This window comes from Alishewanella sp. SMS8 (assembly GCF_030737935.1).
Classification (GTDB): Bacteria; Pseudomonadota; Gammaproteobacteria; order Enterobacterales; family Alteromonadaceae; genus Alishewanella; species Alishewanella maricola.
The window spans coordinates 230,687-288,357 of record NZ_JAPJEA010000001.1 but is presented as its reverse complement, the minus strand read 5'-3'; the positions used below and the strand labels follow the sequence as shown (position 1 = coordinate 288,357).

The 57,671-nt window shown below is 42.6% G+C and carries 49 protein-coding genes and 1 tRNA gene (1 of these 50 cut by a window edge); 31 read left to right on the top strand and 19 right to left on the bottom strand.

Annotated features, from left to right (window positions below; genetic code table 11):
- Nucleotides 1-614: 614 nt before the first annotated feature.
- Nucleotides 615-1,472, top strand: coding sequence for a bile acid:sodium symporter family protein (locus ORJ01_RS01340; RefSeq protein ID WP_306176695.1), 858 nt, complete (start codon nt 615-617; stop codon nt 1,470-1,472).
- On the opposite strand, the gene ORJ01_RS01335 is transcribed toward ORJ01_RS01340, so the two are convergent.
- Nucleotides 1,469-2,296 carry a TlpA disulfide reductase family protein gene (locus ORJ01_RS01335; RefSeq protein WP_306176694.1) on the bottom strand — a complete coding sequence of 276 codons (828 nt, stop codon included), beginning with the start codon at nt 2,294-2,296 and terminating at the stop codon, nt 1,469-1,471. The two genes, ORJ01_RS01340 and ORJ01_RS01335, sit on opposite strands and share 4 nt — an antisense overlap.
- Nucleotides 2,297-2,775: 479 nt before the next feature.
- Between ORJ01_RS01335 and ORJ01_RS01330 the strand changes: the two genes are divergently transcribed.
- The 5 genes from ORJ01_RS01330 (at nt 2,776) to ORJ01_RS01310 (ending at nt 6,280) form a co-directional block, all read left to right on the top strand.
- Nucleotides 2,776-3,327 (top strand): demethoxyubiquinone hydroxylase family protein, encoded by a 552-nt coding sequence (locus tag ORJ01_RS01330; RefSeq protein ID WP_306176693.1) that lies wholly within the window; start codon nt 2,776-2,778, stop codon nt 3,325-3,327.
- Between the two features lie 181 nt (nt 3,328-3,508).
- Entirely contained in the window at nt 3,509-3,874 is a 366-nt protein-coding gene (locus ORJ01_RS01325) for a hypothetical protein (protein WP_306176692.1), read from the top strand.
- Nucleotides 3,875-3,893: 19 nt separating this feature from the next.
- The gene (locus ORJ01_RS01320) at nt 3,894-4,085 is read left to right on the top strand and encodes a hypothetical protein (RefSeq protein WP_306176691.1); all 192 of its coding nucleotides are present in this window, start codon (nt 3,894-3,896) and stop codon (nt 4,083-4,085) included.
- Nucleotides 4,086-4,440: 355 nt separating this feature from the next.
- Nucleotides 4,441-5,097: a GDSL-type esterase/lipase family protein gene (locus tag ORJ01_RS01315; protein WP_306176690.1), complete on the top strand. Its 657-nt coding sequence runs from the start codon at nt 4,441-4,443 to the stop codon at nt 5,095-5,097.
- A gap of 280 nt (nt 5,098-5,377) precedes the next feature.
- A complete protein-coding gene (locus tag ORJ01_RS01310; RefSeq protein WP_306176689.1) occupies nt 5,378-6,280 on the top strand; it encodes a PEP-CTERM sorting domain-containing protein in 903 nt (300 codons plus the stop codon).
- Nucleotides 6,281-6,356: 76 nt separating this feature from the next.
- On the opposite strand, the gene ORJ01_RS01305 is transcribed toward ORJ01_RS01310, so the two are convergent.
- Nucleotides 6,357-7,550, bottom strand: coding sequence for a hypothetical protein (locus tag ORJ01_RS01305; RefSeq protein ID WP_306176688.1), 1,194 nt, complete (start codon nt 7,548-7,550; stop codon nt 6,357-6,359).
- 430 nt (nt 7,551-7,980) lie between these two features.
- Between ORJ01_RS01305 and ORJ01_RS01300 the strand changes: the two genes are divergently transcribed.
- Nucleotides 7,981-8,238, top strand: a complete 258-nt coding sequence (locus ORJ01_RS01300) for a hypothetical protein (RefSeq protein WP_306176687.1) — start codon at nt 7,981-7,983, stop codon at nt 8,236-8,238.
- Nucleotides 8,239-8,275: 37 nt separating this feature from the next.
- On the opposite strand, the gene ORJ01_RS01295 is transcribed toward ORJ01_RS01300, so the two are convergent.
- Both ORJ01_RS01295 and ORJ01_RS01290 read right to left on the bottom strand, forming a co-directional pair.
- Nucleotides 8,276-11,458, bottom strand: coding sequence for a M1 family aminopeptidase (locus tag ORJ01_RS01295; protein WP_306176686.1), 3,183 nt, complete (start codon nt 11,456-11,458; stop codon nt 8,276-8,278).
- Complete coding sequence (locus tag ORJ01_RS01290; RefSeq protein ID WP_306176685.1) at nt 11,445-12,314, bottom strand: ABC transporter ATP-binding protein; 870 nt, start codon at nt 12,312-12,314, stop codon at nt 11,445-11,447. Before ORJ01_RS01290 ends, ORJ01_RS01295 begins: the two co-directional genes overlap by 14 nt.
- 219 nt (nt 12,315-12,533) lie before the next feature.
- Between ORJ01_RS01290 and ORJ01_RS01285 the strand changes: the two genes are divergently transcribed.
- The 3 genes from ORJ01_RS01285 (at nt 12,534) to ORJ01_RS01275 (ending at nt 15,434) form a co-directional block, all read left to right on the top strand.
- Entirely contained in the window at nt 12,534-14,036 is a 1,503-nt protein-coding gene (locus tag ORJ01_RS01285) for a sensor histidine kinase (protein ID WP_306176684.1), read from the top strand.
- Nucleotides 14,030-14,707 carry a LytTR family DNA-binding domain-containing protein gene (locus tag ORJ01_RS01280; protein WP_306176683.1) on the top strand — a complete coding sequence of 226 codons (678 nt, stop codon included), beginning with the start codon at nt 14,030-14,032 and terminating at the stop codon, nt 14,705-14,707. Before ORJ01_RS01285 ends, ORJ01_RS01280 begins: the two co-directional genes overlap by 7 nt.
- A gap of 535 nt (nt 14,708-15,242) precedes the next feature.
- Nucleotides 15,243-15,434 (top strand): hypothetical protein, encoded by a 192-nt coding sequence (locus ORJ01_RS01275; protein ID WP_306176682.1) that lies wholly within the window; start codon nt 15,243-15,245, stop codon nt 15,432-15,434.
- Between the two features lie 502 nt (nt 15,435-15,936).
- Here the strand turns inward: ORJ01_RS01275 and ORJ01_RS01270 are convergent.
- A tRNA-Val gene (locus ORJ01_RS01270) sits at nt 15,937-16,013 on the bottom strand.
- Nucleotides 16,014-16,286: 273 nt separating this feature from the next.
- Here ORJ01_RS01270 and ORJ01_RS01265 point away from each other — a divergent pair.
- Nucleotides 16,287-19,136, top strand: a complete 2,850-nt coding sequence (locus ORJ01_RS01265) for a prolyl oligopeptidase family serine peptidase (protein ID WP_306176681.1) — start codon at nt 16,287-16,289, stop codon at nt 19,134-19,136.
- A 27-nt stretch (nt 19,137-19,163) separates the two neighbouring features.
- Here the strand turns inward: ORJ01_RS01265 and ORJ01_RS01260 are convergent, their stop codons facing one another.
- Both ORJ01_RS01260 and ORJ01_RS01255 read right to left on the bottom strand, forming a co-directional pair.
- Complete coding sequence (locus ORJ01_RS01260; protein WP_306176680.1) at nt 19,164-20,177, bottom strand: DUF3080 family protein; 1,014 nt, start codon at nt 20,175-20,177, stop codon at nt 19,164-19,166.
- Nucleotides 20,149-21,522 carry an MATE family efflux transporter gene (locus tag ORJ01_RS01255; protein WP_229585204.1) on the bottom strand — a complete coding sequence of 458 codons (1,374 nt, stop codon included), beginning with the start codon at nt 21,520-21,522 and terminating at the stop codon, nt 20,149-20,151. Before ORJ01_RS01255 ends, ORJ01_RS01260 begins: the two co-directional genes overlap by 29 nt.
- A gap of 62 nt (nt 21,523-21,584) precedes the next feature.
- Between ORJ01_RS01255 and ORJ01_RS01250 the strand changes: the two genes are divergently transcribed.
- Entirely contained in the window at nt 21,585-22,220 is a 636-nt protein-coding gene (locus tag ORJ01_RS01250; RefSeq protein WP_306176679.1) for a riboflavin synthase subunit alpha, read from the top strand.
- On the opposite strand, the gene ORJ01_RS01245 is transcribed toward ORJ01_RS01250, so the two are convergent.
- The 3 genes from ORJ01_RS01245 to ORJ01_RS01235 are packed head-to-tail and all read right to left on the bottom strand — an operon-like array spanning nt 22,214 to nt 24,092.
- Nucleotides 22,214-22,414, bottom strand: a complete 201-nt coding sequence (locus ORJ01_RS01245; RefSeq protein WP_229585206.1) for a CPXCG motif-containing cysteine-rich protein — start codon at nt 22,412-22,414, stop codon at nt 22,214-22,216. The two genes, ORJ01_RS01250 and ORJ01_RS01245, sit on opposite strands and share 7 nt — an antisense overlap.
- A gap of 44 nt (nt 22,415-22,458) precedes the next feature.
- Nucleotides 22,459-23,211, bottom strand: coding sequence for a pteridine reductase (locus tag ORJ01_RS01240; RefSeq protein WP_306176678.1), 753 nt, complete (start codon nt 23,209-23,211; stop codon nt 22,459-22,461).
- Entirely contained in the window at nt 23,208-24,092 is an 885-nt protein-coding gene (locus tag ORJ01_RS01235; RefSeq protein ID WP_306176677.1) for a fructosamine kinase family protein, read from the bottom strand. Before ORJ01_RS01235 ends, ORJ01_RS01240 begins: the two co-directional genes overlap by 4 nt.
- A gap of 140 nt (nt 24,093-24,232) precedes the next feature.
- Between ORJ01_RS01235 and ORJ01_RS01230 the strand changes: the two genes are divergently transcribed.
- The 4 genes from ORJ01_RS01230 to ORJ01_RS01215 all read left to right on the top strand — a co-directional run bounded on the left by ORJ01_RS01230 (nt 24,233) and on the right by ORJ01_RS01215 (nt 28,351).
- Entirely contained in the window at nt 24,233-25,726 is a 1,494-nt protein-coding gene (locus tag ORJ01_RS01230; protein ID WP_306176676.1) for a methyl-accepting chemotaxis protein, read from the top strand.
- 92 nt (nt 25,727-25,818) lie between these two features.
- Nucleotides 25,819-26,274, top strand: coding sequence for a DUF6436 domain-containing protein (locus ORJ01_RS01225; RefSeq protein WP_306176675.1), 456 nt, complete (start codon nt 25,819-25,821; stop codon nt 26,272-26,274).
- Between the two features lie 427 nt (nt 26,275-26,701).
- Nucleotides 26,702-27,229, top strand: a complete 528-nt coding sequence (locus ORJ01_RS01220; protein WP_306176674.1) for a methanogen output domain 1-containing protein — start codon at nt 26,702-26,704, stop codon at nt 27,227-27,229.
- A 9-nt stretch (nt 27,230-27,238) separates the two neighbouring features.
- A complete protein-coding gene (locus ORJ01_RS01215; protein WP_306176673.1) occupies nt 27,239-28,351 on the top strand; it encodes an ATP-binding protein in 1,113 nt (370 codons plus the stop codon).
- A gap of 123 nt (nt 28,352-28,474) precedes the next feature.
- Here ORJ01_RS01215 and ORJ01_RS01210 read toward each other — a convergent pair whose 3' ends face one another.
- From ORJ01_RS01210 to ORJ01_RS01195, 4 genes are all read right to left on the bottom strand, one after another.
- On the bottom strand, nt 28,475-30,190 hold the full coding sequence (locus tag ORJ01_RS01210; protein WP_306176672.1) for a bifunctional diguanylate cyclase/phosphodiesterase: 1,716 nt from the start codon (nt 30,188-30,190) through the stop codon (nt 28,475-28,477).
- A 10-nt stretch (nt 30,191-30,200) separates the two neighbouring features.
- On the bottom strand, nt 30,201-30,638 hold the full coding sequence (locus ORJ01_RS01205) for a response regulator (RefSeq protein ID WP_306176671.1): 438 nt from the start codon (nt 30,636-30,638) through the stop codon (nt 30,201-30,203).
- Between the two features lie 193 nt (nt 30,639-30,831).
- Complete coding sequence (locus ORJ01_RS01200) at nt 30,832-31,737, bottom strand: sensor histidine kinase (RefSeq protein ID WP_306176670.1); 906 nt, start codon at nt 31,735-31,737, stop codon at nt 30,832-30,834.
- The gene (locus ORJ01_RS01195; protein ID WP_306176669.1) at nt 31,730-32,275 is read right to left on the bottom strand and encodes a heme NO-binding domain-containing protein; all 546 of its coding nucleotides are present in this window, start codon (nt 32,273-32,275) and stop codon (nt 31,730-31,732) included. Before ORJ01_RS01195 ends, ORJ01_RS01200 begins: the two co-directional genes overlap by 8 nt.
- A 229-nt stretch (nt 32,276-32,504) precedes the next feature.
- Here ORJ01_RS01195 and ORJ01_RS01190 point away from each other — a divergent pair, with 229 nt between their 5' ends.
- From ORJ01_RS01190 to ORJ01_RS01180, 3 genes are read left to right on the top strand one after another with little or no spacing between them, the layout of a single operon-like run.
- Nucleotides 32,505-32,870 (top strand): response regulator, encoded by a 366-nt coding sequence (locus tag ORJ01_RS01190; RefSeq protein WP_306177508.1) that lies wholly within the window; start codon nt 32,505-32,507, stop codon nt 32,868-32,870.
- Nucleotides 32,867-33,442 carry a chemotaxis protein CheC gene (locus ORJ01_RS01185; protein ID WP_306176668.1) on the top strand — a complete coding sequence of 192 codons (576 nt, stop codon included), beginning with the start codon at nt 32,867-32,869 and terminating at the stop codon, nt 33,440-33,442. The genes ORJ01_RS01190 and ORJ01_RS01185 overlap by 4 nt, the downstream gene beginning before the upstream one ends.
- A gap of 2 nt (nt 33,443-33,444) precedes the next feature.
- Nucleotides 33,445-34,743, top strand: a complete 1,299-nt coding sequence (locus ORJ01_RS01180; protein WP_306176667.1) for an ATP-binding protein — start codon at nt 33,445-33,447, stop codon at nt 34,741-34,743.
- Nucleotides 34,744-34,759: 16 nt separating this feature from the next.
- Here ORJ01_RS01180 and ORJ01_RS01175 read toward each other — a convergent pair whose 3' ends face one another.
- Nucleotides 34,760-37,900: an ATP-binding protein gene (locus ORJ01_RS01175; protein WP_306176666.1), complete on the bottom strand. Its 3,141-nt coding sequence runs from the start codon at nt 37,898-37,900 to the stop codon at nt 34,760-34,762.
- A 199-nt stretch (nt 37,901-38,099) separates the two neighbouring features.
- Between ORJ01_RS01175 and ORJ01_RS01170 the strand changes: the two genes are divergently transcribed.
- From ORJ01_RS01170 to ORJ01_RS01155, 4 genes are all read left to right on the top strand, one after another.
- Nucleotides 38,100-38,684 carry a response regulator gene (locus ORJ01_RS01170; RefSeq protein ID WP_306176665.1) on the top strand — a complete coding sequence of 195 codons (585 nt, stop codon included), beginning with the start codon at nt 38,100-38,102 and terminating at the stop codon, nt 38,682-38,684.
- A gap of 11 nt (nt 38,685-38,695) precedes the next feature.
- Nucleotides 38,696-40,690: an EAL domain-containing protein gene (locus ORJ01_RS01165; RefSeq protein ID WP_306176664.1), complete on the top strand. Its 1,995-nt coding sequence runs from the start codon at nt 38,696-38,698 to the stop codon at nt 40,688-40,690.
- Nucleotides 40,690-41,844, top strand: a complete 1,155-nt coding sequence (locus tag ORJ01_RS01160) for an HDOD domain-containing protein (protein WP_306176663.1) — start codon at nt 40,690-40,692, stop codon at nt 41,842-41,844. Before ORJ01_RS01165 ends, ORJ01_RS01160 begins: the two co-directional genes overlap by 1 nt.
- 109 nt (nt 41,845-41,953) lie before the next feature.
- Nucleotides 41,954-44,263 (top strand): diguanylate cyclase, encoded by a 2,310-nt coding sequence (locus ORJ01_RS01155; protein WP_306176662.1) that lies wholly within the window; start codon nt 41,954-41,956, stop codon nt 44,261-44,263.
- Between the two features lie 36 nt (nt 44,264-44,299).
- Here ORJ01_RS01155 and ORJ01_RS01150 read toward each other — a convergent pair whose 3' ends face one another.
- Nucleotides 44,300-45,637 (bottom strand): HD domain-containing phosphohydrolase, encoded by a 1,338-nt coding sequence (locus ORJ01_RS01150; RefSeq protein ID WP_306176661.1) that lies wholly within the window; start codon nt 45,635-45,637, stop codon nt 44,300-44,302.
- A gap of 262 nt (nt 45,638-45,899) precedes the next feature.
- Between ORJ01_RS01150 and ORJ01_RS01145 the strand changes: the two genes are divergently transcribed.
- From ORJ01_RS01145 to rplT, 7 genes are all read left to right on the top strand, one after another.
- On the top strand, nt 45,900-47,861 hold the full coding sequence (locus ORJ01_RS01145; protein WP_306176660.1) for an EAL domain-containing protein: 1,962 nt from the start codon (nt 45,900-45,902) through the stop codon (nt 47,859-47,861).
- A 28-nt stretch (nt 47,862-47,889) separates the two neighbouring features.
- Entirely contained in the window at nt 47,890-49,044 is a 1,155-nt protein-coding gene (locus tag ORJ01_RS01140) for an HDOD domain-containing protein (RefSeq protein WP_306176659.1), read from the top strand.
- An 85-nt stretch (nt 49,045-49,129) separates the two neighbouring features.
- Nucleotides 49,130-49,402: a hypothetical protein gene (locus ORJ01_RS01135; RefSeq protein WP_306176658.1), complete on the top strand. Its 273-nt coding sequence runs from the start codon at nt 49,130-49,132 to the stop codon at nt 49,400-49,402.
- 697 nt (nt 49,403-50,099) lie between these two features.
- Entirely contained in the window at nt 50,100-52,010 is a 1,911-nt protein-coding gene (thrS, locus tag ORJ01_RS01130) for a threonine--tRNA ligase (RefSeq protein WP_306176657.1), read from the top strand.
- Between the two features lie 37 nt (nt 52,011-52,047).
- A complete protein-coding gene (infC, locus tag ORJ01_RS01125; protein ID WP_226750998.1) occupies nt 52,048-52,590 on the top strand; it encodes a translation initiation factor IF-3 in 543 nt (180 codons plus the stop codon).
- A gap of 91 nt (nt 52,591-52,681) precedes the next feature.
- Nucleotides 52,682-52,879 (top strand): 50S ribosomal protein L35, encoded by a 198-nt coding sequence (gene rpmI, locus ORJ01_RS01120; RefSeq protein WP_082122441.1) that lies wholly within the window; start codon nt 52,682-52,684, stop codon nt 52,877-52,879.
- Nucleotides 52,880-52,896: 17 nt separating this feature from the next.
- On the top strand, nt 52,897-53,253 hold the full coding sequence (gene rplT, locus ORJ01_RS01115; RefSeq protein ID WP_226750916.1) for a 50S ribosomal protein L20: 357 nt from the start codon (nt 52,897-52,899) through the stop codon (nt 53,251-53,253).
- Between the two features lie 292 nt (nt 53,254-53,545).
- Here the strand turns inward: rplT and ORJ01_RS01110 are convergent, their stop codons facing one another.
- From ORJ01_RS01110 to upp, 3 genes are all read right to left on the bottom strand, one after another.
- On the bottom strand, nt 53,546-54,667 hold the full coding sequence (locus tag ORJ01_RS01110) for an META domain-containing protein (protein WP_306176656.1): 1,122 nt from the start codon (nt 54,665-54,667) through the stop codon (nt 53,546-53,548).
- A gap of 61 nt (nt 54,668-54,728) precedes the next feature.
- Nucleotides 54,729-55,616: an alpha/beta fold hydrolase gene (locus ORJ01_RS01105; RefSeq protein WP_306176655.1), complete on the bottom strand. Its 888-nt coding sequence runs from the start codon at nt 55,614-55,616 to the stop codon at nt 54,729-54,731.
- Nucleotides 55,617-55,677: 61 nt separating this feature from the next.
- Nucleotides 55,678-56,304 (bottom strand): uracil phosphoribosyltransferase, encoded by a 627-nt coding sequence (gene upp / locus ORJ01_RS01100; RefSeq protein WP_306176654.1) that lies wholly within the window; start codon nt 56,302-56,304, stop codon nt 55,678-55,680.
- Between the two features lie 116 nt (nt 56,305-56,420).
- Between upp and ORJ01_RS01095 the strand changes: the two genes are divergently transcribed.
- Nucleotides 56,421-57,671 carry the 5' portion of a S9 family peptidase gene (locus ORJ01_RS01095; protein ID WP_306176653.1) on the top strand. 969 nt of this gene lie beyond the right edge of the window, so the window shows 1,251 of its 2,220 coding nt (coding positions 1-1,251); it begins with the start codon at nt 56,421-56,423; its stop codon lies beyond the right edge, outside the window.

Sequence of the window (57,671 nt, the reverse complement as noted above, 5' to 3'; positions counted from 1 at the left end):
ACCTAAATTAGGTACTTTAAGTTGATTAAGTGAAGCGAGTAAAAAGGAAATTCGTTAAGAACAAAAGTGCAGCTTCGAGTATATTGCTATGCTTAAAGCGCACTTAACTTCTCATTTCTGGTGTTTCATTATGAGCTGCATTTACCTTTTTTGGCCATGCCGAGTTTAGCTATGTCCTTTTACCCTCTTGCTTCATCAACCATCTTAAGTCCGGCACCACCAACAAGCATACCCGGTCTGATAAATTGTAGAACATAATAGTTTTTGCCACTTTCTGTTTTCAAAGTAAGCGTATTAGGAGAAAACTCTGACTAAGCAGCGATTTGGTGCTCGCGATCTGCGTCAACTTCTTCATAGAAAAATATATCCGGAGCAGTTTCACCAATACATTAAACGTTTATCCAAACATCCTTTTTCAGTGCCCCACCAAGGCTGCCTTTTCTATAAACATACAATCCTGCTCCTGGCTATCTTAGCCCAGAGTGTTTTGAATTGAAGAACAGTGCTTAGTGAAGTGTTCACTGTTGCTGGTACGGATCAGTTTGCAACAGCCTTTCAACTTGCACCAAAACAGGTTAGCTTGTCAGCCACTGTATTAATTTGATGTGGCGGCTATGTTTGAAACACTCACTCAGATAGGTTTACCCATTGCGCTAATTATGATTATGACTGGTGTGGGCATGAGCCTGAGACTGGAAAATTTTAAACAAGTAGCGCGCCAGCCTAAAGCATTTTTTATCGGCGCAATGGCGCAACTGTTATTATTGCCATTGCTTGCTGTTGGCATTATTAGCCTGTTTCAATTACAAGGTGAGCTGGCCGTTGGCCTGTTTATTTTGGCTCTTTGCCCCGGCGGTACTACGTCTAATTTGTATAGCTATTTATCAAAAGCCGATGTTGGCTTATCCGTGTCGTTAACCGCGTTGGTGGGCTTTATTACGCCTTTTATCCTACCCTTTCTTGCTGCCTGGGCAATGCAACACTACCTGAGCGCCGACAGTGTATTGCAATTACCGCTATTAAAAACTTGGCTAACACTGCTAATTGTTGGCGTGATACCGGTAGTAATAGGTATGCTGATCAAAGCACGCTTTACGCATTTTGCTGAGTGGGCACAGCCGCAGATCAGCCGTTTTTCCGTGTTGGTACTGCTGTTATTAATTATCAGTATTGCCATAGATTTAGGTGACACCCTTTTGCACTACCTGTGGTTAAGTGGCCCGGCAGCATTGGCGCTAAATGTGTTGTCTATGGCAATGGGTTACGCGCTGGGTCGCTGGCTATTGCATAGCGAACAACAGGCACGCACCATTTGCCTAGAAGTAGGATTACAAAACGGCACTTTGGCACTACTGATTACCACTGGCATCCTGCAAAGTTCTGCCATGTCGATTGCCCCCAGCATATACAGCTTATTGATGTTTGCCAGTGCTAGTTTATTTACCTGGTGGGCATTAAAACGGGCGGCTTAATTAACCGTTCGCCCATGATCACTTGAATTGGCTTTATCAATACCCCGCTGTAATACCGCATGGGATAAGGCACCAAAATGGGCATCAACTAACTTACCCTCGGCACTAAAAAACAGGGTTGCAGGTACCCCCTGCGCACCATAACGGCTTGCAACATCGCCAAGAGGGTCTAATAAGACATGGGAAAAAGTAAGCTGATGCTGGCGTAAATACTGCTGAACTGTGTCGCGGTTTTCTTGCAGGTTTACCAACATAAAACGCACAGCCGGATTTTGATGCTCTGCTTTTAATAACAAGGGCATTTCACGGTGACATGGTGGGCACCAGCTGGCCCAAAGATTAATCACTACCGGTTTACCCTGAGCCAGCTCTGGTAATGCCACGGTATATCCGAATACAGTTTCGAGTCGAATATCGGCCAGCACCTGATGTTGTTGCTGAACATGTATCCAGGCAGAGCCAGCAGAAAAACTGCATGCGCTGACAATAACACCGGCCAGCATGGCCTTCTTTAGTGACGGTGAACGCTTTATCTGCAATAACGTTAGCACCGCCGTGGCTAACAAAACCGCACTAACATCTACACCACGGTCACGAAAATCCAGCATCTGCCAAATGCTGCTATAACTGTCAGCAAAACGAAGAATAAAGATTACACGACCAAATACTAAGGCGCCAAATAGCACCAGTAATAACGGGTCAGTTACACTACGGTTATTGGCTTTGCTAAGCCAACGGGCCACCAGTAAACCGGCAGAAACACTTAACAGCAACAACAGTACCGGCACTGGTAAAGATATTGGCCCAATTGAGATGCTTAACATTAACAGGTTTGTTTTCCGATTGAATTAAAACTAACGTTGAGTATATCGTTTATTGAACTGAAATAACGCTAAGCCGCGCAATGGTGCTGAACTTAAACAGCCAAGCTGTTAAACAGCGGTTGGGTGGTCTTGTGATACAGTCGCGTTAATCTTCCTTAATTTTTGTTGAGTGTTCAGTTTATAACCTTACAGAACTTACCATTACGTTTCAGAATTGCGTTTCACAATTCCAGTCATGATGTTGATCTTATCTCCTCCCTCGCGCATAAAAATCAATAACGATGAGTCGCTCAAATAAACAAGTGTGCAATTGCATCCGTGATATCGCGTTTATAAGGGGCAAAGAGGGGCTCATGATTGGAGCGCGGAAAGAAAGCATTGGCGTTTAGTAATGGTTACTCGAGATCATCCAAAATGCGGATAATCTAAACTTGGGAAGCTATTCATTGGGCAAAATTGTAAACATGGGTGAAGTGGGTATGGAAAAAGTCTCGATATTGCGTTTACCTAGGCATATTCGGTCTGAGCTGCGCGCCAGTCACGCTGGCGAGTTTGGGGCAGTCTGGATTTATCGCGGTATTCTGTGCGCGAATGTAATTCGTCAAGACGCGCAGATAAAATCATTTGCTTTGCAGCACTTGGCCACTGAAAAGTCCCATCTGGAAGGTTTTGAAGCTAATATCCAAATGTATCGCGGTAGTCTGTTGTTGTTTTTCTGGGGGATAGCGGGCTTTGTTACCGGTGCTCTGCCAACGCTCTTGGGAAGAAACTGGATGTTCTATACTATTTTTTGCGTTGAGTCTTTTGTAGATGAACATTATCGCGAGCAGCTTCAATTATTTGAGCATGAGTGCCATCCATTCGTCAGGGAATTTTCTCAGCAGATGGCGGCGTTTCATGCGGATGAAACAGAGCACAGAGATGAAGCTCTGCGCGCAATGACAAAACAAGCGGGTAAAGCAATGCGTTGTTGGGGCCGTTTGATTGCCTACGGTTCTCAATGCGCGGTGAAAGCCGCCAGACTTATTTAGGCTGAAACATGGGTAAAGTGTCGCGTGAAAGAGCATCAAAGGCTTGCGGTATCTGTGAGTCAATTGCTAATAGCGTGTTATACCGAGTGAAGGTCATGCAAAGTCAGATTTGGGTCTTGGTCTGCAAACAGTGTCAAGAGCGGCTGAAGCAAACCAGTGAAGGTTATCACTATGGCGGAACGTGGAAGCAAAAGAAGCGAAATTGATACCCATGCTAAAAAACAAAACCATCAATCACACTCGCGAGCAATGGGTAGACCAGTACCGCTATTTAACTCAGTTTATTATGCCCAAAGAAGCGCTTGATAAACGACACGATTGGCCGAGTAAGCACGACCATTGTTTTCAACGCGTTGTGCTTGATAATGTCTGCAACGGCGCTTGGTATGACTACATTAAGCAACCTGCATATCGGCATTTAAGTGCTGCGCAGGCGCAGGCTGCCGTCAAGCTATGTGAAGACATTCTTGCAGGTGAAGTGGATTTACATTGCTTAAATAAACGGTCTTTAAGATGGAGACAAAAGCAAAGCAGCTTTGCCTTTTAGTGATGAGAACGACGAGAATATGAGTAAAAGAACCTCCCCTAGAGATGCTAAGCACGTGATCACAGCCGACGATGTGGACGACATTGTGTCTGACAAACGCAGCAACTGGCGAGCAAGCGCTGCAAAAGCACGACGCCGGCAGAGACGTTACAAGCGTCTGCTTACACAAGAGTTATTACTAGATGCACAAGCCGACTTATCCAAAACCTAAGCAAGTTGTAATGTCATACAATGATGCATCTTTGCACAATCGTTTTGAGGCGTCGCGCTAGCATCGCAGACAAGGAGGAAGGGCGGCAGAATTGATACTTCTTGTGCTGAACAAAAATCGAATTGGCTATGTGTAATGCAAACTCAGCACACCACACATCACCTGCGCCAGCGGTGACAATCTCTTTATCCAAATTAACTATTTCACCATGAAAAACGGAATGACTTGGCACAGTACCAACACTTCTGCATACCTTGCTAAGCGATTACCATAGCTTATAAGAGGAATAATAAAAAATGATCTGTAAGGTCTGCTACTCTGTGCTCTGTTGCCAATTGCTGCTGCGGAGATTAGCTTGAACATTACCACTTATGTCAATTACGAAAAGTATCAGCAGGCTAACCAGCAATTTATAGCGAATTACCCGCAGGGCGCACTGGTGGTATTTATGGGCGACTCCATCACTGAGTTCTGGCCATACCAACGCCCGACGTTTTTTGCGCAAAATAACTTTATCGGTCGAGGCATAGGCGGCCAAGTTAGCCATCAGATGTTGCTGCGTTTTCGAGAAGATGTGCTTAATCTGAAACCGCAGGTAGTAGTGATCCTCGCTGGCACCAATGATATTGCGCAAAACAGCGGCGCCATTGATTTACCCCGCGTAGCCGACAACATTTTCAGTATGGCCGAACTGGCACGCGCTCACGGTGTCAGTGTCATTCTATGCTCGGTATTACCAGCCAGTGATTTTCCGTGGCGCAGCGGTTTGCAGCCGGTGCACCGTATTGTTGAGCTTAATCAGCTGATTAAACAGTACGCAGTGCAACACCAAATTCCTTATGTAGACTATTACGCAGCCATGAATGATGGCAAAGGTGGCTTGCGGGTGCCTGATTTCACCAATGCAAAAGATCTGGTGCATCCCAACGCCGCAGGTTATGCGTTGATGGAGTCGTTAATTGCGCCAGTGATTGCAAGTGTGCTTCAAGCCGGCAGTAACGAGTTAATCTAGGAGCCTTAACGATCAGTTATTATTGCAATATTTAAAAAGACTGTCAGTTTATTTTACAATAAAAAACTCTTTTCTTTTTAATATCCATATAAGCAATTGAAAAATATGAGTAAAAAAATATGGTGCAAATATTGCTGATAAATTCTGCGGAAAAAGTGTTTTAAATGCACTAACTGCTCTAATCAATTCACCAGTCTAGATAGCATGCCTAGTATTAATGGCGCTCATACCATTTGATGTTACAGGTTGAAACTAGCGTTTTTAGTATGAGGGTTTCTTTATGTTTAAACGAAATAAGATAGCTTGTGCAATAGGTTTTGCTCTCTGTGTAGTTGGTCCGAATGCCTACGCAGGCATCATCAGTGTTGCGTTAGACGCAGATGTAAAAGTAGAATTTCCATTAGGTACTACACCACAATCAGATTCCGATACGGGCGCAGTTGAAGTTGATACATTTATAAGTCGAGAAAGTGGCTCTTCTAAAGCGCAGTCAACCGCTCGTGCATTGAGTACGGGATGGTTTTATGCAACCTCTCTAGCTACACAAAATGCTTCGAGTAGCGCTACTATTCTTCAAAAGTACGTTTTTCAGAATGATGGGGATGATGGCTTTTTCGATTTTAACTTTACCGTCGAGAATGGTGGGCTAAGTATTAATTGCGTAGGCGATGGTTATGGGGAGGGCTACGGCGACGGATATGGCGATGGCTACGGTGACGGATATGGCGTTGGCACCAATAGTTGCGATACGACCCTTGCTAGCACCGCGGGCTACAATGCCGATATTACTGTTGGATTGACTAGTCTTTGGAGCAGCGCTGCAACCCTTATCTGGGATGTGAATGGGTACACTTTAAATACTTCCGGCACCTTATTAAATGATGCCTTCTTGCCCGGTGACTCTTCCTTTGGCTGGGGCGAGCGCAGCTTTAATGTTGACCTTGGTTTTATAGCTGCCAATCAAACTATTGAGATAATATACTCAATATCGACGATGTCGTTGGCAATGGATGGTTTGAATGCTTATGCGCAGTTCAATGACCCGTTTAGCTTTAATCGCTTGCCGAGTACTGTACAGCGCTCTAATGCCACAAGCGTAAGTGAACCAGGTTCCATTGCCTTACTGAGTCTGTCACTGCTCGGCTTAGCCGGCTACCGCCGAAAAGTACGCAATCAGAAATAGCGAATAAACGAATCACTCTCTCCAGCAAACACTGTTAACTCAGCACGAAGGCCGTTGCGTTGTCAGTGTTTGTTGTTCATTTTAGCAAGCGTGAACATTGATCAAGAATGCTCGCGATTGCCTCTTCATGACGGTAGTGACTGTATTTTTGTTTAACCCGATTAAGCCTATCGGCTAAGTCTTTATTGTTAAGCGCAAAATGAATCGCACTATCAATATCAATTTTTGAATCTGCGTTTAAAGCAATGCTAAGTTTTTGGCTACTGGTTTTTCGTGCCAATATATTTTGTTCCAACTGGTAAGGTAACAACAGATTGGGTTTGCCGTGCAGTATTGCTTCACCGACTAATCCGTGACTCGCGTTGTTAATCAACAATGCCGTTTGTTCAAAGATTTTCGATATGTTGACCGGGCGATCATATAACTCAATATTTGTTGATTCCTGAATACTGCTGGCCAGTTCCGCTGGGGCCTTAGGAATGAATAGAACACTTTTTATTGACAGTTTTGCCAGTGACTTTATTAAAGGTACTAGCAGTTGTGTTCTGGGCTGCAAATAAGCGAAGATCACTTTTTGAGAAGGCTTTAAAGGCACAGTGATCCCCGTATTTATTGTGTTTCTTGGCCCATAGTATTCGCTATCGCCAGATCGTTGGTAATGATCTATCTCACTGAATGTACATAGAAAATGCGTTGAATCTCGAAATAGGTCATACAAAACATTAATTGAGTTTCTTCCATATGCCTTTAACACAAGGTTAATGTTTTCAACAACGGTCAAATACCGCTGATTTACATCTTGCGTAGTAATAGCGTCGGTTTGTTGAAATAAAACGGGTCCTTTGGTGTCCGGGGGTAAGAAAAAACCATTGCCGAAAGTACAGCTTTGAATATCTAAGCATTTACACACCAACAAGGCTGTAGGACTATGATCACAAATGACCAGATCCGGTTTTATTAGTTCAAACAAGTTGCTCCAGCCTTTCGTCAAACCAAGTAAGCTCTGATCTGATTCATAACCTAAATCGTGAATGATATCGCTGTAACTAAAAGTGGCTTTTAATCGCTCGCGTCGCTCTGATAGTGATATCGGGCTTTGATAAAAAGTCACATCAAGATCGCTTAATACTTGTTGTACAGACGCGAGGTTTCTGCCAACGATAGATACCTTCATGTTTTGAGCCAATAAACCTATGGCTAAAGCTCTGAATCCCATAACGTGGCCTAGCGCAGCGCCAAGCTCCCATGCGATGACAACGTGCTTTTTCAATGATGAGTCTCCGATAAACGAAACTTAAACGTGTTGTCTTAGCATAATCGATTCTTGCAAAAAGAATCATTTTTATGTTCTATTGCTTTGCTATAAATAAGCTTAACGGTTTAATCCACACCTAGTCTGATGTGACAAGTAATCCGCATAGTGTTAAAGCGAGAATAAAGTTTGTAATTAAATTTAGTGCTTCCGTTGGTATTGTCATTTAATACCTTGGTTTACGGATTTTCCATGTTTAAGTGCTTATTTATAAAGAAATTTATTTCACTATCTGAGGCTGTGCTTACTGGCGTTTTTCGGGATGACTGTTTAGAAAGTTAAGCGAATTTCCAGCTAGCTTGCCTACTCATTCAGAACTATTATTACTATAGAATTAACCCAGTATTAGCTGTAATCATTACTATTTTTCCAAGGTTAAGGACTAACCATGCATAAACCCTTTATTCTTTGTTTTAGCGTTTGCAGCCTGTTTTCATACTCTAACAGCCTACAAGCTGATCCTTTGTCATCACATGCCATTGAGAATATTTCAATTAAAGGCCGCCAGATAGACTTACTGGGTCACAGCGGTAGCGCATCTGAAGGCATTATTGGTAATGCCGAGATTTTAGATCGCCCTTTATCGCGTACTAGGGAAATTTTAGAATTTATACTAGGTATGGTTTTTATTGAGGCGATAGTTTAAAAAAATTATCGGTTAATTATCAGTGAACTGTCTTCACTTACTCCAGCAAGAGCGGCTTAATATCTGTGCCCAGTAATAACTCATCAACGAGTAGCTGCTGTTGCGGGTCCACTAAGCTTTTCAGTGTCCGCACAAAGTCCATTGACGTGGCGGGCGTGTTAGGGTAGGCATGTTTTTGCCACAACAGCCGCAGTGCATGGCTTAACACATCATCACCTAATTGCTGACGTAATATGGCAAAAACTAAGGTCGCGCGTGAATACAGATCATGAGTTTCAGTTGCATCGACTAATGCTAACGTTTTAACACTAGAGCCTATTATGGCGAGCTGAAAGCGCTGCCGTTCATAAGCAACAAGTGCTTGCATGGCATGAGTTCCATAACGCTGCTCAATTAACACCAGTTCGATGTATTTAGCCAAAGATTCCACCATAAATGCGCTGTCTTCCAAGACACCATTGCCTAAATCATGGCCAAACCATTGATGCGCCGTTTCGTGTACCGCTCGGCGATAGCGTTGATCGAATCCGGCATTTTTTGCTGGTGTTGCGAGAAAACCAAGTTGATAGTCGATCATTATCATCTGAGGTAAGGCATAGCCAGTGGGGCCCATGCTTGGCGTTGCCAACAAATTTAGCCGCGATCCCCGATAAGGCGTAACGTGCAGTGCCATCCAGCTCAATGTATCTTTCATTGCCAGCATATTAAGCCTTGCAGCCGCGTTTATTTCAGGGCTGTAAACCGATAACGTGACGTTATCGTGCTGCTCAGTGAGCACCGTATTGCCAGTGGAATACCACGCTGCGGCGTGTCGGATGGGGGCTACAGTGTGATACTCGGCATAACTGCGGCCATTTTGTTGCCATTGCTTAACGCGCTGGCCTTGCGCTAAGGGCGTTTGCGAGGCATCGGTTGATACAACCGAATGTAGTGTTAGCCAATCGTAACTGGCGTGGCTTGCGTCAGGTTTAGCGAATAAGGTTGACGGCTTGGCCAGATTAAGTGGCGCTAAGCCATACCGTTGGCGCAGTGGCTCATCGCGAAGGGTGTACTGGCGTTGAAACCCAACCGTGGGTAACAACGGAAAGCCGCGTAGATAACTAAACGAAGGTTTAACAAATTGCGGTGTTACCGCTGGCCAATGCTGCGGTTGACTGAAAGTCAAGCGCGAGCGCATTTGCACCATACTACCCGGGGCGAGTGGATTTTCCAGTGTGAGTATGTATTGGCCAAGACGTTTATCATAGTGCGAGGTGTAAGCAGCAGATAGCACAAGTTCCTCAATCGGTGTTGCTGCATCATGACCAACAAGGAGTTTATTGATCGCGACAGTTGTGCGGTTTTCCAGGGTGTAATTCAGCACAAAAAAAGCGTTACCGGCTTGGGGAAAGATCTCTACGTTGGCGTCAATATGACTAATAGTAGGTTGAGCTGTTTCCGCCCAAGCAACATAGTGTAACTCGTACTCTGCTCGCCATTGCTGGCGCAAATCTGAGCTCATCAGTGGTCTTTCATCGATGATGTTGTTGTGTAAATGTATCCCCGTGAGTAAGGCAATGAGAAGTAACACAGCAGAACTAAACGAAAGTCTGCGATGTTTATGGTTGAAGTGCCCAGTACTACGGTGTGACCACTGCCCAGCCAACCAGAGTAAGGCAATAGTTAACACTATCCAGAATGTCATAAAGGGCCAGTACACAGATTGGCTTTGTTCTAAGCCCCAAAAAGCATCAGCCGGTTGCAGTGGCGACGCGGCAATGTTCCACAGCGTGTGGGTAAGGCCTAATTTGCCACTAAGCGGCGAGTATTTCATTAATAAAATACCCGCACACCAAGCGCCAGCGATGAGTGGTGAGCGGCAAATGCTATGAAAAACGCTAAACAGTGCCCCTAACAGCCATAATGACAAGGCCACCTTGCCTAATTGAAGCGGATATTGCTCAAGCCGGATGTCACTATGGCCGATGAGTTCAGCTGTCATACTACCAACAGCACTGAGCAAAATCAGCAGTAAAATGAGCCCACTCAACGTAATAATGTTGCTTGCCAGCAGTATGCCGGAGCGAACCGGTGTTGCCGAGATCAGTTCAGCCATGCCAGTTTGCCGGTTATGCCAATTCAGTTGCCACACCCACAACGCAATTAACACACTTCCAAGTAAAGGCAGAACGTCATCAGAAATGCGATTTAGCGCATCCAAGCTTGTTGGGTTAATAACGGATAGCGGCTCTGCATAGTGAATACCCGACAGTACCTCATTGAACATCATGAAAGTCCAACCGAGCAGGATCAGTTGGTTCACGCGCTGCTTAAGCATAAATAACAGCGCCATTCGTGCAAGTTGCCACAGTTGCCATGCGGCTTTTGGCGTTGCAGTAATTACTTGGTAATGCCTGTTCAGTTTGGTTTGTTGTTTGTTCTTGCTATTAAGGGGTTTAGTGCTGGTGCGTTGAGGTTTAAGCCTTAGGCTGAGCACAAAAAGCCCGATAGTCAGCAGGCAGTAGCTCAGTCGATTAAGATAAAAATACAAATCACCGTACAGATTGAGCGCCGTGTTGGATGCATTGTTGTTATACATGGCGATCAGTGGTGTATTGCCAAACGGATCAAGCATGCGCATAGCATCAAACAACCACACAGAGTTCATGCTACTGCCAGCTAACATGGGGGCGCCTGTTAAGCTTGCCAGCACCAGATACATAAGCCATAAGGTACAAAATGTTGCATAGATCACCACAGTAGACATAAACCGTTGTGCGGTGTAGCAGGTTAATGCAGTGAAAAACGCGCAAGCAGGCAGAGCCATTAACGCAAAGCCCCAGAGGTTTAAGGCCAACAGAGAAGTCTGAAAACCGTATTCCAGACTGAGCGTAAACCATATAATGATAAAGCCAAGCAACATTATGCTTGCACAGATCACACCCATGACAGTAAAACGATAAAACAAACGCCGCGCTGGACTTTGCGGTGTCACTAAAATTAACTCTGACATGCTGTGCGTGTGATCACGTAAAAAAACAATTGGCGCCAGCGCGCCGCAGATAAGCGGCAGTACCATCATTGATAGCGTCATCTGCAGAATTTGTAATCGTTTGTCGGCTAAGGTGTCAATTCCACTTATACCTTCAGCAAATACATAGGCGACAAGCGGCACCAGCACAAAAGCTAGCCACACCATGGGTTGTCGAACTACATAGCGGCATTCGTTATAAAACATCATCAGAATTTGCCTTGTGTAATAACTCAAAAAAGTAACGATCTTGCAGGCTGGCAACAACGGGGATGGCCTCATTACAAGGTTGTTGTTCACTAAGTAGGCGATATACGGGTAAACCAAAGCGATAACTTTCACTGATCATTTTACTGCTATCGGTTGGCCGTACCGAACTTTGCCAGATCTGTCCTTGCAGGGGAGCGATCAAGCTCTGCACTTGGCCACTTTCAACAATTTGGCCGTTGTTAATGAGCGCCACAAATGGGCATAAATTTTCGATATCTTCGACAATGTGGGTAGAGAGTAAAATGAGTTTGTCTTTGCTGATATTCACCAGTAACCCATGCAAACGTTCACGCTCTGCAGGATCGAGTCCCGCAGTGGGTTCATCCATGATTAACAGTTGGGGGTTACCTAATAAGGCTTGTGCAATCCCAAAACGCTGGCGCATGCCACCAGAAAACGTCGCCACATTTTTATTCGCAACACTGCTAAGATTGGTGAGTTCTAGCAAGGTGTCGATTTGCTGTTGTTGTTGTGCCTTGTTGTTAATGCCTTTTAATATGGCTATATGCAACAGCAACTCGTAGCAACTCATGTGTGGATAGACACCAAAATGTTGTGGCAAGTAACCCAACTGGCTGCGCAAAGCCATCGGTTGTTTTAGTGTATCAATGTTGCCAAAGTGTATTTGCCCTTTATCCGGCTTTTGCAAGCAGGCAAGTGTGCGCATTAAGGTCGATTTACCTGCACCATTTGGACCTAACAAACCCACCATACCTTTAGGTAGCTGCAGATTAATCTCACGTAGCGCTTGGGTTCCGTCAGCATAAGTAACACAAAGTTGGTTTATTGAGAGCATGGCTTCTTCCTTCAGAATCGTGCTTCAGCATAGGCAGCCCGATACCCACCAACAAGCCTTCTATGACGAAACCCTTAGCGTTGATGATGAATGAATCGCAAGGCGAACATATTTAGAACATGTTACTTTTGTCAGTAATATTGGTGGTTTGTCATCTAATCGATGACATCGGCTATATTTGCCATCAAGCTTGCGGTAAGCAGCACTAAGGAGAGTAAGATGCCATTTCAGTTGTCACTTAGGTTCAAACAACAGTTAACGGCCATCATGGAGAATCAACTGGGCCTCATTGCAGCATTGCTACTTGAAGCGTCCATTCGCCATTTCTCTTTTCATAGCCAAAGTGGGTTGATATTTACAATAACTTTTCTTCAGTTGGTGTTGCAAAGCGTACCGTTGTTGCTTGCTCATTTTGTTTCATTTCAACCATCGCAGCGCCATGCAGCAGTGATTTGGTGTAGTGGCTTTATTATCTATCCCATATTGTGTTTTTTGTTGGCTGAACTGAGCCTTGTGTATGCAGAATGGACACTGTTCGAGATGCAAGCTTGGTTGTTTTTGATCATAGCGAGTATGGGTTTTGGTTTAAGCCAGTTATTGGCGAGAAGGAATAGCAGCCGTTATACCCTTTTTGTATCACGGCTATTCTCGCTGAATTCAGTGCTGGCGTTGTTGATGGTTGTATGGGCAGTTATGATGGCGGGCATCTTTGCTTCAACCGATGATCCGCTGCGAAATCAGCCGCTAGAAACCGTCATTCGCAGTGACATTGTTATGGTGAATTTTGGATTTTTCATACATTACGTGTGGCAGTTTTTGTTGATGGGTTCGCTTTTTTTATTGGTGTTTTGGCTAAATCGGTATGTTCTGATCCGTCGTATATTGGCCCGCAGTGGTGTATTTGCTTATGCCGCAAGTTGCCTGATTACACTTATCGTGATGACGCCATTATTGTGTACTGTGGTGTTATGGTTGCCGTTAAATATTCCGGAGTTTACCCTTATACCGTCGCAAGACTACAATGTATTTGCGCCCATCAATTTTCAAATTAGCTTTTTTGTTTTGGCGATCAGTGCACCGATCATTTTAGCGTTTGAACGACAACAGCAAGACAAAGCCATAGCTGAGATTGCTCAGCGCCAAAGTCAGACCGAGCTGCAACTTCTGCAGCAACAAGTTAATCCACATTTTTTATTTAATACGTTGAATAACTTATATTCGCTGACATTGACCGGTTCTCAGCAAGCGCCTAATCTGGTGTTGCAATTAGCAAACTTACTACGCTATACCGTATACGAAGGTCAACAGCAGCGGGTAACGCTATCGCAGGAGATCCAGTATTTGCAGGATTTCTTGGCGTTGCAGGCGATCCGCAGTTCAGATAAATGTCAAATCAACACCGCTTTTCCAGAACAAGCAGATAAGTGGCAGATCGCGCCGTTATTGCTAATCATCTTACTTGAAAATGCCTTTAAACATGGCGTTGAGCCTAGCCAATCGCCATGTACAATTTCTCTTAATATAACAGTCGAAAACGGCCTGCTGCTGATGCGCTGTGTTAATAGTTTGCCTGATAAACCCATTTCGCCTTCTCCCGGTATCGGGCTTGATAACCTAAAGCGACGTCTTGCATTGCTCTATGCCGGAAAACACCAATTTGTGGCGCAGCGGCAAGACACATTTTGGAGTGCTGAGCTAATAATGGAGCTAGAGCCATGTTAAGCACCGTCATTATCGATGATGAGCCATTGGCCCATAATGTGATTAAACATCATTTAAAAGCGCGTGATGATATAGCACTGGTGGCAAACTGCTACAACGCTACTGAGGCTCTGCGTTATCTTGCTCATCATAAGGTTGATTTGATCCTATTAGATATTAATATGCCGGCGTTAAGTGGTATCGACATGCTCAAAGTACTGAGCAATCGGCCACATGTTATTATTATTAGCGCTTATCAAGACTATGCCATTGATGGATTTGCGTTGGACGTGGTCGATTATCTGTTAAAACCGGTGAGTGCTGAACGTTTAATTGAAGCGCTAAATAAAGTGCATCGCCGAGTGATCACCGCTGTACCCCCATTAAATGCTTATCTTATGCTTAAAGTGGATCGCGAAAAGCGTAAGTTCCTGCTGGGTGATATTACTTTGCTAGAAGCTTACGGTAACTACGTTAAAGTATGGCAGGGTGAGCACATGACACTGGTAAGTAGTACGTTAAAACGACTGGTTCAGCAGCTACCTCAGCAGCAATTTGTGCAGGTCCATAAGTCATTTATTGTTAACAGAAACAAAGTGGTGGCCTTGGACAATGACCATGTTCGTATTGAGGGCGATCGGGTGATTAAAGTAGGTAGATTGTTCAAACAATCGCTGGTGGGATTGCTGTGAGTGTCTATACCGGGCCAGCAATAATGCAAATGCCTATCTTGGTCGGCGTGGTCGTGACTTTGGTCATGTTGATACACCGTTAATTGGGTTTCTATAGTTACTTTGACCGCATACCGCTGGGCCGATTACCAGCGTATGGTGCTTAACCATTTAAACCATCTTGAATTGAACCTGCAAACACATAAATACAGTTTGCATTCATTGATTAATTTAAACGTTTAGCGGTGTAACCTCTTTATTTAAGTAATTGAATAATAAGTTAAAGATTTATGATTTGGAACAGCCTGAACATGTTATGTTGTGCAAACAGGCAAGTTCACTCCTTTAAGCTTATTTCGTCAAAATATATTTCGCTTAACCATTTTAAAAGTGACACCAAAGTGTTTTCGATTGATTAGTTTATTAGGAGAATTGGTTAATTCGTCTAAAGGCATATCAAATATAGGTTTTGTTGACTAGACTCAAGGTACTTAAATGCCCTTCCTCCACATTTCTCTACTTTGCCGTAAAGGCCAGCGAAAGCGACTATATTATAATGAAGAGCAAACAGGGTAACGCTGCATTATTGAGAGCTGGCGCCTTACAGAGCGCCATTTTCAACAGCGAAAAGTTCTCTAGTATTGCCACCGATGCCAAAGGTGTCATTCAGATCTTTAATGTCGGTGCCGAACGTATGCTGGGTTACATCGTAAGCGTAACGCCAACCACACATTTCTATCCTAGCTGATCAACCTTACTCTGCCTGCCATTGTGAATTATCAGGTTAAAGATCATGAAGCGTACTAAAGAACAATGGCTGATCTTATTTGCTGAACAAGCCAAAAGTGGCTTCACTTAAACGGCATTGGCTAAACGAAAAGAGATCATTCTAACTTACCTCAATCTACGTAAATGACACTGAGATAATACTGGGATTTGCTTGTGGTATGTACGGCTTAAGAAAGACAAAAAATTTTCCAATCACTTAGATAAATTAGCCGTGACAATAGCGGCGATGAAAAAAACAGCTCAACTCTTACACGTCAAACAATTTTTGCGAGGGGCGTGGTCACCGTTTGGTCACCGAACGTGTTTTTGGGTGTAAAACGGGTCAAAACAAGGGTGGGTGATCACTGGTTAAAAATCACACGCTGTTTTAATTTTTTGTCTGTTAAAAATAAAAATGAATATATTCAGTGTCCTAAAAACAAAAAAGCCGCTCAATGAGCGGCTTTTTTGTTTGAATTCTTTGGTGCGTCCTAGTGGACTCGAACCACCGACCCCTACCATGTCAAGGTAGTGCTCTAACCAACTGAGCTAAGGACGCGCACTGAGTTGTTATTGATAACTGTCATCGACAACGGGCGCTATGTTATTGCGCTAGTGGCCTGTTGGCAAGTGTTTTTCTGCCTGGTTGATGTGTTTGGCTGAAATTTAGCCGTGTTGGCCTGCGGCGGGCGCTATTGTGGGGTAATTAACCGCACATGGCTTGGAGTTGGTCGTATCTAGGGTGGTGCTCAGGCTATGGCTTGTCACAACGTCGTTGGCTTGTGTTAAGTTTTGATACAATAAAAAGATAAACACCGTTATTGAGGGTTCTATGTCTAATACTGTTCGCGGCTTTAGCCGCCTGGCTGGCTGTTTTCTGCTGGCATTTGCCAGTGTCGCCTGTAGCCAGTATCAAAGCACTACACCTATGGTGCGCGGCGATGTTGCAACCTCGGCTGTGATCCAATCCAGTCAAATCAGTACCGCCAATCTTAAACCGTTAAGCCTGAACGATATCATGCAGTTTCGGGAGATTAGCCAGCGCCAAGTCAGTAAAAACCAGCAGGTGATGCTTTATACCGCCATGCCGGATTTTGGTGATAGCACCGGTTATGTGGTGCACATTGCTTCAGGTCAGCAGTTTAGTGTACCCAATGCCGATCGTGGCCAAGTAAGCGCCAATGGGGCTTATGCTTTGTTTCGCCAGCAAGCGCCGTTATTAGCCCGTGAACAAGCAGCAGATAAAAAAGCCCGCGATGCGCTTGAGCAAAACGCGGTGCTTATTAATACCGCCACCGGCGAAAGCCAGGTGATTGCCAATATTGACCGTTTTGCCTTTAGCGGTGACAGCCACTATGCGCTGTTACTGGTACGTAAAGCCGACAGCAAGGACGAGACGCAAAGCTTACAAGCGCTGCATTTAGCTAGTGGTAAACTCACAACCTTAGGGCTGGTAACAGATTTTGCGGCAGCTGAAACCGGGCCCTTAGTGGCATGGGTTGTTCAGCATACCGATAAGGCGAGCAAAAACAACAACGCAAGCGAAAGCGCCGCGCAACAAGCGCTGATAGTCTGGGACAGTGCTGCCAATCAGCAATATGCTGCCTTCGCTGGCGCTGTGCAAAAACTGCAACAGCTGCAATTTAATGAGCAGGGCACGCAGTTAGCGTTTTTCCAAGGCCCAACTAAAGCGCAGCTGGCTGCCAGTAAGCAAGCAGAGGCGGCGCAGCAATTATGGCTTTGGTCAGCAGGTACAGAGGCAGCAAAAGCAGTGAATACTGCGCGTAGCGGCTGGCTATTAAGCGAGCATTATGCCCCGCGCTTTAGCAAAGATGGCCAGCGTTTGTTTGTCGGGCATCGGCCGGATCTGGGCGAGCAAGCGGCAAAGCCGGGCTTACCGCAAACCGAAGCTGAGCTGTATGACATTAACCGTTTACTGGCCGATCGGCGCTTGCAGGTATGGCATGGCGAAGATGAGCGGATTAATAGCCAACAAAAGGCCGAGTATAAAGAAGCACAAAAACGTACCGCCCCTGCGGTGATTTGGCTTGATAACTTAAAGATGGTGGCGTTAAGTGATGATATCGAAGATCGACTGCGCTTAACCGAGCACAGCAACGCGCAGTTAATCAGTAATGACCGACCTTATTTAAAACAGCTGAGCTGGAATGGCCGTTTGCATGATATGTGGCATGTAGATTTAAAAACCGGCAAACGCCAACCGGTGTTTAGCGAGAATCGCAGCCAAGAATGGGCGCACTTATCGCCCGATGGTCGCTTCGTTGTGTATTTGCAAGATGCGCAATATTGGCTATTTGATAGCCAAACCGGTCAGCAGCAAGTGTTGGGGGCAGACGTTAACGTATCTTGGGTCGATGAAGAAAATGACGTACCCATGCCAGCGCGCAGTTACGGCGTAGCGGGTTGGCTTGCTGATAGCTCAGCCGTGTTGGTGTACGATCGCTTCGACATTTGGGCCTTGGCTTTAGATGGCACTAGCCAAAACCTGACTAAGCAGGGCCGCGCTAATCAGCTGCAATACCGGGTAGAAAAAACCGATGAGACGCTTGCCTTCGCGCCAAACGCCACCCTGTTATTGGCCATGTATCACGAAGAAAACAAGGGCTATGGTTTTGCCAAGTTTGAATTGGCCAATGGTACGCTAACCACCTTAATACAAGGTGCAAAGCGCTATGACTTTGTCGAAGCGTTAGAGCAACAACAACGCTACCTGTTTACTGAGCAAAGCTTCCGGCAATTCCCGGATCTGTGGCAAGCCAGTTATGACTTTAGCGAGCGCCTACAGTTAACTCATGTTAACCCGCAGCAAAGCGAGTTTATTTGGGGTGACAGCCATTTAATTGACTGGACTACCGCCGATGGCGAGCGTTTACAAGGTGTAGTGTTAACGCCTGATGGTTATGATGCCAAAAAACGCTATCCGGTTATGGTGTATTACTATGAGCAGTTTTCACAGCGCCTAAACCATTATAATCAAATGAAAATTAACCACCGGCCGAATTTTCCGTTTTATTTAGGCCAAGATTATGTGGTGTTTTTACCGGATGTACGCTTCCGTGAGGGCGCGCCAGGGCCAAGCGCCACCGAGTCATTAGTACCAGGGGTGCAAAAACTGATTGATTTGGGCATTGCTGATCCTAAAGCCATTGGCTTACATGGCCACAGCTGGTCAGGCTATCAAACCGCCTTTGTGGTGACCGAAACCGATATGTTTGCCGCAGCGGTATCGGGTGCACCGGTGTCGAACATGACCAGTGCTTACAGTGGCATTCGCTGGGAGTCAGGTTTAGCGCGGCAGTTTCAGTATGAAACAGGGCAAAGCCGGATTGGCCCCTCGATGTTTGAAAATTTAAAACCCTATATTGATAACTCGCCAGTGTTCTTTGCTGATCGCATTAACACACCGATGTTAATTCAATTTGGGGATGACGATGGCGCAGTGCCATGGGAACAGGGCATTGAGTACTATTTAGCACTGCGCCGCTTAAACAAGCCGGTAGTGATGTTGCAATACGAAGGAGAGCCGCATCATTTAAAGCAGTATGCTAATAAAATTGATTACACCATTAAAATGCTTGAGTTTTTTGACCATTATTTAAAAGGTAAGCCAGCACCCAAGTGGTGGCAACAAGGTATGCCTTATCAACCTACCAGTAAATAACCTACAACAACCTCAAGCTAAGTGTGCTTAGCTTGAGGTTAAGCCTACCGGGCATACCTTATTAAGCTCTTGATACCATCCCACGTGCGCTAACAATAAACGTTGTAATTGCTCAGCTTGCTCTAAGTAACGCTGCGCTAACACAGGATGCAGCGCCGTATCTTGGTATAGTTCATCTAACAGCGGCCAACTTTGTTGTTGAAAGCGGCTGAGCTGCGCTAAATAGGCTTGGATCTCGCCGATAAAAAACTTGCGAAAGACGGTGGTTAATATCGCTAACTGTTCGGTATTGCGGTTATTGGTGCACAGTGTGCTCGGGGAGAGCTGTTGTAATTTGGGGTTAATCGCCACAAACCAACTGCGAGTATAACGTAAACTGTATTGCAGTTTGGACAGAAAATCATAACGATATAAACTTTCTAGCGCGCGCTCAGGATCCATTTGGCTGGCGCGTTGCCAATCTTTCGCATTGATGGCATGTTTCAATTCCACTAGCAACTGTAAAGCGGCCAAGCTTTCGTTAAAGCCACTGCTATCATTGGGCGCGAGCATGCTGTCACTGTTGTGCCAACGTTTGCGTAAGGTGTCATCGGTTTGCAGCATGTTTAAAAACACGCTGTTGATTTGTGCGAGTTTCTGCTGATAAACCTCAGTTATTTGTTGTTTTAATGGTTCAGGCCAATCTTGCTGATCGCAATCATCTAACACCGCCAGTAAACGTAATTCGTAGTTAAGCCGTTTACTCACGCTAAATACGCGGCCCATGCTGCTGTTGCGCTCAGCAATGAGCTGATCTAAGCCACACTGGCGCGTTGCAAACGCGTCTAAAAGATCCATGCGTAAATCAGGTTGCGGCACCAGTAGGCTATTTTTGGCGGGTAAGGGAGTAGTGGGTAAGAGCGAGATGTCCGCTTTGTCTAAAGCCAACACCCGCGTTAAACGTTGTTGATAATCTGCGAGTTCCGCTTTACCTGCTGGCTTGCTGCAGCCAAGTAAAAGTGTGGTAGCAACACTAAGCAGTAGCCCCTGCGTTATGTTCATGTTCCATCCTGTTTAATTGTTTGCGTAACACGAAACCTAAGGCAATGGCAGAGACCGTTAAGCCAACAATAATGCCGATCCAAAAACCATGAGCGCCCATCGGTTCAACCAACCAGTTCGTTAAGCCTAGTACGCAGCCAAGGCCAAAACCGATTGGCCAATAGGAAATCAGCGTGATAAAAAATACCGGCATGGTAATTTTCATGCCGCGTAAGGCACATGACGACACTACTTGGATGGCATCTGAAAACTGATAAAAGCTGGCTAAAATTAATAATGAGCTGGCCAAAGCAATTACCGCAGGATCAGGCGAATACAAGGCTGCCACGTGCTGGCGCATCAATAGCGTAAACACAATGGTGAGCAGCGAGAGCAACATGGACAGGATCAGCGCCGAGCCAATGGCTTTTTTCAGGCTTTGTAAATTTTGCTCGCCCACTAAGTGCCCGACGCGGATGGTGGTGGCTAAACCTAGAGATAACGGGATCATAAAGATAATCGAGCTGTAGTTATGCGCCACCTGATGACCTGCGACGATCACCGGCCCCAAATGCACAATCATTAGCGGCACACAGGCGAATAAGGTGACTTCAAAGAAAATAGAAGCAGCAATGGGTGTGCCGATACGAAAGATTTGCCATTGTGCTGGCCAATTTAATTTTAAACTGGCTGGCCAGTGCCGATAAGGCCGAGTAGAGCGGCTAAACCAACCGTAGCAAAGCATCGCCAAAAACATCGCTAAAAACACTAAACTGGTGGCAATACCACAGCCGGCGCCCCCAAGCGCGGGCATACCTAACTTGCCATAAATGAACACGTAATTGGCGGGGATATTTACTAACAGGCCCACAAAGCTGATCCACATACTGGCTTTAGTGTTGCCAAGGCCTTCAAATAAGTTGCGCATCACAATGTAACCGACAGCAGGAAACAGCCCAAAACTAACGTAGTACAGGTATTGCAGGGTCTTAGTTTGCAGTTCGCTTTCCATGTGTAATTTACTGATGGGAATTTCAGCAAACAACATCAATACAAACAATAATGCCGCGAGCAGTAAACCCAAATAACTGGTTTGTAACGTATAGTGACTGACTAAGCTGGTTTGTTTGCTGCCAAAAAACTGGGCGATAATCGGCGTTAACGCCAGCAATAAACCTTGTAAGGTCATCACAATCGGCAGCCATAAGCCTGATGCAACCGCAATGGCGGCCATATCAACGGCACCGTAGCGACCGGCCATCACAGTATCGACAAACATCATTAAGGTTTGCGTGACTTGTGCCAGAATGATCGGGCCGGATAATTTTAAAATGGTTCTGGCTTCAAAGCGGGAAAAAGGTAACATGAGCGCCGTCTTAATTTTGCTACAGTGTTGTCAGCCGCGCAATTTAACACAACTGAGGTTTTATGTTTACTGGAATAGTGCAAACCACCGCCATCATCAAGCAAATTGCTGATTTACCCGGTCTGAGGACCTTAACCCTAAACGTTGCCCCCACACATCTGGCGCAATTGCAACGTGGCGCCAGTATTGCGATTAATGGTGTTTGCCTTACCGCCACCGACTTTGACAGTGCTGCTGGTTGGGTTTGCTTTGATGTTATTGCTGAAACGTTAGATAAAACCAATCTTGGTACGCTAAAAGTGGGTAGCCGAGTGAACTTAGAGCGTTCTCTGCGTTTTGGCGACGAGCTTGGCGGGCATATTGTCTCGGGCCACATTCAAGCAACGGCCGAATTGGTCGGAAAAACCCAAGATGCGCAAAACTGTCAGCTGCTGCTGAAAGTAGATCCGGCCATGCTGCCTTACATCCAACCAAAAGGGTTTATCGCGGTGGAAGGCTGCAGTTTAACCGTGGGCGAAGTCACTGCCGAAGGCTTTGGCTTGTATTTGATCCCGGAAACATTGGCGCTAACAACCTTAGGCGATAAATTGATTGGCGATCGCATTAATATCGAACTCGATCAACAAACCGTGACGATTATTCGCACCGTTGAGCGCGTGATGGCAACACGCTTTGCCAACACTGAGCAAGCTCAGTAATACTGTTCGTCATCGGCATCGACGAAGATCTGCACACGATGCTGCAGATCATCGGTATGCACTCGAATATGCATTGGATTGCAGCAATTGCTGCAATCCTCGATGTAGTCTTGATCCTCTGCTGAGGCTTCCACGCAAATGTCGCTGGGGTAACCACAAAAAGGGCAATTCACACTTTGAAATATGGGTTTCATACTACCTTCTCCCGTTGTGCCTGAGCGGTTTAGGGCTCGGCATATTACGCTTTATTGGCACCACCTAAACTTCTGCCACCGTCTACCGCAACAATTTGCCCCGTAATATAAGGTGCCTGTGCTAAAAATAGCAGAGTATTGGCAATGTCGCTGGCCTCACCTAAGCGTGCCAATGGTACTTGCTGTAATACCATGTCTTTATCGGCATCATCAAGCGCCTGGCTTGGCCATAAAATGGCGCCTGGCGCGATACCATTTACCCGAACAGCTGGCGCCAGCTCACGAGCTAAGGCCTTGGTCATCATTTGTAAGGCCGCTTTGGCCATGCAATAAATGCTGTGCTCAGCTAAGGGTTTATCGGCGTGAATATCCACTATATTAATAATGCAGCCTTGGCGCTTTGTCAGTTCGGTACTTAAAGCTTTACTTAAAAAGTAGGGCGCTTTCACGTTCGAGCCAAACAGCTCTTGCCAATCATCCAGTTGGGCATGAGCCAACGGTGTCGGATAAAAACTTGAGGCGTTGTTGACTAATAAATCTAAACGGCCAAAACAAGCAATAGCTTGCTTGGCGAGGGGGACAATTGCCGCGTCGTCGCTTAAGTTCGCACAAAGCGTGGCAGCACTGTTAGCGCGTAATTGGTTTAATTGCGCGGCGAGTTGCTCGGCCGCCGCTGAAGAACTGCGATAATGGATCAGTACTCGATAACCTTGTTGGTGCAAGCTGATAATCATTTGTTTGCCCAATCGCAGGGCGCTGCCGGTGACTAATGCTACGGGGTGATTCGAGTCGGTCATGCTTGGCCTTTTAAGTGAAAAAGTAGTTTGATCTGTTCTTGTGCCTGGATCAAATAGTTACCACGAAACAAATTGGCGTGGTTTAAAATATGATACAGATTATACAGCGCTTTTCGTTCCTCAAAATCAGCCGTTAAAGGGTAATATTGCTGATAATGATGATAAAACTCGGCAGGAAAGGTACCGTAAAGGCTACTACAAGCAATATCTGCTTCTCGATCACCAAAATAACTGGCCGGATCAAAAATCACTGGGCTTTCAGCCGTAAAACCAATATTGCCACGCCAGAGATCGCCGTGTAATAAACTGGGTTTGGGTTTATGATGCACTAAGCGTTGTCGAGCTTGCTCCACAATATGATCAATATTGCCAAATCCAAACCCTTGCTCTAACAGCAATTGTAATTGCCAACCCAAGCGTTGTTCAGAAAAAAAGCTACTCCAGTTACCTTGCCATTGATTAGGTTGGGTGGTTAGCCCTAATTGATTGTCCCAATCAAAACCAAACATGGCTTGTTCGTGTTGTTGATGCAGTTTAGCGATGTGCTCGGCTAAGTTTTGCCAAGAGGCAGGGTGCTCCGCTTTTGCTGGCTCCAGCGGTAAATACTCGAGCACTAAAAAAGCCTTGTCGAGCGTTTGACCCACGCAAATGACCTTAGGCACCCTTACGCAATGTGTTTGCGCTAGGCAAACTAAGGATAATTGTTCGTTTTCAAATTGTTCTAGTTGTTCGCGATGGTGCAATTTGACAAAAAAATCATGGCCACCACCGGAAATTTTATACGCAAGGTTAATAGAGCCGCCGGTAAGCGAAATCTTGCGCTCGACCTGAAAATCGATATCCAACTCTAAGCTAATTTGAGCTGCTATTTGTTGCCACATAAGTGTGTTACCTTTAGAGATATTTCACTTATTATGGTTGAGTTTTTTTCGCTTTTCCTTGTGGTAAAACAATTCACTTTAATTAATAGCTGCTAAAATACTGAAAAAGATTTTCTTTTAACTGCATTGCTGGAGACTAAATGCCAAACTTAAATCTTCAATTCCGTTCCCATGCTTTTAAAGTTATTGGAATGGTAAGTATTTTCCAGTTTATTTTCTCAGTCGTTTTAGCTTTTGTTTTTGGGGGCTGGGTTGGGGTGTTCGTGGTAGGTCTACCTTCACTGTTTGTACCTTATTTTCTTTATAAAACTTTAGGCGATCATTATTTATCTCGTATTAGCTACGGGGTGAGCTTTATGTTTTTTGCCGCTCTGCAAATTCATCAATCCTATGGTATGGAAGAGCTACATTTTGGCATCTTTGTTTATTTGGCCATTCTTTTTGCCTTCAGAGATCAATGGGTTATTATTGTTGCCGCGGCCGTTATTGCAGTTCATCACTTGTTGTTTATGTGGATGCAGCAGCAAGATCTGGGTGTGTACTTATTACCAGAGCAATACAACACTCTGCCAATCGTTATGATTCATGCTGCCTATGTTGTTTTGGAAACGATCGTCTTAGTGTTGCTTTGCCGTCAGTCATTGAGAGAGGCTCAAATCGGTCAGGCATTGTCTGATGCAACCGAAGCGATGGTTGATGAAAAAAGAAGGGTTGTATTGAATCAGCGAGCGGTGTCGTTAAATGCTAAAGTGATTACTGGATTCAACAATGCATTAAATGTGTTACAGCAAACGATTTCCATTCTTTATAAAGAAGCCGGTAATTTACAACAACAATCGGATCAGTTATCCGCTGACGGCAAATCTCTGGCCACTGGCATGCAGCAAAAACTTAGGGAAGTGGAGCGCATTGCTGCTGCTACGGAAGAAATGTCACAAAACATTGCTGAATTACAAAAATTAGCTCAGCAGGTGGCAAGTTATGCTTCTGAAGCTGAACAAGCTGCCCTAAGTGGCAAACATTCAGTCAATGAGACAATTACCTCTGTTGAGCATTTATCAAACCAGTTAGCGCAAACGGGTGACAAAGTGAATCAAATGGCGATAGCCAGTCAGGATATTCGCAAAGTCTTAGATGTGATTCAGTCGATAGCCGAGCAAACTAACTTACTTGCGTTAAATGCCGCTATTGAAGCTGCCCGAGCGGGGGAGCAAGGCCGAGGTTTTGCTGTGGTCGCTGATGAAGTTAGAACACTGGCTTCAAGAACTCAAGCTTCTACTGGTGAGATACAAGAAATTATCGCGCGTCTAGTGACTCACAGTACGGATTCGGTCGCGGTAGTGAAGCAAAGTGTTATTCAGCTTGATATTACTCGTCAAAAAGCAGTTGAGAGTGACCAGCTTTTGCAAGCAATTCTTACCCAAGCTCAATTTGTTGCAGAATCCGCCAGCACAATGAATCATGCAATTGATCAACAGAATTTGGCAAGTGCTGAAGTTGCTGGTAGTACGCAACAACTTAAGATGATGGCCGAGGATCAAGCCTCAATGAGTGATGCCGTCTCTGATTCGGCAATACAACTTTCTAATCTGTCTAATTTATTAAACAAGGAAACGCAAAAATTCGTCGTCTAATAAATGCTCGTTTTAGCGAACTGGGTATGACGAAAACACTATGGATTGGGGCAATCATTTTTGGTTGCTGGGTTTTAGTTAGTAGTGTTTTTTTGTTTAAGTTTGGATTAAACCAATACGGTGAGTTTGATCCAAACCAGCAATGGACAACTCAGCCGCCGGTTTTGTCGCTGACCGAGTTGGGGTTAGTAAATAATACAGGTTGGCATGTCGTACATGTTTTGGAGAGCCAGTGTGGTTGTAGTCGACTGGCACGTGAGCATGCTGACGTTTTTTCCGAACGTTATCAGATTACTGCTCAGCAGCAAAGTTATCGTTCGGCTGCTGAGCTTGCCGCGGCTAACTTTGTATTACCCGCTGTGCCAGCAGTGTTATTATTTGATGATGGCCAACTTGTTTACGCAGGTCCTTATGCCAGCGGCCCGATGTGCAGCACCAGTGATAGCTTTTTAACCAGTATACTTGCCCGGTCAGTGCAATTACCTGGTCTTTGGTTAAACGGTGAAGTAAAAGCCTGTCGTTGTTTGGTCACACCCAGCATCAAGTGATACTACTGCCACCGCTTTTTGCTTCACTGCCGCATTTCCGCGCAATTACCTTTTCGGCTTATATTTTGCTCCAACTGAGGCTTAATCATGTTATAACAATTATGGCAGTGTTAACTATTTATCGTTTATGAAAGAGCGTAACTTGAAAGCGTCAATGAGCTGCAGAGACGATTATTATGATAACGCCATACTCGTTCCTTTTTGCGACTTTTAAACGCGAGTGACGCGTAAAAAGCGATGTGTGTGACAAGATAAAGTAAAACTGAAATATTTAACTTTATAGAAACGTTTTAAAGCCCAAAAAATACCATTGTCACACAAGCGGCGTTCTTCTGCTAAATTTGAAGAGGCGTTTTTTGAGAAATAGACTTTCTTGTGAAAGCAGGAAAGTACAATCATTTACCTCTGTAAACTCAAAAGGTGAAATATGAATGAAATCGAAGCGGTAAACATTGATGCATCGATTGATTTGAATCGCGATAGTTTTTTTAGAGATGTGCTTCGTCATTTGACTGGGACTTTGCAGGATGTGGTTGGTCTCGACGACGCTTCTGGCTTCGTCAGTGTTGTAGGGCAACGTATTGGTGATGAATTAAATGAACAGTACAAATCCGCATTGCAACTTGAAAAATTAGACCGTGAGCAAGTCACTCAGGTTTTGATTAGCCTTAAGCATAAGATTTCAGGAAATTTTGTTGTAGTCTCGCAAACGGATGAAAAAATTATTTTACAAAGTACGAGCTGCCCTTTTGGTGACAAGGTTAAAGGCCGACCTTCATTGTGTATGATGACTTCTAATGTTTTTGGTGTGATTGCTGCTGAAAATTTGGGTTATGCAAAAGTCCAACTAAGCGAAACTATTGCCAAAGGAAGTGATGGATGTAAAGTGGTGATCTATTTACAACAAAATCAAGAATCAAATGATGCAAGCGGTATTGACTATTTTCAGGGATAATAAAACCTTATGGATCAATTTGAGCTTAACAAATTGTTTACTGCTTTTCCCGTTGCTTTATTACTGGTCAAAAAAAACGGGGATATCATTGCCGCTTCAAATGCTGCGACATCCATTTTAGGCGCTCAACATGGCCAGCTAGTTACTGCCAATCTTTCAAAGTTTAGTCAATTTACAGAGCAAGAAATTGTCGAGATTTTAAAGCAATGTAGCCGAAGTACTACACCTATTTTAGTTCCTTTAAAACTGATCAACACAGAAACGCAAAGTCTGTTATCGTCAAGAGGTTGCTTGTTTAAAGCCTCGTTACCCGAAGATGATGGAATCAATAAAATTATTCTCCATTTAGAATATCAAAGTACTTTTAGCCAGAGCCTTGTAGAATTGAATAGGCAAATTAACAAGCAAAAAATGTTAATTAACGAATTAAATCAGACGAACTCAGAGTTACAACGAATTAATTCAGACTTAGAAAGTTTCGCTTATATAGCATCGCATGATTTAAGATCTCCATTACGTGCTATTTATCAATTGGCTTCATGGTTAAAAGAGGATTTAGAAGGAAAAATTGATAAGAATGACTTATCGCATCTTTATTTAATGCAAAGCAGAATTAATCGAATGGAGCGTCTGTTAGACGATTTATTGGCTTTTTCGCGAGCGGGTGTCCGAGAAGAATTCTTGGAAATGACAGATGTTAACTTGTTAATCTCAAATGTTTTTGAAACGCTAAATGTAGATCAATCGTTCTCTCTAAAAATTGAAAATGCTCTTCCGCTCATCCAAACTAATAGAATTCCTTTAGAGCAGATATTTTTAAACCTGATTAATAATGCAATAAAACATCATGATCAAGGTACAGGAGAAATCACCGTTAAGTATTCTGAAATTGGTCAATTTCATCAGTTTGAAATTACCGATGATGGGCCAGGTATTCCCTCAGAGTTCACCGATATTGTATTTACGATGTTTAAAACGCTTCGTCCAAGAGATGAAGTGGAAGGCAGTGGTATCGGTTTAGCCATCGTTAAAAAAATTGTTGAGTCGTGTGGGGGGGCTATTAAGTTAATGAAAAACACACCAAGAGGTGCTCGATTTGTTTTCACCTGGCCAATCAAATAGTTATCTTTTGAGTTGAGTTTTATCGAAGTCCACGTCGTAACGTAAATTAAAGAACTTTTTAGGGCAGCAATTTATGTATTGACGTAAGGTTTTACTCAATGTGAAACCGTTTACTTAAAAAATTTACCTTAAAAACCGAGCTTCAAATTCTTCGGCGGTTATTGGCATAGAGAAATAATAGCCCTGTAGCAAATCACAGCCATGTTTACGACAGAAATGTGCTTGTTCTTCCGTTTCTACACCTTCTGCAACCACTCTCATTTCGAGGGCTTTAGCAAGCGCAATGATAGCGACGAGCAATTGCTCTGCTTTTTTATCTTTGCCGACGCCACCCACAAATCCTCTATCAACTTTTAGTACACTGATTGGAAAAATTTTTAGATGCTCCAAAGAGGAGTATCCAGTACCAAAATCATCGAGCGACAGGAAAACACCTTGTTCGACGAGTTGTGCCAGAACCGTGGATACAGCTTCTGGGTCTTTAATTAGTACGCTCTCAGTAATCTCCATTTCTAAGTTACTGACATTTACATCAAACCTTTCTAAGGCTTTACTAACTGTATCGAGCAGTGTTGTTGATGACACTTGAACCACTGACAAATTGACGCCAAGGGATACGTTCTGAAAGGCAGAGGGGTACTTTAACTGCCATTGTCCCAACTGTTCACATGCGGTTAAAAGAACCCAATTTCCAATATCAACAATGGTTCCAACTTCTTCCGCAATGGCAATAAAGCTTGCTGGAGAAAGCAGACCTAATACTGGATGTTGCCAACGAACTAATGCCTCCAAACCTCCTAGGCTGCCATCTGAAGTGCGAATTTGTGCTTGATAGAAGACTCGCATCTCGTTGTTTGCAACAGCATTTTGTAACTCGAATTTGATGCGGTTGCGGTTTAAAGCAGCATCTCCTAATGACGAAGAATAAACTCGACTCTGATTTCGCCCAGCCTGCTTCGCTTGGTACATGGCCATATCTGCAAAACGAAGTAAATCGGTAACAGCAGACATGGATGGATCATAGATTGCTACACCGATGCTTGCAGTTGCGATGTGGGTTTTATCGCCCCAGGCATAGGGTTCCCGCAATACCTCAATTAATCGTTCTGCTAATAATAAAACCTGTTCATTATCATCAAATTGATCAATCAACAAAACAAACTCGTCTCCCCCAAGACGACATAACAGGTCACTTTCTCGGATGGCTGAACTCAGTCTTTGGGTCACTTCAATGAGGAGAGCGTCACCTACATCATGTCCATCAGAGTCATTTACACTTTTGAAGTCATCTAAATCAAGTAAGAGCACAGCAAGACTTTTACTCCCTCTTTTTAAGCGAGATGCTGCTGCCGATAGCGCCCGTTCAAAACCCCGGCGATTGACTAGGCCTGTCAGAATATCATGTTCTACCAATTGCAGTAGCTCATTTCGGCTGGCAAGCAGTGCTTCTTCCATCATGTTTCGATGTTGTGCTTGGTGCAATGCCCTAGTCAGTCTTCGATGATCAATTTCGTCTTTTAAAAGAAAGTCTTGTGCTCCCGCATCTAAACATTGTTCTGCTAAGGCCTCGTCATCCTGGCGGCTTAACATCAGCACCGCCACTCGTTTATTGGCTTGAGTTCGCAACAGTTGGAGCATCTCAATACCGTCCATTCCGGGCATATGGTAATCAAGTAAGATTGCGTCGAAGTTTTGTTTTAAAGCAAGTTTTAATCCATCTGAAGCTGTTGTAGCCTCCGTAATGTTGTAGAGTGCACCACGTTTATTTAATATTCTAATAGTAGCCATCCGATCCACTTGGTCGTCATCGATAAGCAGAACATTTAAAGTATTATCCATGAATACCTCATCAATTTTGGCTTGGGAGTTCTACAAGTCGCCAGTAGCTATCCAGCAACTCTACTACTCGAACAAAACCTTCAGCAACCTGATTCTTGACGATATAGCCAGCTATATGCTGATTGTAAGCCTTTGCTTTGTCCTCGTCGGCTTTGGATGTTGTCAGTATAAAAACGATAGAGTTGGAAATGTGAGGATCGTTGCGCAACTCATATAACATTTCTAGACCATCCATCCTTGGCATGTTTATATCTAGTAGGACTATATACGATTTACGTTGTTTTTTGGTATCACGAATGATGGCTAATCCTTCAACGCCATCGCGTGCTCTTATTATTGGATTTAAAATTTTCAGTTGCTTGAGTGCTCTTTTAACACCCATCACATCAACGTCATCATCATCAATGAGCAAAATTGTAACTTCATTATAGTTTTGTTTACAAGTCATAATTGTAATTCCTTTGACGAACTTGTAGCCGATTAATGACCATAGTTCTATTTAATAAATTTCAATACACTTAGAGTGAATTAAAAATTATCAATCAGCTATTTCATTCTCTGGTTACATTATTTCCTCTTTAAGCTCTTCCACTCGCTTAGTAAGGTTGTTAAATCCATGTGTTCAAAGGTGTTATTAAGAATCACCCTTTCGAGATAGGGAATTTCAGGGTAACTACTGTGCCGATATTAAGCTCAGATTGCACATCGATCTCGCAATTATGCTGTTTAAGTATTTGTAAGACGATAGACATGCCCATACCGGTGCCTGTCCCGACGGGTTTGGTGGTGTAAAAAGCATCATACATTTTTGTCAACGTTTCTTCATCCATGCCGCAGCCATTGTCTTTAATACAAAGAATGATATGAGTTGTATTTTGCGTTAATAATACGTTTATTTCGGAGGCTTTTTCAGGCTTGGACTCACATGCTTGAATCGCATTGACGAGAATATTGATTAAAACCTGATTTAATTCACCTGAATTAAATGGAATAGTCGTTACGGTATCAAGCTGCTGTGTTAACAGTACATTTTTTAGTTTTGGCCCTAATAACTTAAGCGCGAGCTCGAGCGCGTCGCGCAACTGCATGTCGGACATTAATTCTGTATCTGTTCTAGCAAAAAACAACAAGTTTCTGACGATGTCTTTTATGCGTGTTAACCCCTGGACAGTATCAGTGATAAGTTCTGGAAAGTCTTCAGCTATCATCTCAAGCGTGCTAGGTGCAATGCTATTTTGCTCTGGATGAACGTTTGCATTGAGAAGCTCAGAAGTATAGCTGGATAAGGTATCCACATTACTGATAACAAAAGCCAGCGGATTATTGATTTCATGGGCTACACCTGCCGCTAAGGTGCCAAGTGTGGCAAGTTTTTCCTGTTGAACAATAGATTGCTGTTGTTGTTGAATTTTGAGTAGTTGTTGTTCCAGTAACTTATTTTTTTTGTACAGTTGTCTGGTACTGTCTTCAAGCAACTGTTCTACTTCACGTCTTGCCTTTTTTTCACGCATATAGGCTATGAAGTAAGGGTTTGATACATCATCCATGTGTCAGCTCTATATCCAATATGCAATGTTCTGCACCATTGTGCATGCAGACAGTATGTTCTATTTTAATTTTTTGTCCGTAGTGGCGAGCGGCACCGAAAAGAAGTCCTTCCGCACAAAAACATAATTTTCGTGGTGAAGAATAAGTGAGTTCAATCTGGTTAGCTGATGAAGTCCGACACGAAATCGTTGGTAACGCCGGTTCAACGTAAAGTTTGTTCACCTCAACGTGAATTACATCATGGATCCCCATCACTAATTCAGAAAAATCAGAAAATTGTTCAATAACGTCTTCATGTCTTGACGCTAAACCTTGAAACAAAAAATCACCGAATGCTTTTACTACATTTTGTAAAGGAATGTTTAATAAGACGGCTACATCGCTGGCAATGGCAATTAACTCGTTGTCTTCATAGCTTTTACCCGAAATATAAACGCGGTCTGGTGGAGCATGTTTTGCGAGCAAGTCATTCCAAACAGCCATGCCGAACTTTTCTACAATCATATCTTCAAGAACGTTAAAAATAATACCCTTCATAATGCCTCTATTCTTGGAATGTTTAAGTAAACGTGACTATGATTTCTTAAAAATCGATGCGTCTTGGGTGATGCCACTGCATTAAGTTGTCTTATTTGTCTTAATTTGATTATTGCAGTGAATTTACTCTAAAACTAGTGCTGTTGAATAAAAAAGCAATAATTTTTTGACTTTAGTTTCTGGATTTACCATACTACCAATAAGACAAATGAGACAAGTTGAGGGTTTTATGCCAATACCAATTACCATAGCAGATGATTCTATGATGTCCAGAAAGGCGGTACGGCGAGCGTTGCCTGCTGATTGGGATGTTGAAATAACAGAGGCAACTAATGGCAAAGAAGCGCTTGCCGCTGTTGAAGCAGGATTAGCAGACGTGCTTTTTTTAGACCTCACCATGCCTGAACTCGATGGTTTTGGTGTACTACGCTATTTACACGACCATCATGCAAAAACTATCGTTATTGTGATAAGCGCAGACATTCAGCCAGAAGCAAAAAAAATTGTTGATGCGTTAGGCGCTTTTCGATTTTTGCACAAACCTTTAAACCCTCAATTGCTGCATCAGGTGTTAACTGATGTGGGGTTAATATGATAAGCGCTTTGACTGAAGAGCAGCGCGATGCATTACAGGAGCTGATGAATATTTCAATGGGTCAGGCTGCAAATGCATTAGCCAGACTTATCGAGGCTAAAATAGCACTTTCTATTCCAAAGATATCCTCTGTCACGCCTGCAGAATTCATCGAAATACTGAGTGCAAACAATATGTGGCACACTCGGCAATCCTTTTTAGGCACGGTGAAAGGTGAAGTCGTATCATTGCAATCGCGGTTAGGCTGTGAGGCTGTTGCTGAATTAATGGATTATGACTTGCCATTATCAGAGGTCACTCGTGAAGAGTTATTGCTTGAGTTGTCGAATATTTTGGCCGGGGCGTGTTTGAGTGGTTTTGCTGAACAGCTTGAACTTACCACAAAGCTTAGTATGCCAACAGTATTTGAGCCTGAAAAGTTGTCATCAGATCATTACCGTTGGGCGCATACGTTGCTGATGGAAGTAGAATTTAAAGTGGAATCGAGTCACTTTGATTCAAAAATCGTTATCTGTTTAGAACAAGACTCTATTGCCACTTTATTAAACAGATTAAATCTTTTGCTGGAGTGACAATGGCTACACTTAGTGTATTAGAGAATCTGACAGCAAAATTACCTCTTGGTGTTTGTGTGCTAAACGAACACTTAGGTATTGAGTATTGGAATGATTTTTTTGCTGATCGTCTTAACATTAGTTCTGACGATGTTAAAGGTAGAAGTTTGTTGGATTTGTTTCCAAATGAAGCTAAGTATCTGAAAAAGAAAATTAATAGCGTATTTATATTAAATAACGCCAGTTTTTCATATTGGGAGCATCGTCCCCATGTATTTTTGTTTAGCAGTAGCCGGCCGATAACCGGTGAAGAAACGTTGATGTATCAGAATATCGAGTTTCTGCCGTTAGATGTGAAGAACAATATCGTGAAAACTGTATGTATGATTGTGCAAGATGTTACCGAGTTAGCGAGTTACTACCAGGTGCAAAAGCAATTGTCTGAGCAATTGGCGCAAGAGCATGCCGCGTTGCAAGTATTAAATAATAAACTTGAGGCAGCGCAGAATCAGTTACTACAATCTGAAAAAATGGCAGCAATTGGTCAGTTAGCCGCGGGTGTAGCGCATGAAATTAATAACCCTATAGGCTTTATTAATTCAAATTTACAAAGCTTACAAGATTATGCTGCAAAATTATTAAAATTGACCAATTTTTATGAAAAAATGATACGCAAGACAGAAAACAAAACGTTTTTGGCATTGCAGCAAGATATGCATGATCGTATTCAGTATTCATTTTTGCGTGAGGATATGCCTGAGTTAGTGTCTGAATCTTTGGAAGGTATTGGTCGCGTTTCTGAAATTATAAAAAATCTGAAAGCGTTTTCTCACGTTGATAACAGCGAATGGCAATATGCAGATATTGTTGACGGTATTGAAAGTACATTGAAGATTGCCAACAATCAGCTTAAATATAATGTCGAAATTCACCGTGATTATCAAAAAGAGTTACCAAAGCTGTTTTGTCAGCCAATGCAGCTAAATCAGGTTTTCTTAAACTTACTGGTCAATGCAGCACATGCTATTCAAGAAGCAGGCCATATCTATATTGCAGCATCGGCAACTGAAACGACATTTGTTGTCAGTATAAGAGATAATGGTTGTGGCATTAGTCAGTCTGCTATGCGTAAGATATTTGAGCCTTTTTATACTACGAAGCCTGTAGGTCAGGGGACAGGTCTAGGCTTATCTTTGTCCTACAGTATTGTCCAAAAGCATAAGGGGAATATTACTGTTTCTTCTGAGCTTAACGTTGGTACAACATTCACTATTTCTATACCGATCTTACAACCTGAGGTGATGCTTCAAACTAGCTAATCAGCATCTTAAGCTCTTATCCGCCATCACCTTTCAATCTAGCAATAAATACCCTGCAAATTTCTTCAAGAGACTCCCCCGTTTTTAACGCAGATTGCGCTTGCGTAGCCGCATCGCTTATGTCGTTTAACCCCAGACAGGCACTGGTGCCTTTAACTTTATGGAATAGCTTTGCAATACCCTCTTGATCTAAAGTTTCAATAAGTAATGCTAATTCTTCTGGTAATGTATTAAGGCTATTAAGGTAGTCTTGGCGTAATTCTTCATCTTCATCTTCATCTTCTTCAGATATGCTTTTAGCAATTGTCTCTTTAAAGTTATCACTATCGTAAGTTAAAAGAGCGTCAGCAGACGTATCGATGAATTTTGTGATTAAGAGCGTTGCAATGGTGTTAATAAGTTGCGTTTTGTTTATAGGTTTATTCAAAGTGACATTAAAAGGCGAGGTATGTTCTTTTAACTTCTCATCTTCAAATACATCTGCGCTAAGTGAAATGATAGGTGAGGTAAATCCGCTACTTCTAAGCTGACATGCCGCGGTAAAACCATCCATCACAGGCATTTGTTGGTCCATGACAATAAGATCAGGTGCTTCGGCTAGCGCAACTTCAATGGCTTTTTCCCCATTCTCGGCAAACACGAGTTTCGCATTGGTATTTTTAAGATAGGAGGCTAATAATTTTCGTATATCCTGAACATCGTCAACGATAAGTATTTTACCGGTCAGCGCTGGCAGTTCGTCTTTAGTTTTAGGTGGCGGCGATATCAGCGATGAATTTGTAACTGTTTTTAGTTCTGCAGGCAGAAGTATAGATTTAAAGGTAAGAATGAAGGTTGAGCCTTTGCCCAATTCACTGCTTAATGACAATTTAATATTCATTGCGTCAGCAAGTTGTTTGCTAATGTACAGACCAAGGCCTGTGCCGCCATAATCCCTGCTAGTACTGGAGTCTGCTTGAGTAAATGCCTGAAACAACTTTTGCTGTTGTTGTTGACTCATGCCAATTCCTTGATCAATCACCTTAACCGTTAAAGTGTTGTCATTGTATTTTTCAGCCTTTAGGGTTATACAGCCCTTAGTCGTAAACTTAACCGCATTACTGAGTAAGTTTAGCAATATTTGTTGTAACCTGAACGGGTCCGCCATCACACCCATGTGATAAACATCATTAACATCACAATCAAACAATAAATCTTTTTGTTTTGCCATTTGTAATGTGTTTTCTGCGAAACTTTCTAAAAAGGGACCTAGTTCAAGTGGCTGGACTACCACCGCCATTTTTCCTTCATCAATTTTGGCAGTATCTAAAATGTCGTTAATGACATTTTGCAGATGCAGGGTATTTTGATTAATACGTTTCAATACGTTTCGAACATCGCCGCTCGTTTCGCCGAGCAATTCTTCAGTAAAGCCTTTTATGATCGTAATAGGTGTTCTTATCTCATGGCTCATATTAGCTAAAAATCGTGTTTTAATTGCCGCGAGTTGTTTCGCCTTATCGCGCTCTTCTTCAAGTTGCAGCGTTCTCTCTTTTACTCTGTTTTCCAAGTCATTATTAAGCAATGTCACATCTTTCATTGAATTTAACATGGCTTTACGTGAGGCGATAACGCGCTTTTGCATACCCGAAATACTGTCTAACAATATTTCAAAGTCCAGTGCGGTATGCCTTAACGTGAGTGGTTTAGTATCAGTTGAATCTGAATTCCATCGATGGGCATATTCGGCAATATCTTCTAAAGTATCGGTGTAGTTGTGTATAAAGCGGCCGGCTAGCACTGTCACATACTGCAATAATACCAGGGCACAGAGCATTGCAATTCCAAGATAGATGGAATAAATAACGACAAAAGGAGAGGTATCCACATAGAAGTGTGTTGTCCAATTTAAATCATTAATATATTTACTAATAACGATAAAGCGTGAGTCTGAGCTGAAAATTATGGGGTTAGTTGTCTTAAGAAAAAGCTGTTTAATTAACGATGTTTGGTAGGGGGCGAGTAACGGCCGTTCAGTCCAAACTTCACCCAATTCGCCAAGTGTATCCATTCCCCAAATCTTTTTAAATCCACTATCGAGCAAAATACGATTGGCATTCAAAGCATCATCTGCAATCAAGGTATTTGTCAAGGTGTTGAGATCAACAGATATTTCGACGACACCATCAAACATGCCATCTTTATAAATAGGTGAACTGACAGCAAATAATAGATCCTGACCGATTGTTCTGCCTTGAAATGTCTCACTAACATAACTTTGATTAAGCTCTCTCGGCTTCATGAAATAACTGCGGTCTGCTACAGAACTATTTTGCATAAAATTTTCAGGTAAATCTGCTTTGTAAAACATAGCAATAGCGCCATTTTTATTAGTAACGAGCGCAGAAATAAATTCAGATTGTTGTTCGGTTAGATTACGCAGTATATTTTTGTCGATATTATCTCGTCCTAGGCTAGCTACAAGTTCGGTGTTGCTGATATAACGTTCCACATGGCGTTGAATCTTACTGATAAATATATCTTGTTCACGGTCATAAAACTGAAGTTGTGATGACAAGTGCAGACTTGTTGCTCCTTGCAAAATAAACGCAATAAGAATGGTTGTTGGAACAGCACTATACAAACCAATGCGATGAGTTAGCTGTAGTTTTAAACTCAAGTGTTTTTGTTTTGTTGGCGATACTGAAATCGCATCAAGCATCAGTACTGTTTTGACACAGATTAAGAAAATTAAACAATTTAAAAGCACTATACTTAAAAATATGGCGGGTGAATCGGTCAGAACTTCATAACTAAACAGATAATAAATTATGCCAATTGCGATGCTGTAAAGCAGCATGTACCGAACCCATGGTTTCCTTTGATTAAAGTTAAACAGCATAAAGCATATTAACTGCAATATGCTGTTATACCAGACAATATCAGTGTTTAAAGGGGCACAGACAATGGCAAGGCTCAATAAAGACCAGAGTAAACCTAGGCGTAATAAGATAATTAAAAAAGCGATGTTGCCAATCACAAATGGCACTACAAAAGGGATGTTTATCGCTAAGGAATTGGCTATAAAGCCTAAAAATGTCGTGCTTGCAAAAAACCAAAAGCGGCGTGATGAAAATGTTTTTGATTTGCAGAGCGCGATAATAAAATTAGTTAACATGATAAAGCCCAGCCGATGTTAAAATTTGCGGCCATTGAGTTTTCTTTGTTAGAAGGATGGCTTGAGAGACAGCGAAAACTGGAGGGAGGATTAAGCATTTGGTCTTTTCCATTACTTTTTCTCATTTGTCTTGTTTGTCTCTTTCATTAATCTATGCTATAACATCCAAATAATCAAGTTGGAATATGGATTGCTTATTATGAGGACATTGAGGCCAGGCGAAATTGCGCAGTATTGTGATGTACACCAACGGACAGTAAGTCGTTGGATAGCACAAGGAAGGTTAAAAGGATACAAGCTACCAGGAAGGGGTAACTATAGGGTGTTATTAAACGACTTTATATTATTTCTTCAAAAGCAAAACATGCCCATTCCTGAAGACTTTGACTCGGGTGTTAGCAATTTAGCGCCAACAGCTATAAGCACTAAACGGATATTAATTATTGACGATGAACCTGAAGTCAGAAATGCGATAAGGCGAGCCTTAAGGCCTTGCGGCTTTGACATTATATCAGCCTCAGATGGCTTCCAAGCCGGTGTGAAGATTTTGTCTGCTAAACCAGACTTGGTCACTCTAGATTTATCCATGCCGGGATTAGATGGGTATGAAGTGTTGCAGTTTATTCGCCAACAACCAGAAATGTCTCACATCAAAATTGTTGTGATTTCAGGCCTCTCCGGATACGGCCTCAAAAAAGCATTAGATTTAGGTGCAGATTTAGCATTGCCAAAGCCGTTTGAGAATGAGCAGTTACGTGATGTTGTAAGTCAACTTTTAAATTAAATGGTATTTTCATGCCCAACAAGCTTCTACTAGTCGATGATGAGCAAGCCATATTAAGAGCATTAACCCGTTTATTTAAACGAGCGGGTTACTCTGTATTCAGCGCGGATAGTGCAGCTGGTGCGCTTGCAATAATGCATCAGGAGGCATGTCAGGTTGTCATTACTGATTTTAGAATGCCAGTAATGGATGGCGCAGCCTTGCTGGCAGAGCTCAAAATTCACTACCCCTCAAGCCTATGCATTGTATTAAGTGGTTTTGCTGATTTTAATTCGGTTTTGGCGCTGCTGAATGCGGGTTCTGCGTTTCGTTTTTTGCAAAAACCTTGGGAAGAAAAAACATTACTAGAAGAAGTTAATAACGCCTTTGTTATCTACAACGAAAGGCGCTATAACACACTTGTTAACCAACTCATGTCAAGCAGTGCTGATAGCCTTATTGAGATAACCAATACAGGCCGACTTGTCAGAGTAAATGGTGTGGCTAAGCAAGCGCTAAATTTAGATGAAGTTCAAGGACTCACCTTAAGCATGCTTTTGCCAACAGCGACAGAGCAAGAGATAGCGCAATTGCTTGAGAGTCATACCGGGCATGGCATGTTTAAAACGACCAGTGGTAAAGATGTCGAGATATTTGTAAAAGTGGTTGATAAGTTGTCTCGTGTATTGCAATTAATATTACATGCAGATCCGTTTTCAACCATTTTCCTAGGCGCTAACTCATCAGTAGTAATGGACCAAAAGGCTATTTTGCGTTCAGCAGATGCGCTGCTAGATTCAAATCATCCTTTTGCACTAGTGGCAATAAGGTTGAAGAACTATGAATACTGGTCCGAAATGATTGGCTTTTCTGAAGCTGAAAAATTAGCAAATGCTATTTCAGTCACTTTGCTTGAACAAACAAAATCACTGGCTGCACAACTCGGACAATTAGCAAATGAGCAGTATATACTTGTATTGGATAACATTTCATCAGAACTTGATGTCCATAAAAAACTGACCGTACTGATTCAATCTTTTCAATTACCCGATTTTTTCAAGAGTGCTGTTCGAGTTGAGTTTGCGGTATCCTACTGCATCGCACCTGATGATGGCAAAGAAAGCCGTCAATTATTAAATAATGTCTTAATTTCTAATCGGTTACTCATCAATAGTAATTCTAATTTTTTTATGCGTTATGACGCGTCAATGATTGAACGCAAACGAGAACAGCTACTAATTAGCGAAGCCTTGTTTTACGCAATTGAAAATAATCAACTTTATTTAAATTACCAGCCTAAGTTTGACTTACTGCAACACAAAGTAACCAGTTGTGAAGCATTGTTGCGCTGGCAGCATCCGACGCTGGGCTTTGTATCACCGGCTGTATTTATTCCTGTAGCCGAGCAAGAAGGCCAAATCGTTGAGGTGGGTTACTGGGTTTTACAACGAGTATGTCAGATGCTTGTTAATTTGCAGCAGCAAGGTGTGCAGTTAGATAAAATAGCAATAAATATATCGGGTAAGCAGTTGTCTCAGGACGACTTTATTACACGTGTTGAATCAATACTGTCCAATTTTGACATCGATGCCTCCTTACTTGAATTTGAATTGACCGAGTCTTGGTTAGTGGAAAACATGGAAAAGAGCGTAGAAAAGCTCAATCGATTAAAAGCTTCGGGCATCACAATTGCTATTGATGATTTTGGTACAGGTTATTCATCGTTATCGTATTTATCTAAATTGCCAATAGACGTAATTAAAATTGACCGTTCTTTGATTACTGACATTGCGCAAAACCTCAATACTCAGAGTATGGTTGCCAACATTACGCGTATGGCGCATGACATGAAAATGCAGGTAGTTGTTGAAGGGGTAGAAACCCTTGAACAGCTTTTAATGTTAAGGCAGCTTAAGTGTGATGTCATACAGGGATTCCTTATTGCAAAACCCCAGCCAGAGGATAATTTTGTTAATATTTTGGCCGTCGCAAGGACAGAGATCAGCTCTCTGTTAGGAGCGTTGTAATGGCATTTAATGTCCTGTTTATAGATGATGACATCTTTATGCTAAGAGCGTTGCAGCGAACAGCTGTTCGTTTAAGGCCCGATGATAACTTTATAATGTGTAATCAAGAAACCGCATGGCAGAATACATTATCAGCGGGCATGGTACCTGATGCGGTTTTTTGTGATTACTTAATGCCGTTAAAAAATGGCGATAAAGTGCTGAAAGAAATTGAACATATTCACCCATCTGCAGTGCGTATATTACTAACTGGAAATACCACTGAAGATGTGATTAGCAGTGTAAGCAATGTTGCCCATTTTGTTTTAAGTAAACCTTTTGTCGATGATGACTTGAATTACGTGTTTTCATGCCTTGAGCGCCTTAATGCCTTGATGCTTTCGCCGAAAATTCGTAATGAAGTAGGCAGGCATAGCTATTTCTTCTCGCTACCCGAAACAACAGTAAAAATACAGCGACTATTTTCTCAGCCTGAAATGAATATCACAGAAGCCGCTAACTTAATTGAACAAGATAGTGTTGTAACGGCTAAGATTATTCAACTGGCTAACTCAGCATTTTTGGGATACCGCCGACATACTACCTCTTTAACTGAAGCGCTAAAGCGGCTGGGGCTTAGGCTTGCAGAGGCTATTGTTGTTTCAATCTCGATTGAACAGCGCATGTTAGGTACAGTATCTGCACAAGTGCATAAACGTTGTAGCGATTGGGCTTATCGTTATGCCACTGCGTGTCGGCAAAATTCCAAACTGTTGGGTTTTAACACTGAAATGCAAGATCTGATTTCTGTTGCTGCGTTATTGACGGGATTAGGGCATTTTGTTGTGGCTGCAGATTACCCAGACTATACCCCTGATTCACACCAGGCCCCAATTAATTTTGATGTAGGGTTAAGCGCTGATCCTGTGACATTAAGAGCCGTTTTTCTACTGACATTGTGGGGGTTTTCGTTTGATTTATGCGAAATCATTTCGCAGCAAGACACACCAGACTTGGTTGCGGCGGACGGTGATGAACCTATGCTCAATTTGGTTATGTTTGTTAGCAAATTAGCATTAAATAAGAAGGTTAATTCAGAAAGCTTGCTAATGCTTAAATCAAGAATAAAGAGTAAAGCGGTAATCGATTGGCTGGATAAGGTTTTAGCTGATTAAAAATTTTTTTTATATTTCATGCTATAAATTGAGGCAAGTTTGATAGTAATGCAATTCAATTATGACATTTGCAGTATGTTTTACTCTTTAACTTTGGGAAATTAATCTAATGAACGAAATTCAACGATTGAATAAAATTGCTGAGTATCATCTTGAAAAAGGTTTTGAAGATGAAAGCCTTTCAGAGTTACTTGCAGGAATGGCATTACTATTGGGCGTTCCTACAGCGTTGATTTCGGTAATAGGAGAAAATGAACAATTCTTCAAAGGTCGTTTTGGTTTAGATGTTCAAAGTACTCTCAGAAAAGATGCGTTTTGCAATCATGTTGTGGAAAACCAAAGCACATTAATTGTGGAAGATACAAAGCAAAACAACGTTTTTGTCGATAATCCACTGGTTACTGGCGAGCCTCATATCAGATTTTATGCAGGTGTTCCTTTATTACTTGATGATGTCATTGTTGGAGCGGTATGTGTTATTGATTTTCAACCCCGAACATTGGATGCTTCACAAATAGAGATATTACAGAGCCTAAGTTCACATGTTTCAGCTTATTTATCGTTATATCGTCAATTTATGCTGGTACAGCAGGAACATAGCCTGATTGATAATTCACCAGCAGTATTGCTCCAATGGCAAAATATTCATGGAATGCAGTTAAGTTACGTTTCCTCGAATATTGAAACCTTGTTTGGGATTGCTGTTGCAGATTTACGTAAAAAAACAGCGATGTTTGAGGATTTTATCGATGTTAGCCAATTAGATGAATTCAATTTTTTGTTTAGTAACCACCATTCAGGCGTAACTAAAGGAGAAGCGATTTTCAGACTCAAGACGTCAAATAATAAACAGCATTGGGTAAAGCTTATTACAAAAGCATTTTTTAGTAGTGAGGGTAAGCTAGATATGATTCATGCCATGCTTATCGATCACACGCTTAATCGTTATACAGAGCAAAAGCTTCTTGAAACGAATCAACAAATGAGACTTCTACTTGAAGCCTCTGCATTAGGAACTTGGGACTGGGATGTTCAATTAGATGTGAATAAAGTGAACGGACGCTGGTGTGAGATTATAGGGCTTGATTTTGATTTGGTGGAGCCGAGTAGTCAGTATTGGCGGCAGTTAGTTCATCCGGCAGATATTCAGCGTGTTGAGCAAGAGTTATCTAATCATCTGGGGGGGGTTAGTCAGACTTTTAACACCATTTATAGAATGCGGCATAGCAGTGGCCATTGGGTTTGGATTGAAACATACGCTAAAGTAGTGCAGCGCGCAAAAGATGGTACGCCCTTACGATTAGCCGGCACGCATCGAGATATCACTGATAAGAAAAAAGCCGAGTTACTTGAAATGCGGCAGCGACACTTGTTGGGTTTTATCAGTAAGGCTCAGTCTATTTATTTAAAAGAACATGATTTATCTTCGGCATGTCGACAAATTTTGTCAGAGTTAGCGGAAATTGCTGAAAGCCAGTTTGCTTTTATTGGTGAGATGCGTGTAATCGATGGTAAGTCTGTCTTGTTTATTCATGCAATCACGGAAATTGCATGGAACGAGCATAGCAATCATTTGGTACAGCTTTACCGACAAGGCAAACTTTACTTTGAAAGTTTCGATAATTTATTTGGCCGTGTGATTACCAGTAAAAAAACCGTTATTAGTAATAGCCCAACTTCACACCCTGCATCTAGAGGAACGCCCAAAGGCCATCCGAAGATATTCCGCTTTATGGGGTTGCCAATTGAGCTTAAAGATGGCGTGGTAGGCATGATTGGTCTTGCCAATAAGTTTGAAGATTACACCCAAGCAGACGCTACCTTCTTAAAGCCTTTGTTAGATGCATTAGCCAGTCTTTATTATGCTGTAGAGATTGAAAATGCCCGAAATGCTGCCGAACAACAATTGAAATTATTGGCAATGACAGATTCATTGACCGGAATACCAAATAGAAGAGCATTCGTAGAGCATTGTGCAGGGCTCAATAAACAAACTATACCTTATGTGGTTGCCATCCTAGATATTGATTATTTTAAGCGCGTGAATGATACATATGGCCATAATGCGGGTGATCAAGTCATACAAGTTACGGCAACAGCAATTAAAAACGCCTTGCGCTCAGACGATTATTGCGCCCGCTTAGGCGGAGAAGAGTTTGCGATTTTAATTGAAAACGCAAGTATTGACACGGCAACGCCGATATTAGAGACCTTAAGAGAAACCATACAAGATGCGCCGGTTGATTTTGAAAACAATCGGATTGCTTACACAGTAAGTATCGGCGCTACCGCAGTCGCGGCTAAAGACCCTAAAGAATTGACTGAACATCTTGCTCATGCTGACGGAGCATTATATACCGCTAAAAAAGAAGGTCGAAATTGCATAAGGTGGTTTGTTTCTGAAGAACAGCATAGTTAGGCCAGCATTAGCCTGAGAAGAACGATGAGTGAGAAGTTACTCCTCATCGGAATCCTCTTTTATTGTAAAAGGCTCTACTTGGACCAGCAGTTTTTCCTTATGTTTAGACTGATACTTTATTAAGTTGCTCAACGTCTTATCGCAAAAAATATGGTCTTTAGGCAGCAGTAGCATGTGTTTACGGTTATATAGATTTTGTGATAGGCGCATACCAACTTGTATTTGCTCAACGTGAAGCCCGTCTTGAATATTTTTATCAAAACTATCAATGTTGTTTTTTATTAACTTTTCTAGCGCTGCAACAACGTCGGGGTCATACAGAGTGCCTTTTTGCATTCTGATAAACTCAAAAGCTTCAGTTCTGGTGTAACTTTTTGAATTCATTTGCTGATATACAGCAAGCCAGAAATCTCTCGCTACCGCTAATATTCTGGCACCAATAGGGATGTCAGTTCCTACTTTTTGTAGTGGTTGACCGCTGCCATTGAAACGCTCGAACTGATTAGCAATAACCTCACTGAGTGTATGCAAGTGAACTGCTGGAGCTAACATTTCTTCTGCAAGTTGGGGGTGTTGTAAAAATTGTTTGCGTTCTGAACTGTCTAATTTGTAAGCGGGAGTGCTAAGGCAGTGTGAGGGTAAACCTAATTTACCCAGTTCTGAGTAAAGGCCTGCTTTATTCATCAAGTCTTTTTCTGGACCCGAGAGGTTCATTATCGCGGCAATATTGGCGCATGTTTTTGCCACATGTTGAGCAAACTTTCCATTGAGGGCCGGATTAATACTAATAATATTGTAGAGAACCTCGAGAGTTGCTTTTTGCTCATTGCCACGTGTTTCTGCCAACTTTTTATATTGTTGTATTGTCTTCTTCAATTGTAAAGTTCGTTGCTGCACCATCTCATCAAGACTATGGTTTAACTCTTTAAGTTGTTTATTCTGCTTAGCAATTTTTGTTGTAAGTTCTTTATTGGCCTTGACCAATCGATACATTTCTAAACCATCATCAACGTGCTTTAAAAGCTCAGCGTTATCCCAAGGTTTTTGCACATAGCGGTGAATTTTACCAACATTAATGGCGCTGACTGTTGATGCCAGATCGGCGTAGCCTGTCATTAAAATCCTATAAGCGTCTGGCTGTAATGTCGCAGCCTGAGCAAGAAACTCGGCTCCGGTCATGTTGGGCATACGCATGTCAGAAATAATTAAATTAACCTTTTCCTTTTCCAGCAAAGCGAGTGCCTCTTGCCCACTTGATGCCCGCAACAACTTTACTGGCTTAGACAAAAACAAACGTGTTAACGACTTTAAAATATTTAACTCGTCGTCTACACACAAAATTACAGGCAGGGATGCTGTTTCTTGCTGATTCATAGAGTGCTCGCCTTCTTTTTTTTCCTTCGGCCAGGGTGGCTCAATTATCTCAATTGGCTTATTTGTCTCTTTGTACAAGATATGCTATAAGTTAAAAATAATCAATAAAAAGGGTATTCGCCACTAACAAAGTCATTTGGCAATGCCTAATAGCTCCGACTTACGATTCTTATAAGCAGAAGATATGTTTTGAGCACTGTATTAGCGGAACACTCGATAACAGTTTGCTGGCAAGCATTACTACCTTATTAATGTGGTTTTTATGATTAAAAAAATACTAATTGTAGATGATGAACCCAGCATTTTGAGATCGCTGAACAGATTGCTTTTCAGGGCAGGCTATAAAGTGTTTTCAGCGGATAATGCAAAAGCAGCATTGTCAGTGATGCAGCAGGAGGCTTGTCAGCTTCTGATTACGGATTTTCGGATGCCAGAAATGGACGGAGCAGCATTACTCGCCGAAGTTAAATTATCTTATCCTTCAACGGTAGCTATGGTGCTAAGTGGATACACTGATTTTGATTCTGTTTTAAAGTTGCTTAATGGTGGTGCGGCGTTCCGTTTTTTAGAAAAGCCTTGGGATGAAGTTGAACTACTAGCCGAAGTTGAAAATGCTTTCAAAGCCTATTACGAAAGAAGCAATAATATTTTTGTTAATTCGTTAATGGCAAGTAGTTCCGATGCAATAATAGAAGTGTTCGCTGACGGTAAAATCGGCCGTGCAAATGGTATTGCTAAACAGATGTTCGACTTAGATTATGATCCTTATTCAACTTTATATGAGCTATTCTCAACGACTTCAGCGCATGAGTTAACTGATTTAATAGCCAAAGAAAAAGACCATGCAGTTTTAAAAACATCGAAAGACTTGGATGTTGAAGTGTTTGTAAAAGTTTTTGAGCCTGGTGCCCTTCTGCTTCACTTACAAATTATTGAAGAAGCACCTCCCTTGTTTTCAAGCAGTATTAATTTACCTGCAGTTCTCGATCAAAGGTCAATTGTTCGAAAAGCTGATAGCTTGCTTGAACGCGGTGAAGCGTTTTCGATGGTTGCGATTAAGTTAAAAGATTACGCTTTTTGGTCTAACATTATTGGTTTTTCCGAAGTTGAAGCGTTAGTTGATGAAATATCTGCAACCTTTTTAGAACAAGCTGAAGGACTCTCTGGAACGTTAGGTTATTTAGCGAATGAACAGTTTATTTTGATTTTTGAAAATGTGGCTTCAGACTTGGATGTTTACGAGAGACTCACTGCGCTACTAAAACCGTTAACTATTGAAAAGTTTAGAAAAAATGGTTTGGGGGTTGAGTTTGTCATCTCTTATTGCCTTGCACCTTGGGATGGTAATTCTGGTCGAGAGCTTCTGAGCCATGTACTTGTTACAAATAGTTTGCATGTGCAAGGGCATTCCGGTTTTTTTATGCGGTATAACGCAGCATTAATTGACCGTAAACGTGAGCAATTGCTACTCAGTGAGGCGTTATCTTATGCGATTGAAAATGAACAACTTTACTTGCATTTTCAACCACAGTTTGATGTATGCCAACAAAAAATTATTGGTTGTGAAGTGTTATTACGCTGGCAACATTCTACTTTTGGTGATGTTTCGCCAGCGATCTTTATGCCAATAGCAGAACATGATGGTCAAATTATTGAAGTTGGTTATTGGGTTATTCAACGTGCTTGTCTGGCACTAGCCAAGTGGATAAATCAAGGTGTCGCTTTAAACAAAGTTTCTATTAATGTTTCTGGTAAGCAATTAGCGCAAGACGATTTTATTTCGCGTGTTAAAGCGATATTGGCTAACTTAAAGATAGATACCGCGTTACTGGAGTTTGAGCTCACCGAATCTTGGATAGTTGAGAACATTGAACAAAGCGCAGAAATACTGAGCGCTTTAAAAAAAGTGGGTTTTAGTATCGCTATCGATGATTTTGGCACAGGTTATTCATCATTAGCTTATTTATCAAAGCTACCGATAGATACAATAAAAATTGCGCGATCTTTAATTTCTCCTATTGTGCACGACATTAATACTCAAAGCATGATAGCAAACATTATCCGTATGGCGCATGACATAAAAATTCAGGTAGTGGTGGAGGGCGTAGAAACGCTTGAACAACGCCATATTTTAGAACAGCTTAATTGTGATGTTATTCAGGGATCTTTAATAGCACAACCTCAAATAGAGGCATGTTTATTAAAGTGTTTAGGCGTTGCATAGCTATGATTTATTTCCACAGGGGAGTGATATGACAAGGTTGAATGTCCTGTTTATTGATGATGACAGTTTTATGTTAAAAGCTTTGCACCGTGTATGTCGCCGTTTAAAGCCTGACTATCATTTTGTTTTATGTGAGCAACAATCTATGTGGCAGAGCGTCTGGAGTGAAAGCACCCCTCCAGACGTGGTCTTTTGTGATTATTTAATGCCGATGAGAAATGGTGATAAAGTACTTGAAGAAATTGCCTGTACTTATCCCTCTGCGGTAAGGGTATTGCTGACTGGGGACGTGACTGAAGAAGTGCTCAGTAAGGCGAGTGAGGTTGCACACTTTGTGTTGAGTAAACCTTTTGCTGAAAACGATTTAAATCATGTTTTTTTATGTTTAGAGCGTTTGAACGCATTGAAATTTCCCCAGGTTTCTCGAGCGAAGCTGGGGCAAATTGGATATTTTTTTGTGTTACCGGAACTGGCTTTAAAGTTACAGGATCTCTTTTCACAGCCGGATGTCGATATTAAAGACGTTACTGATCATATTATGACAGATAGCGTGATTACGGCGAAGATTATACAGTTTGCTAACTCAGCATTTCTTGGATACCGCGTTCATACTACCTCTTTAGCGGAAGCAATAAAACGTCTTGGCTTGCGTCTGGTCGAAGCGATCGTGATATCCATCTCCGTTGAGCAACAAGTATCATTAAGAATCCCTCTCTCAGTTTACAAGCATTGCAGTGAGTGGACATATCGCTATGCCGCCGCATGTCGGCAAAATAGCAAAACACTTGGGTTTAGCACGGAAATGCAGGATTTTATTTATGTTGCTGCTTTATTGACAGGGCTTGGGCACTTTTCACAGGCTTTAGAGCAGACCGATTACGACCCTGATGCTGAAAGTAAATTAATTGATATCGAGCAAGCTCTTTGTTACAAGCCGTCGACAATGAGTGCTGTTTATTTTTTAACCTTATGGGGCTTTCCTTCTGATATATGCAAGACAGTGCTTTTTCAGGATAAACCGCCTTTTAGTGGTGTTGGTCTAAATGAAAAATCACTGAGCTTGGTGATGTTTGTAACGAAATTATCATTATTAGGCTCTTTAACCTATGAAGCAAAGCAGAGAATTAAAACAGAGATAAATGACACGGCGACTATGCAATGGCTCGAGTTGATAATGAGATGATTTTTGAAGTGACTACAACTGATCTTGCGATAAGTTGTGATATCAAAAAAATTTAGCTGTTATAAGCACAATAATGGAGCATTCATTGAGCTTACACACGTTAACACTAAAAGATACTCATCAAAGTCGAGTTGCCATTAAACGCATACTGAAAGCCACAACTGAAGAAGCGAAGACACAAGGTATGTTTTTGCATACCGAAGTATTTGTTAGTGATGAGAGTGAAAACGCTGTAACAGTGATGCTTTACACGAAGGAAAGGGCCGTGTCTGGTGGTTATCTTGTGAATTTTCTTGCTGACTTACTACGGCGATACGGCGATGTGAAAACCCATAAATGGGAGAGCTTAAATGATTAATTTCAATGTATTTATTGTTTGCGGTTAAGGCTACTTTCAAGTTTTCTGCAATCAATAGGTACTTCAATAACCTAACAACCTTGCATGGTTATTTATGTTAGTTCCCTCAGACTCGCTTTTTTGCTCCAAAACAATTTGAGATATTCTGAGTAATAGGTTCCTGAAATCGCTCAGTACATAGTCATCGATTATGTGAGTGGAAAGAGCCTTGCAGATTGCAGTTAGCAATAAGTTGTCAGCTTTTACATGCATGGTGTCAACCTTTTACTTTAGTACCCAATAAAAGTATGGCAGTGGAATTAAGGCTCGGCCATATAAGAGCTTAATTTAATAAATAAATTCATAGTGTTGACATCTCTTATTCAAGTTTATCGATCAAGCAATTAGCTGAACTTATAGCGCTGAGTTGCATGCTGTCATTCTATTTAACGCAATTGTGCTAGTCATATTTCTGTTAAAAAATAAATTTAAGATCCCTTAGCAAATGATTGATAGCCGTTTTTAATGTACAATGCTCATCCCTGTTTTAATCCGAAGCAAAATAGATAAGCAGGTGAAATTCAAAATTGTGTACCACGCTGTGTACCAAACACCCTAAGTTGTGGGTGTCAACTGCCACGCAAGGTGCATAGAATATAGCGTTTTGTTGTTAATCAAGTGACCCTTGGTTTGGGCCACCACTGTAAAAGGATTGATCATGCCAGTTATTACTCTGCCTGACGGTAGTCAGCGCGCCTTTGACCATGCCGTTACTGTACTTGATGTTGCTAAAGACATTGGCCCAGGTTTAGCTAAAGCCACCATTGCCGGTAAAGTTAATGGTGAACTTGTTGATGCTTGTGAACTGATTGAACAAGATGCCAGCTTAAGTATCGTAACCAGCAAAGATCAAGAAGGCTTAGAGATTTTACGTCACTCTTGTGCACACTTATTAGGCCACGCGATTAAACAACTTTGGCCAAACGTGAAAATGGCTATCGGCCCTGTTATTGATAATGGTTTTTACTACGACGTTGATTTAGAACAGCCGATCAGCAGTGATGATTTAGCGGCGCTAGAAGCGCGCATGCTGCAGTTAGCCAAAACCGAATATGATGTGGTAAAAAACAAGGTGAGCTGGCAACAAGCTTGGGATACCTTTGCCGCACGTGGCGAAAGCTACAAGCAAGAAATTCTGGAGCAAAATATTCCGCGTGATAGCAGCCCTGCGCTGTATCATCACGAAGAATATATTGATATGTGTCGTGGCCCGCACGTGCCCAACATGCGCTTTTGCCAACACTTTAAAATTATGAAAGTGGCCGGTGCCTATTGGCGCGGCGACTCAAAAAATAAAATGCTGCAGCGTGTTTACGGTACGGCTTGGGCAGACAAGAAACAATTAGCGGGCTACTTAACCCAGTTAGAAGAAGCCGAGAAGCGTGACCACCGTAAAATTGGTAAAGCACTGGGCTTATTTCACTGGCAAGAAGAAGCACCGGGTATGGTGTTCTGGCACAACGATGGTTGGACTATCTTCCGTGAGCTAGAAACGTTTGTACGCGAGAAGCTTGGCCAGTACGACTACGATGAAGTGAAAGGTCCATTAATGATGGATCGTGTATTGTGGGAAAAATCGGGACACTGGGAAAAGTATGCCGATAATATGTTCACTACCCAGTCTGAGCATCGTGAGTACGCCATCAAACCGATGAACTGCCCGGGGCACGTGCAAATCTTTAACCAGGGGTTAAAGTCTTACCGTGATTTACCGCTGCGTATGGCCGAGTTTGGTTGTTGCCACCGTAATGAGCCTTCAGGTGGCTTACACGGCTTGATGCGCGTGCGCGGCTTTACCCAAGATGATGCGCATATCTTCTGTACTGAAGATCAAGTGCAGGCAGAGGTGACTAAATGTATCAAGATGGTGTTTGATACTTACAGTACCTTTGGTTTTAAAGACATCGTGGTGAAGCTATCGACACGTCCGGCACAACGGATTGGTTCTGATGAGATTTGGGACCGTGCCGAGCAAGGCTTGATGGACGCATTAAAAGCCAATGATATTGCCTATGAACTGCAACCTGGTGAAGGTGCTTTTTATGGTCCGAAAATTGAATTCACCTTGCACGATTGCTTAAATCGCGCATGGCAATGTGGCACAGTGCAACTCGACTTCGCGTTACCGGGTCGTTTAGGAGCCAGTTATGTGTCTGAAAGCGGCGAAAAACTGGTTCCGGTGATGATTCACCGTGCGATCTTAGGTTCGTTAGAGCGGTTTATTGGTATTCTCATCGAAGAGTACGCCGGCTTTTTCCCGACGTGGTTAGCACCCACGCAGGTGGTAATTATGAATATTACCGATAATCAGGCCGAATATGTCGAAGAATTAGTAAAAACTTTCAAATCTCACGGTATTAGAGTAAGAAGTGACTTGAGAAATGAGAAGATAGGCTTTAAAATTCGCGAGCACACACTTAAGCGTATTCCGTACCTCGTTGTCGTCGGTGATAAAGAAGTCGAAGCAGGTGATATTGCAGTCAGAACACGTAAAGCTGATGATTTAGGCAAAATGTCGGTTGCCAGCTTTGTCGAGAAAATGCTGACTGAAATTAAAAACCGGATATAAGCTTTAAGTGAATTATAAATTTTCGGAGGAACATACTATTAAAGTAGGAAAGAAAACATTACCGGCCAACCGTCCTAACAGGATAAACGAAGAAATTAATCTGCCAGAAGTGCGATTAATTGGTATGGAAGGTGAACAGCTGGGCGTCGTTACCACGACAGAAGCAATTCGGTTAGCTGAAGAAGCAAGTGCTGATTTAGTAGAGATCAGTCCTACAGCAGAACCACCAGTTTGTAAGTTGATGGACTACGGTAAGTTCCTGTTCGAAAAGAGCAAAGCTCTTAAAGAACAAAAGAAAAAGCAAAAACAGATCCAGATAAAGGAAATTAAATTCCGGCCTGGAACTGATGAAGGCGATTACCAGGTAAAACTACGCAACCTGCGTCGCTTCATTGAAGAGGGTGATAAAGCTAAAGTAACACTACGTTATCGTGGTCGTGAAATGGCGCATCAGGAAATCGGTATCGAAATGCTTTCTCGTATTAAAGAGGATCTTAGCGATATCGCCATCTGTGAATCTTTCCCTAACCGGGTAGAAGGTCGGCAGATGATCATGATGCTAGCCCCAAATAAGAAGTAATAAGCGCCTTCAAGTTTATTAAACTGCGGCTTGCCGCAGTTTTTTAACGCCTTATTATTCGTTGTCATTTAACAATGCGAGTTTCAATACTATGCCAAAGATGAAAACCAACAAAGGTGCCGCGAAGCGTTTTAAAAAGACTGCTTCAGGTAACTTTAAACGTAAGCAATCTCACCTTCGCCACATCTTGACGAAGAAGACTTCTAAGCGTAAGCGTCAGTTAGGTCCAAAAACCTTAGTCGCAAAAGTGGATATTGCCGGCTTAGTCCGTTGCATGCCGTACGCATAATTTAATAGGAGTCAGAAATGCCAAGAGTTAAACGTGGTGTGACGGCACATGCTCGTCACAAGAAGGTATTAAAACAGGCTAAAGGTTACTACGGTGCCCGTAGTCGTGTTTACCGGGTTGCTTTCCAGGCTGTTATCAAAGCCGGTCAATATGCTTACCGTGACCGTCGTCAGCGTAAGCGTCAGTTCCGTCAACTGTGGATCGCGCGTATCAACGCAGCGTCACGGATGAACGGTATGTCTTACAGCCGTTTAATTGCAGGTCTGAAAAAGGCTTCAATTGAAATCGACCGTAAGATCCTGGCCGACATCGCTGTTTATGACAAAGCCGCTTTTACTGCTATCGTAGCAAAAGCAAAAGAAGCTTTAGTCTAAACACTGCTTGAATAAAAAAACCACCCTAGGGTGGTTTTTTTATGTCTGCAATTTAGGTTTCATGCTCAGCACATTTCTTAAATTCTTAAGGGCTCACTTAATGTTGTTTGCTATAAAAGTCATACCTTGTGAATTTAAGAAATGGCCTAAAATTGAGTAATCAAATTGGAATACTTCAAGAAAAAGGGTCTCTAAAAGCAAACTCGCATTTTTTAGCTAAACAACTCAAATCAACGTGTGAGCGCAAAGCAGGCTGCACAAAGTTCTTACACTAAATGCAGCGAAAAATGGTTTAGTTAACCGCAGGCACCAACTCTAAAATAACTTGGTTATTAAAAAATAATTGCAGTTTATCGGCGTTCACTTCCGCGCGGTCAACTTGCTGCAGTTTTTCGGTAAATTGCTGCTCAATGTTACTGGCCTCAGCGCAGAACTTTCGTGTGCTGGCAAGCGGTTGCACGCTCAGAGTATTGGCTTGTTGCTCATAGCTGGCGTTAAAGTTGTTACAGCCGCTAAAGCCGTATAAACGGTCTTTCTCAAAAATAAGCCGAACATTTAACTGGTGTGGAATATAACGGTTAGCCACTTTCTCCGCACGCCAGACAATACCTTGTAACTGTTTTTGAGCAAATTGGTCGGGGCAGGTGGCATTAGGCCAAAATTGTTCAAATTTATCGATGTAAAGCGTATCAATACCGTGCTGGTCCGCACTTTTACGTCCAACTAAGGTGGCAATAACCGGTTTATTATTTAAGCGTGTATCTTGTTGATACAGGCGCATCATGGGTAAATGATTTTGTGTATTAGCCACCGGTAAGGTGTCACCGTTTTGACAGGTTATAAAGGTCGCAACATTGTTTTTTAATTGATACATACCCAGTAGCGGTTGGCGTGAGTCGAGCTTTTTCAGCGAGGCATAACGGCTTAATTGATACGCTTCAGACGACAAAATGGGCTTACCGGCCAAATCCGTCATCACTAAGTGCTGATTACTGCGAAAATGAAAGACCGGCAGCGTGCTTTGCTGATTAATCAAATGCAAAGTGCGTTTTTCTAACAACCAAGAGCCGCTAATTAATTGCACCTGGCCGCGGCCAAGATATTCTTGACGCGCTTCAAAGCGCCCATCACGATACAGATTAATATGATAAGCGATGCCGCTGCAATCCGCACACGGCAAGACGCCTTCAAAAGTCATATCTGTATCTATGAAAATATGCTCGAAATCGGTTGCTAACGACTCGGTAGTATCGTTATTAGCCACTTCGCTGGCATCGGTAACCGGTGCCGGGATGGGTACGGCTAATACCGGTTGTTTCTCTGCACTTAAGGTGGTGGGTTTGTCAGCGCCGATATCGGGTAATTGACTACAGGCCGATAATAATAATGCGGTGACGACAACTAGCTTTTTCATCTTAGAAATCCCTGCCTAAACGTTTCGGCCATTATAACGCATGCACACTTAGGAAACAGGCCTATTTTATCGGTGCAAACCCTTGTAATGCTTCGCGCACCCAAAGTGCACTTTGCAACGGTTGTTCTTGCATAAAGCAATGGCCGCCAGGCACTTGCCGGCTTTGCACCCCGCTGTTTAATTGTTGCCATTTAGCCACGGCTTTGACGACAAATGGAAAGGTTTGTTCCCCATAAAAGATTTTTACCGGCGCCTTTGCTTTACGAAGTGCCGGCCATAGCCCTCTTGGGTAGGAGCTGAACACATCGGCTTCACGCTCTGGTAAGCACTTTAAGCGCACACCATCGTCTTGGTCAGCTAAGGCGTGTTCAACATAAGCATTAAGCGCCTGTGCATCCCAGCTTTGAAATAAACGACGACTTTGAAAGTAACTTAAGGCAGTAGAGCGATCGGGCCAATGTTGGCGTCTCCTTAACGCGGCTTTGGCTAACGGATTTTTTTTAAACAGCCGCACACCTTCAAGGGTTCGGGCCAGTAATAGCATTGAGGGGGGGAATAACACCGGATCAAGTAATACCAACCCTTGAAATAACTGTGGATGCTCGGCGTGGATCAGGGCGGTTAATACACCACCAAAACTATGGCCTAAGCCGTAAACGGGCGCAGTGCCAAACAATGGGCGATGGGTTAACCAGGCTTCTGCGGCAATCTGCGCAATGTTATTCCAGCCTAAAAACTGTTCGCCATGATCACTATCACCATGGCCTTGGGCATCCGACAAGAACAAATCATAATGTAGGCTTAGTTGGCGTAGCATAGGGCTGTAGGTTAGGCCGCTAAAGCCGTTACCGTGCATAAAATGTAATACAGGCTTGCCACTTGGCACGCTGTGTTGTCCGCGCACGGTTAGGCCATGTGCGCTACTATAAGACCAGGGGATCAACTGCATGGATGTTCACTTCATAAGATAAGCATTGAGTCATTAATACTGAACTTGTGTCACTAATCGCTTATTTAGTGCCAAATAATTTATCACCGGCATCGCCCAAGCCTGGCAGGATATAACCTTGCTCATTTAAACCTTGGTCTACCGCTGCGGTATAAAGCTCAATGTCAGGATGTGCCTCGGCTAAGGCTTTAATTCCCTCAGGAGCGGCAACTAGCACCAGAGCTTTGATTTGTTGGCAGCCATGCTGTTTTAGTAAATCGATGGTAGCAATCATCGAGCCGCCCGTGGCTAACATGGGATCAACAACAATCGCTAAGCGTTGATCTAAATCGGCAGCGAGTTTTTTAAAGTAAGGTACCGGTTTCAGAGTTTCTTCATCACGATAAATACCGACCACGCTAATGCGAGCGCTGGGGATTAAATCTAAAACGCCGTCTAGCATACCCAAGCCCGCGCGCAGAATAGGCACTACGGTCACTTTTTTACCTTGAATTTGTTGAACGTCGCAAGGGCCGTTCCAGCTCTCTATCGTCAGTTGCTCAGTGGGCAGATCTTTGGTTGCTTCATAAGTCAGGAGGCTACCTAGTTCTGCGGCTAATTGGCGAAATTGGCGAGTGCTAATATCGGCTGCGCGCAATAAACCAATTTTGTGCTGCACCAGTGGGTGTTTTACTTCGGTCAGTTTCATCAAGATTTCCTCTGTTCAGCGCAGATAAGCCTAACGCAATCTGCTTTTGCTTGCAGTTTATATCGAAGCATTATACAAACGTTACGCTTAATTACAGCAAAAACACAGGAACAAAAATGCCAGTGAAATTACCACGTGTTTTGATAACACTCAGTTTATTACTTGGAGGTGCCGCTATGGCTGATGCAAAGCAACTTGAACTGGAGCGACTGTTCGCCGATCCAGTGTTAAGCGGCACGACGCCTCGTTCTTTGACCATGGCACCTGACGGTAGCCGTGTTACCTATCTTAAAGGCAAAGTTGAAGATGCCAACCGTTTAGATTTGTGGCAATACCATATTAAAGAGGGCAAACACAGTGTGCTGGTGAATGCCGACCATTTAATTAGTGGTGCAGAAACACTGTCTGATGAAGAAAAAGCCCGCCGCGAGCGACTACGTTTATTTGCTTCGGGTATTGTCAGTTACAGTTGGTCTAAAAGTAGTGACGCTTTATTATTCCCTTTAAATGGTGATTTGTATTACTACCAGCTCGCCAGCAATAAAGCAAAAAAGCTGACAAATACCCCAGAGTTTGAAACCGATGCCACCATTTCACCTACTGGCCGTTATGTTGCTTTTATTCGCGAGCAAAACTTGTTTGTGCAAGAGATAGCGACCGGTAAAGAAACCCAACTGACCTTTGATGGCGGTGGTGATATTAAAAACGGGATGGCCGAGTTTGTGGCACAGGAAGAGATGGGCCGCATGACAGGTTATTGGTGGGCTCCGGATGACAGTAAAATTGCCTTTACCCGTACTGATGAAAGTGGGGTTGCTGAAGTCGTTCGTAATGAAATATATGCTGACGAAATTAAATTGTTTAAACAGCGTTATCCTTATACCGGCACCGCCAATACGACTATTCAATTAGGTGTTGTGACATTAAACGATGGTAGTGTGAAGTGGCTACCGCACGGTGATAATGCTGATATTTATCTGCCAAGAGTCGAGTGGAGCAAAAACGCGCGGTATGTAAGTTATCAATGGCAAAGCCGTAACCAACAGCAAATAGAACTGCGCTTGGTTGATCTTAAAACGGATAAGCAAACATTACTGTTAACGGAAACCAGCAACACGTGGTTGAACCTGCATGATGACCTACATTTTTTAAGTAATAATCAAGGCTTTATTTGGGCCTCTGAACGCAGTGGTTATAAACATTTATATCACTATGATTTTAATGGCAAGTTACTGCGTCAGCTCACCGCGGGCGACTGGGTGGTGGATCAGCTAGATGCCGTCAACGAGCAGCAAGGTTTGCTGTACTTTACCGGGCGCAAAGATAGCGTGCTAGAACGTCATCTGTATCAGGTGAGTTTAAAAGAT

Bases quoted from the DNA above. Each gene is read 5' to 3' on its own strand.
- ORJ01_RS01340 (WP_306176695.1), top strand. From the start codon at position 615: ATGTTTGAAACACTCACTCAGATAGGTTTACCCATTGCGCTAATTATG.
- ORJ01_RS01335 (WP_306176694.1), bottom strand. From the start codon at position 2,296: ATGTTAAGCATCTCAATTGGGCCAATATCTTTACCAGTGCCGGTACTG.
- ORJ01_RS01330 (WP_306176693.1), top strand. From the start codon at position 2,776: ATGGAAAAAGTCTCGATATTGCGTTTACCTAGGCATATTCGGTCTGAG.
- ORJ01_RS01320 (WP_306176691.1), top strand. From the start codon at position 3,894: ATGAGTAAAAGAACCTCCCCTAGAGATGCTAAGCACGTGATCACAGCC.
- ORJ01_RS01310 (WP_306176689.1), top strand. From the start codon at position 5,378: ATGTTTAAACGAAATAAGATAGCTTGTGCAATAGGTTTTGCTCTCTGT.
- ORJ01_RS01300 (WP_306176687.1), top strand. From the start codon at position 7,981: ATGCATAAACCCTTTATTCTTTGTTTTAGCGTTTGCAGCCTGTTTTCA.
- ORJ01_RS01295 (WP_306176686.1), bottom strand. From the start codon at position 11,458: ATGATGTTTTATAACGAATGCCGCTATGTAGTTCGACAACCCATGGTG.
- ORJ01_RS01290 (WP_306176685.1), bottom strand. From the start codon at position 12,314: ATGCTCTCAATAAACCAACTTTGTGTTACTTATGCTGACGGAACCCAA.
- ORJ01_RS01285 (WP_306176684.1), top strand. From the start codon at position 12,534: ATGCCATTTCAGTTGTCACTTAGGTTCAAACAACAGTTAACGGCCATC.
- ORJ01_RS01280 (WP_306176683.1), top strand. From the start codon at position 14,030: ATGTTAAGCACCGTCATTATCGATGATGAGCCATTGGCCCATAATGTG.
- ORJ01_RS01275 (WP_306176682.1), top strand. From the start codon at position 15,243: ATGAAGAGCAAACAGGGTAACGCTGCATTATTGAGAGCTGGCGCCTTA.
- ORJ01_RS01265 (WP_306176681.1), top strand. From the start codon at position 16,287: ATGTCTAATACTGTTCGCGGCTTTAGCCGCCTGGCTGGCTGTTTTCTG.
- ORJ01_RS01260 (WP_306176680.1), bottom strand. From the start codon at position 20,177: ATGAACATAACGCAGGGGCTACTGCTTAGTGTTGCTACCACACTTTTA.
- ORJ01_RS01255 (WP_229585204.1), bottom strand. From the start codon at position 21,522: ATGTTACCTTTTTCCCGCTTTGAAGCCAGAACCATTTTAAAATTATCC.
- ORJ01_RS01250 (WP_306176679.1), top strand. From the start codon at position 21,585: ATGTTTACTGGAATAGTGCAAACCACCGCCATCATCAAGCAAATTGCT.
- ORJ01_RS01245 (WP_229585206.1), bottom strand. From the start codon at position 22,414: ATGAAACCCATATTTCAAAGTGTGAATTGCCCTTTTTGTGGTTACCCC.
- ORJ01_RS01240 (WP_306176678.1), bottom strand. From the start codon at position 23,211: ATGACCGACTCGAATCACCCCGTAGCATTAGTCACCGGCAGCGCCCTG.
- ORJ01_RS01235 (WP_306176677.1), bottom strand. From the start codon at position 24,092: ATGTGGCAACAAATAGCAGCTCAAATTAGCTTAGAGTTGGATATCGAT.
- ORJ01_RS01230 (WP_306176676.1), top strand. From the start codon at position 24,233: ATGCCAAACTTAAATCTTCAATTCCGTTCCCATGCTTTTAAAGTTATT.
- ORJ01_RS01220 (WP_306176674.1), top strand. From the start codon at position 26,702: ATGAATGAAATCGAAGCGGTAAACATTGATGCATCGATTGATTTGAAT.
- ORJ01_RS01215 (WP_306176673.1), top strand. From the start codon at position 27,239: ATGGATCAATTTGAGCTTAACAAATTGTTTACTGCTTTTCCCGTTGCT.
- ORJ01_RS01210 (WP_306176672.1), bottom strand. From the start codon at position 30,190: ATGGATAATACTTTAAATGTTCTGCTTATCGATGACGACCAAGTGGAT.
- ORJ01_RS01205 (WP_306176671.1), bottom strand. From the start codon at position 30,638: ATGACTTGTAAACAAAACTATAATGAAGTTACAATTTTGCTCATTGAT.
- ORJ01_RS01200 (WP_306176670.1), bottom strand. From the start codon at position 31,737: ATGGATGATGTATCAAACCCTTACTTCATAGCCTATATGCGTGAAAAA.
- ORJ01_RS01195 (WP_306176669.1), bottom strand. From the start codon at position 32,275: ATGAAGGGTATTATTTTTAACGTTCTTGAAGATATGATTGTAGAAAAG.
- ORJ01_RS01190 (WP_306177508.1), top strand. From the start codon at position 32,505: ATGCCAATACCAATTACCATAGCAGATGATTCTATGATGTCCAGAAAG.
- ORJ01_RS01185 (WP_306176668.1), top strand. From the start codon at position 32,867: ATGATAAGCGCTTTGACTGAAGAGCAGCGCGATGCATTACAGGAGCTG.
- ORJ01_RS01180 (WP_306176667.1), top strand. From the start codon at position 33,445: ATGGCTACACTTAGTGTATTAGAGAATCTGACAGCAAAATTACCTCTT.
- ORJ01_RS01175 (WP_306176666.1), bottom strand. From the start codon at position 37,900: ATGTTAACTAATTTTATTATCGCGCTCTGCAAATCAAAAACATTTTCA.
- ORJ01_RS01170 (WP_306176665.1), top strand. From the start codon at position 38,100: ATGAGGACATTGAGGCCAGGCGAAATTGCGCAGTATTGTGATGTACAC.
- ORJ01_RS01165 (WP_306176664.1), top strand. From the start codon at position 38,696: ATGCCCAACAAGCTTCTACTAGTCGATGATGAGCAAGCCATATTAAGA.
- ORJ01_RS01160 (WP_306176663.1), top strand. From the start codon at position 40,690: ATGGCATTTAATGTCCTGTTTATAGATGATGACATCTTTATGCTAAGA.
- ORJ01_RS01155 (WP_306176662.1), top strand. From the start codon at position 41,954: ATGAACGAAATTCAACGATTGAATAAAATTGCTGAGTATCATCTTGAA.
- ORJ01_RS01150 (WP_306176661.1), bottom strand. From the start codon at position 45,637: ATGAATCAGCAAGAAACAGCATCCCTGCCTGTAATTTTGTGTGTAGAC.
- ORJ01_RS01145 (WP_306176660.1), top strand. From the start codon at position 45,900: ATGATTAAAAAAATACTAATTGTAGATGATGAACCCAGCATTTTGAGA.
- ORJ01_RS01140 (WP_306176659.1), top strand. From the start codon at position 47,890: ATGACAAGGTTGAATGTCCTGTTTATTGATGATGACAGTTTTATGTTA.
- thrS (WP_306176657.1), top strand. From the start codon at position 50,100: ATGCCAGTTATTACTCTGCCTGACGGTAGTCAGCGCGCCTTTGACCAT.
- rpmI (WP_082122441.1), top strand. From the start codon at position 52,682: ATGCCAAAGATGAAAACCAACAAAGGTGCCGCGAAGCGTTTTAAAAAG.
- rplT (WP_226750916.1), top strand. From the start codon at position 52,897: ATGCCAAGAGTTAAACGTGGTGTGACGGCACATGCTCGTCACAAGAAG.
- ORJ01_RS01110 (WP_306176656.1), bottom strand. From the start codon at position 54,667: ATGAAAAAGCTAGTTGTCGTCACCGCATTATTATTATCGGCCTGTAGT.
- ORJ01_RS01105 (WP_306176655.1), bottom strand. From the start codon at position 55,616: ATGCAGTTGATCCCCTGGTCTTATAGTAGCGCACATGGCCTAACCGTG.
- upp (WP_306176654.1), bottom strand. From the start codon at position 56,304: ATGAAACTGACCGAAGTAAAACACCCACTGGTGCAGCACAAAATTGGT.